47 protein-coding genes (2 of these 47 only partly in view) are annotated in these 57671 nt (G+C 72.5%); 22 read left to right on the forward strand and 25 right to left on the reverse strand.

The genetic code is table 11. From position 1 onward, the window contains the following. Together ACGF5C_RS15670 and ACGF5C_RS15675 are read left to right on the forward strand one after the other, a co-directional pair. Positions 1-193, forward strand: partial view of an LLM class flavin-dependent oxidoreductase gene (locus ACGF5C_RS15670; RefSeq protein ID WP_393301930.1) — the end only. The gene continues 908 nt to the left of window position 1, outside the view; only the last 193 of its 1101 coding nucleotides appear in the window; its start codon lies beyond the left edge, outside the window; its stop codon occupies positions 191-193. Further along, on the forward strand, positions 190-813 hold the full coding sequence (locus tag ACGF5C_RS15675; protein WP_393301933.1) for an FMN reductase: 624 nt from the start codon (positions 190-192) through the stop codon (positions 811-813). The genes ACGF5C_RS15670 and ACGF5C_RS15675 overlap by 4 nt, the downstream gene beginning before the upstream one ends. A gap of 48 nt (positions 814-861) precedes the next feature. Here ACGF5C_RS15675 and ACGF5C_RS15680 read toward each other — a convergent pair whose 3' ends face one another. From ACGF5C_RS15680 to ACGF5C_RS15690, 3 genes are all read right to left on the reverse strand, one after another. Then, complete coding sequence (locus ACGF5C_RS15680; RefSeq protein ID WP_393301936.1) at positions 862-1743, reverse strand: universal stress protein; 882 nt, start codon at positions 1741-1743, stop codon at positions 862-864. A 229-nt stretch (positions 1744-1972) separates the two neighbouring features. Continuing rightward, positions 1973-2869 carry a universal stress protein gene (locus ACGF5C_RS15685; protein WP_393301939.1) on the reverse strand — a complete coding sequence of 299 codons (897 nt, stop codon included), beginning with the start codon at positions 2867-2869 and terminating at the stop codon, positions 1973-1975. 47 nt (positions 2870-2916) lie between these two features. Beyond that, on the reverse strand, positions 2917-5676 hold the full coding sequence (locus ACGF5C_RS15690; protein WP_393301942.1) for a cation-translocating P-type ATPase: 2760 nt from the start codon (positions 5674-5676) through the stop codon (positions 2917-2919). Positions 5677-5890: 214 nt separating this feature from the next. Between ACGF5C_RS15690 and ACGF5C_RS15695 the strand changes: the two genes are divergently transcribed. From ACGF5C_RS15695 to ACGF5C_RS15710, 4 genes are read left to right on the forward strand one after another with little or no spacing between them, the layout of a single operon-like run. Continuing rightward, positions 5891-6367 (forward strand): cyclic nucleotide-binding domain-containing protein, encoded by a 477-nt coding sequence (locus ACGF5C_RS15695; RefSeq protein WP_350708868.1) that lies wholly within the window; start codon positions 5891-5893, stop codon positions 6365-6367. Between the two features lie 15 nt (positions 6368-6382). Continuing rightward, complete coding sequence (locus tag ACGF5C_RS15700; RefSeq protein ID WP_393302232.1) at positions 6383-7177, forward strand: SMP-30/gluconolactonase/LRE family protein; 795 nt, start codon at positions 6383-6385, stop codon at positions 7175-7177. Beyond that, positions 7174-8319: a mandelate racemase/muconate lactonizing enzyme family protein gene (locus ACGF5C_RS15705; protein WP_393301945.1), complete on the forward strand. Its 1146-nt coding sequence runs from the start codon at positions 7174-7176 to the stop codon at positions 8317-8319. The genes ACGF5C_RS15700 and ACGF5C_RS15705 overlap by 4 nt, the downstream gene beginning before the upstream one ends. A gap of 5 nt (positions 8320-8324) precedes the next feature. Continuing rightward, complete coding sequence (locus tag ACGF5C_RS15710; protein ID WP_393301948.1) at positions 8325-9083, forward strand: NAD-dependent epimerase/dehydratase family protein; 759 nt, start codon at positions 8325-8327, stop codon at positions 9081-9083. Positions 9084-9095: 12 nt separating this feature from the next. On the opposite strand, the gene ACGF5C_RS15715 is transcribed toward ACGF5C_RS15710, so the two are convergent. Beyond that, positions 9096-9686, reverse strand: coding sequence for a dienelactone hydrolase family protein (locus ACGF5C_RS15715; protein ID WP_393301951.1), 591 nt, complete (start codon positions 9684-9686; stop codon positions 9096-9098). Positions 9687-9749: 63 nt separating this feature from the next. Here ACGF5C_RS15715 and ACGF5C_RS15720 point away from each other — a divergent pair, with 63 nt between their 5' ends. From ACGF5C_RS15720 to ACGF5C_RS15730, 3 genes are all read left to right on the forward strand, one after another. Further along, on the forward strand, positions 9750-10334 hold the full coding sequence (locus tag ACGF5C_RS15720) for a helix-turn-helix domain-containing protein (protein WP_393301954.1): 585 nt from the start codon (positions 9750-9752) through the stop codon (positions 10332-10334). Positions 10335-10794: 460 nt separating this feature from the next. Beyond that, positions 10795-11505, forward strand: a complete 711-nt coding sequence (locus ACGF5C_RS15725; RefSeq protein WP_393302235.1) for a low temperature requirement protein A — start codon at positions 10795-10797, stop codon at positions 11503-11505. Between the two features lie 204 nt (positions 11506-11709). After that, positions 11710-15456: a S8 family serine peptidase gene (locus ACGF5C_RS15730; protein ID WP_393301957.1), complete on the forward strand. Its 3747-nt coding sequence runs from the start codon at positions 11710-11712 to the stop codon at positions 15454-15456. Positions 15457-15511: 55 nt separating this feature from the next. On the opposite strand, the gene ACGF5C_RS15735 is transcribed toward ACGF5C_RS15730, so the two are convergent. Next, entirely contained in the window at positions 15512-16468 is a 957-nt protein-coding gene (locus ACGF5C_RS15735) for a LuxR C-terminal-related transcriptional regulator (RefSeq protein WP_393301960.1), read from the reverse strand. 577 nt (positions 16469-17045) lie between these two features. After that, entirely contained in the window at positions 17046-17537 is a 492-nt protein-coding gene (locus ACGF5C_RS15740; RefSeq protein WP_393301963.1) for a hypothetical protein, read from the reverse strand. A gap of 268 nt (positions 17538-17805) precedes the next feature. Between ACGF5C_RS15740 and ACGF5C_RS15745 the strand changes: the two genes are divergently transcribed. The 5 genes from ACGF5C_RS15745 to ACGF5C_RS15765 all read left to right on the forward strand — a co-directional run bounded on the left by ACGF5C_RS15745 (position 17806) and on the right by ACGF5C_RS15765 (position 22276). Then, positions 17806-18093, forward strand: coding sequence for a WXG100 family type VII secretion target (locus ACGF5C_RS15745; RefSeq protein ID WP_393301966.1), 288 nt, complete (start codon positions 17806-17808; stop codon positions 18091-18093). A 3-nt stretch (positions 18094-18096) separates the two neighbouring features. Continuing rightward, positions 18097-19311, forward strand: coding sequence for a hypothetical protein (locus ACGF5C_RS15750; RefSeq protein ID WP_393301969.1), 1215 nt, complete (start codon positions 18097-18099; stop codon positions 19309-19311). Then, a complete protein-coding gene (locus tag ACGF5C_RS15755; protein ID WP_393301972.1) occupies positions 19311-19952 on the forward strand; it encodes a hypothetical protein in 642 nt (213 codons plus the stop codon). Before ACGF5C_RS15750 ends, ACGF5C_RS15755 begins: the two co-directional genes overlap by 1 nt. Positions 19953-20351: 399 nt before the next feature. Continuing rightward, entirely contained in the window at positions 20352-21146 is a 795-nt protein-coding gene (locus ACGF5C_RS15760; RefSeq protein WP_393301975.1) for a helix-turn-helix transcriptional regulator, read from the forward strand. Continuing rightward, entirely contained in the window at positions 21143-22276 is a 1134-nt protein-coding gene (locus ACGF5C_RS15765) for a flavin-containing monooxygenase (RefSeq protein WP_393301978.1), read from the forward strand. Before ACGF5C_RS15760 ends, ACGF5C_RS15765 begins: the two co-directional genes overlap by 4 nt. 61 nt (positions 22277-22337) lie before the next feature. Here ACGF5C_RS15765 and ACGF5C_RS15770 read toward each other — a convergent pair whose 3' ends face one another. The 4 genes from ACGF5C_RS15770 to ACGF5C_RS15785 all read right to left on the reverse strand — a co-directional run bounded on the left by ACGF5C_RS15770 (position 22338) and on the right by ACGF5C_RS15785 (position 26135). Next, on the reverse strand, positions 22338-22928 hold the full coding sequence (locus ACGF5C_RS15770) for an ATP/GTP-binding protein (protein ID WP_393301981.1): 591 nt from the start codon (positions 22926-22928) through the stop codon (positions 22338-22340). Next, positions 22909-23235 (reverse strand): DUF742 domain-containing protein, encoded by a 327-nt coding sequence (locus ACGF5C_RS15775; RefSeq protein ID WP_393301983.1) that lies wholly within the window; start codon positions 23233-23235, stop codon positions 22909-22911. Before ACGF5C_RS15775 ends, ACGF5C_RS15770 begins: the two co-directional genes overlap by 20 nt. Before the next feature lie 69 nt (positions 23236-23304). Next, the gene (locus ACGF5C_RS15780) at positions 23305-23727 is read right to left on the reverse strand and encodes a roadblock/LC7 domain-containing protein (protein ID WP_393301986.1); all 423 of its coding nucleotides are present in this window, start codon (positions 23725-23727) and stop codon (positions 23305-23307) included. Beyond that, positions 23724-26135: a nitrate- and nitrite sensing domain-containing protein gene (locus ACGF5C_RS15785; protein WP_393301989.1), complete on the reverse strand. Its 2412-nt coding sequence runs from the start codon at positions 26133-26135 to the stop codon at positions 23724-23726. Before ACGF5C_RS15785 ends, ACGF5C_RS15780 begins: the two co-directional genes overlap by 4 nt. A gap of 590 nt (positions 26136-26725) precedes the next feature. Here ACGF5C_RS15785 and ACGF5C_RS15790 point away from each other — a divergent pair. From ACGF5C_RS15790 to ACGF5C_RS15800, 3 genes are read left to right on the forward strand one after another with little or no spacing between them, the layout of a single operon-like run. Then, the gene (locus tag ACGF5C_RS15790; RefSeq protein WP_393301992.1) at positions 26726-27205 is read left to right on the forward strand and encodes a DUF2975 domain-containing protein; all 480 of its coding nucleotides are present in this window, start codon (positions 26726-26728) and stop codon (positions 27203-27205) included. Beyond that, a complete protein-coding gene (locus ACGF5C_RS15795) occupies positions 27205-27411 on the forward strand; it encodes a helix-turn-helix transcriptional regulator (protein ID WP_091094605.1) in 207 nt (68 codons plus the stop codon). Before ACGF5C_RS15790 ends, ACGF5C_RS15795 begins: the two co-directional genes overlap by 1 nt. Positions 27412-27436: 25 nt before the next feature. Beyond that, on the forward strand, positions 27437-27619 hold the full coding sequence (locus ACGF5C_RS15800) for a hypothetical protein (RefSeq protein ID WP_393301995.1): 183 nt from the start codon (positions 27437-27439) through the stop codon (positions 27617-27619). Between the two features lie 105 nt (positions 27620-27724). Here ACGF5C_RS15800 and ACGF5C_RS15805 read toward each other — a convergent pair whose 3' ends face one another. The 13 genes from ACGF5C_RS15805 to ACGF5C_RS15865 form a co-directional block, all read right to left on the reverse strand. Then, on the reverse strand, positions 27725-28420 hold the full coding sequence (locus tag ACGF5C_RS15805; protein ID WP_393301997.1) for a hypothetical protein: 696 nt from the start codon (positions 28418-28420) through the stop codon (positions 27725-27727). A 76-nt stretch (positions 28421-28496) separates the two neighbouring features. After that, positions 28497-30200, reverse strand: coding sequence for a tetratricopeptide repeat protein (locus ACGF5C_RS15810; RefSeq protein WP_393302000.1), 1704 nt, complete (start codon positions 30198-30200; stop codon positions 28497-28499). Between the two features lie 466 nt (positions 30201-30666). Then, positions 30667-36135: a carboxyl transferase domain-containing protein gene (locus ACGF5C_RS15815; protein ID WP_393302003.1), complete on the reverse strand. Its 5469-nt coding sequence runs from the start codon at positions 36133-36135 to the stop codon at positions 30667-30669. A gap of 403 nt (positions 36136-36538) precedes the next feature. After that, positions 36539-37096 carry a hypothetical protein gene (locus ACGF5C_RS15820; protein WP_393302006.1) on the reverse strand — a complete coding sequence of 186 codons (558 nt, stop codon included), beginning with the start codon at positions 37094-37096 and terminating at the stop codon, positions 36539-36541. Between the two features lie 80 nt (positions 37097-37176). After that, complete coding sequence (locus ACGF5C_RS15825; RefSeq protein ID WP_393302009.1) at positions 37177-38040, reverse strand: hypothetical protein; 864 nt, start codon at positions 38038-38040, stop codon at positions 37177-37179. A 15-nt stretch (positions 38041-38055) separates the two neighbouring features. Continuing rightward, a complete protein-coding gene (locus ACGF5C_RS15830) occupies positions 38056-38742 on the reverse strand; it encodes an HAD family hydrolase (RefSeq protein ID WP_393302012.1) in 687 nt (228 codons plus the stop codon). A gap of 338 nt (positions 38743-39080) precedes the next feature. Then, on the reverse strand, positions 39081-40850 hold the full coding sequence (locus tag ACGF5C_RS15835; RefSeq protein WP_393302015.1) for a thiopeptide-type bacteriocin biosynthesis protein: 1770 nt from the start codon (positions 40848-40850) through the stop codon (positions 39081-39083). A 13-nt stretch (positions 40851-40863) separates the two neighbouring features. Beyond that, positions 40864-43635 (reverse strand): TOMM precursor leader peptide-binding protein, encoded by a 2772-nt coding sequence (locus ACGF5C_RS15840; RefSeq protein WP_393302018.1) that lies wholly within the window; start codon positions 43633-43635, stop codon positions 40864-40866. A 17-nt stretch (positions 43636-43652) separates the two neighbouring features. Then, a complete protein-coding gene (locus ACGF5C_RS15845) occupies positions 43653-44786 on the reverse strand; it encodes a hypothetical protein (RefSeq protein WP_393302021.1) in 1134 nt (377 codons plus the stop codon). 105 nt (positions 44787-44891) lie between these two features. Next, positions 44892-47690: a lantibiotic dehydratase gene (locus tag ACGF5C_RS15850; protein WP_393302024.1), complete on the reverse strand. Its 2799-nt coding sequence runs from the start codon at positions 47688-47690 to the stop codon at positions 44892-44894. A gap of 108 nt (positions 47691-47798) precedes the next feature. Further along, positions 47799-47990 carry a thiopeptide-type bacteriocin gene (locus ACGF5C_RS15855; RefSeq protein WP_393302027.1) on the reverse strand — a complete coding sequence of 64 codons (192 nt, stop codon included), beginning with the start codon at positions 47988-47990 and terminating at the stop codon, positions 47799-47801. Between the two features lie 468 nt (positions 47991-48458). Beyond that, on the reverse strand, positions 48459-49718 hold the full coding sequence (locus ACGF5C_RS15860; protein WP_393302030.1) for a M20 family metallo-hydrolase: 1260 nt from the start codon (positions 49716-49718) through the stop codon (positions 48459-48461). Then, on the reverse strand, positions 49715-50740 hold the full coding sequence (locus ACGF5C_RS15865) for a pyridoxal-phosphate dependent enzyme (RefSeq protein WP_393302033.1): 1026 nt from the start codon (positions 50738-50740) through the stop codon (positions 49715-49717). Before ACGF5C_RS15865 ends, ACGF5C_RS15860 begins: the two co-directional genes overlap by 4 nt. Positions 50741-50830: 90 nt before the next feature. On the opposite strand from ACGF5C_RS15865, the gene ACGF5C_RS15870 reads away from it, so the two are divergent. Beyond that, entirely contained in the window at positions 50831-51730 is a 900-nt protein-coding gene (locus ACGF5C_RS15870; protein WP_393302036.1) for a LysR family transcriptional regulator, read from the forward strand. Positions 51731-51834: 104 nt separating this feature from the next. On the opposite strand, the gene pepE is transcribed toward ACGF5C_RS15870, so the two are convergent. Together pepE and ACGF5C_RS15880 are read right to left on the reverse strand one after the other, a co-directional pair. Then, entirely contained in the window at positions 51835-52575 is a 741-nt protein-coding gene (gene pepE, locus ACGF5C_RS15875) for a dipeptidase PepE (RefSeq protein ID WP_393302039.1), read from the reverse strand. A gap of 43 nt (positions 52576-52618) precedes the next feature. After that, complete coding sequence (locus tag ACGF5C_RS15880; RefSeq protein ID WP_393302042.1) at positions 52619-53443, reverse strand: IclR family transcriptional regulator; 825 nt, start codon at positions 53441-53443, stop codon at positions 52619-52621. 166 nt (positions 53444-53609) lie between these two features. On the opposite strand from ACGF5C_RS15880, the gene ACGF5C_RS15885 reads away from it, so the two are divergent. From ACGF5C_RS15885 to ACGF5C_RS15900, 4 genes are all read left to right on the forward strand, one after another. Beyond that, positions 53610-54617 (forward strand): ABC transporter permease, encoded by a 1008-nt coding sequence (locus tag ACGF5C_RS15885; RefSeq protein ID WP_393302045.1) that lies wholly within the window; start codon positions 53610-53612, stop codon positions 54615-54617. Then, the gene (locus tag ACGF5C_RS15890) at positions 54610-55518 is read left to right on the forward strand and encodes an ABC transporter permease (RefSeq protein ID WP_393302049.1); all 909 of its coding nucleotides are present in this window, start codon (positions 54610-54612) and stop codon (positions 55516-55518) included. The genes ACGF5C_RS15885 and ACGF5C_RS15890 overlap by 8 nt, the downstream gene beginning before the upstream one ends. A 79-nt stretch (positions 55519-55597) precedes the next feature. Further along, positions 55598-57175, forward strand: coding sequence for an ABC transporter substrate-binding protein (locus ACGF5C_RS15895; RefSeq protein ID WP_393302052.1), 1578 nt, complete (start codon positions 55598-55600; stop codon positions 57173-57175). A 117-nt stretch (positions 57176-57292) separates the two neighbouring features. Beyond that, positions 57293-57671, forward strand: partial view of a M20 family metallopeptidase gene (locus ACGF5C_RS15900; RefSeq protein WP_393302055.1) — the 5' portion only. 947 nt of this gene lie beyond the right edge of the window; the window shows 379 of its 1326 coding nt (coding positions 1-379); it begins with the start codon at positions 57293-57295; its stop codon lies beyond the right edge, outside the window.

The raw sequence follows: 57671 nt of genomic DNA on the forward strand, positions 1-57671 counted from the left end.
GTTCCTCATGGACCACGCCGGCCTGCCGCTGAAGACCGTGCTGGAGCAGCTCGACCTGCTCGGCGAGGAGGTCGTCCCGGTGCTGCGCAAGGAGTTCGACTCGCTGCGCCCGGCGCACGTGCCCGAGGCGCCGACGCACGCGTCGCTGCGGGCCGCCGAGCAGGCCGGGGCGGGCACGGAGGCCGGCCGATGACCCGCCGCACCCTCGCCGTGGTGTCGGCCGGGCTCGGTCAGCCCTCGTCGACGCGACTGCTCGCCGACCAGCTCGCTGCGGCCACCCGCGACGAGCTGGCCCGGCGGGGCGACGACGTGGACCTGCGCCCCGTCGAGCTGCGCGAGCACGCCCACGACATCGTCAACCACCTGCTCACCGGCTTCCCGCCGCCCGCCCTGCGGGAGGTGCTCGACACGGTCACCGGCGCGGACGGGCTGATCGCCGTCACGCCGATCTTCAACGCGTCGTACAACGGGCTGTTCAAGTCCTTCTTCGACCTGGTCGACTCGGGCGCGCTGGCGGACCGGCCGGTGCTGGTCGGCGCCACCGGCGGCACCGCCCGGCACTCGCTCGCCCTGGAGCACGCCCTGCGGCCGATGTTCGCCTACCTGCGGTCGGTCGTGGTGCCCACGGCGGTCTTCGCCGCGCCCGAGGACTGGTCCGACGGCGGCGCCGACGGTGCGCTGCGCGCGCGGATCGCCCGCGCCGGGGGCGAGCTGGCCGACCAGATCCAGCGACGCCCGCCGGCCGCCGGCCCCGCCGACCCGTTCGCCCTCACCACCAGCTTCGAGGAACTGCTCGGGGGCCGGGGCCACTGACCGCCGCCGACCCGCCGGCCCGTCGTGGGCCGGCGGGTCCGCGCCGGCTCAGCGGGCGTGGCCGTACGGGTGGGCGACCAGCACCGGGCAGCGCGCGTGCTGCACCAGGGCCTGGCTGACCGAGCCGAGCAGCATCCCGGCGAACCCGCCCCGGCCCCGGGAGCCGACCACCACCAGCGCCGCCTCGCGGCTCGCCTCGATCAGCGCCTGCTCCGGCTTCGCCGCCCGGAGCACCCGCTCCTCGACGGCCAGCCCGGGGTGGCTGCCGCGCACCGCCGCCCCGGCGGTGGCCAGCAGCTCGGCGGACTCCGCGTGCGTGGCGGCAGGCCTCTCGGCCGCCTCGTCCGGCGCGCGGTGCGCCCCGTCCGGCGGCCGGACGTGCGCCAGCACCAGCCCGAGCCCGCGCCGGGTCGCCTCGTCGGCGGCGTACCCGACGGCCAGTTCGGCGGGCTCCGAGCCGTCCACCCCGACCAGCACCGGCCCGTCGACCGGGATCGGTTCCTCGGCCGGGCGGACCACCAGCACCGGGCAGCGCGCGTGCGCGGCCACCTGCGTGCCGACCGAGCCGAGCAGCAGCCCCGCGAAACCGCCCAGGCCGCGGCTGCCCACCACCACCAGCTCCGCCCGCCGGGACTCCTCGACGAGCGTCGCGCCCGGCCCGCCGGCGACCTGGCGCACCTCCACGGCCAGCCCCGGCCAGCGTTCCACGAGGTCGGCGGCCGTCTGCTCCAGCATCTTCTGCCCCTGCTCGGTCGGGGCCGGCAACCCCAGGTCGTACGGGTTGACCGGCACGCCGTAGCCGAGCGGATGCAGGTAGCCGTGCACCAGGTGCAGGGGGCGGGACCGCAGCACGGCGGCCCGGGCGGCGTGCTCCGCCGCCACCAGGCTCGACGGCGATCCGTCCACACCCACCACGACGGGTCGATTCATCAGCTCTCCCAGAGGTCGATCAGGTCATTGTCGACGCGGCTCCACCGGCGTACCCGGATTTCCCCGACGCGCCGCCCGTCGAACCGGACCTGTCACCGCGCCCGCCGGCCACCCGGCGAGGCCCGGCGCACCGGCTTCCACGCCGCGCCGGCGCACCGGCCGTCCACGGGCCCCGTCGCGCCGGCCAGGGGAGCGGCCGACGCGACGGGAAGGGTGGTGGCCGGGAAGGTCAGGACGCGTCGGCCCGCTTCGGGTGCCGCACGATCGCCACCGGGGAGTGCGCGTGGTGCAGCACGGCGTGGCTGACGGAGCCGAGCAGCAGTCCGCTCAGTGGGCCCCGCCCGCGCGCCCCGACGACCACCAGCTGGGCCGCCTCCGACTCGTCGACCAGCACCCGGGCCGGGGAGCCCCGGACCAGCCGGTGCCGCACCGGCACGTCCGGGTAACGCTCGGCGAAGCCGGCGACAGACTCGGCGAGTACGCGCTCCTCCTCAGCGGCGTAGGCGTCCAGGTCGTACACCAGGGGCAGGATGTCGCCCGGACCGACCGGCGAGGGGAAGAGCCAGGCCTGCACCGCGATTAGCGGGGCGCCCCGGTGGGACGCCTCCTCGAAGGCGAACGCGACGGCCTCGGTGGAGTTCGCGGAGCCGTCGACGCCCACCACCACCGGACCGTCGGCGCGCGGCTCGCCGCGCACCACGAGGACCGGGCACAGCGCGTGGGCGGAGACCTGCACGGTCACCGAGCCGATCAGCAGCCCGGCGAAGCCACCCAGACCGCGGTGCCCGAGCACCACCAGCGCGGCGTCCCGGGACTCGTCGAGCAGGACGGGGGTCGCCGCGCCGTCGACCACCACACCGGTGACCGCCACCTCGGGGGCGGCCTTGCCGGCCTCGGCGATCGCCTCGGCGACGTACCGCTCGGCCTGGTTGCGCAGGCCGGCGCCGGCCGGCGCGCCCGGCACCGGGTCGACCGGGACGCGGGTCAACGGCCAGATGAAGGCGTGCACCACCCGCAGCGGACGCTGCCGCTGCGCCGCCTCCCGCGCCGCCACCCGGACCGCGTCCAGTGCGGCGGCCGAACCGTCCACACCCACCACGACGGGGGCACCGGTGTTGCTGGTCATGATTCCTCCTTGTTCACCTTCATCCTGCTCTGCCCGAACGCTACCGGTCAGAGGCGCCCGTCCCGGCCGTCGGGACCTTGGTCCCGATCCGCCGCTCCGACGGTCACGGCCGGGTCGCCCGCCGCCCGCGTGCCCTGGCAGCCCGCCGCCCGCGTGCCCTGGCCGGGCCCGCCGACCACGGCTGGTGTGACCGCGTCGTGCGGCTCGGTGCCCGACGACCCGGTGGCGGGGTCGACCGGTCGGCGGGCCAGCCGCAGCACCAGCCCGGGAAGCACGCTGACAGCGGCGCAGGCCAGCAGCTCCACCGCGCCGAGTGGCTCCGTACCGAGCAGCTCCCGCAGCGGGGGCAGCAGCACCCCGGCGACCTGGAGCAGCGCCGAGACCGCCACCGCGACCGGCAGCGCGCGGTTGCCGCGCCGGGCGCCGCCCGCCCGGGGTGCCCGGACCGCGAGCGCCACCCCGAGCTGGGCCAGGCCGAGGACCACGAAGACCACCGACTGCCACGGCCGGTCCGCGTGCGCGGCGGCCACGCCGGCGCCGAGCACCACGGCGGCGATCAGGGCGCCGGTGACCAGCACGTCCCGGCCCAGGCCGGCCCCGAGCACCGACTCCGAGGGAGAGCGGGGCGTCCGGCGCAGCGTGCCCGGCTCCGCCGGCTCCGCGCCCAGCGCCACGCCTGGCACGCCGTGGGTGAGCAGGTTCACCCAGAGAATCTGGGCCGGCAGCAGCGGCACGGCCAGCCCGAACAGCGGCCCGAGCAGCATCACCGCGATCTCGGCGACGCCCCCGGAGAGGGCGTAGCGCAGGAACCGCCGGATGTTGTCGTAGATGCGGCGGCCCTCGCCGATCGCCGCGGCCACGGTGGACAGGTCGTCGTCGACGAGCACCAGGTCGGCGGCCTGCCGGGCGACCTCCGTGCCGCTGCCCATCGCCACGCCGATGTCGGCGCGGCGCAGCGCCGGAGCGTCGTTCACCCCGTCGCCGGTCATCGCCACCACGTGGCCCCGGGACTGCAACCCGGCGATGATGTCGAGCTTCTGCTCCGGCTGTGTACGCGCGAACACCCGCGCCTGCGGGTGCGCCCGAGCCGGGTCGCCGTCGTCCCCGCGTACCAGCGGGTCGCCCTCGCGCCACAGCCCGAGCTGGCCGCCGATGGCCGCGGCGGTCGCGGGGTGGTCGCCGGTGACCAGCAGCAGCCGGACCCCGGCGTCGTCGAAGCTGCCCGCGATGTCGGCCGCTCCCTCGCGCAGCGGGTCGCCGACGGCGACCAGGCCCACCGGCCGCAGCCCGGTCGGCCGGGCGGGGTCCGCCGGCGGCGTGTCGGCCACGGCGGACGCGACCGCGAGCACCCGCAGCCCCTCGGCGGCCAGCCGGTGCGCGGCGGCCGACAGCTCGGCGATCTCCTCGGCGGAGGCGTCGACCAGCGGCGCGACCAGCACGTTCTCCGGCGCGCCCTTGCACACCACCAGATACCGACGGTCGCAGGAGCGGTGCACCGTGGTCATCCGGCGCAGCTCCTGGTCGAAGGGGTGCTCGGCGACCCGGGGCCAGGCGGCGCGGGTGGTCTCCGGCTCCAGCCCGCAGCGGGCGGCGAACGCGACCAGCGCCGCCTCCAGCGGGTCGCCCACCGCGGCCCACTCCGGCCGCTCGTCGGTGGGCGGCGCCAGCGTGGCGTCGTTGCAGAGCAGCCCGGCCCGCGCCAGGCGGCGCAGCTCGTCCGGTACGGCCACCGGCTCGCCCCCGTGGTGCACGGCCCCCCGCGGCGCGTAGCCGGTGCCGGTGACGCCGTAGCGGGAGCCGTCGGCCGTGACGGCGTGCTGCACCGCCATCCTGCCCTCGGTGAGGGTGCCGGTCTTGTCGGAGGCGATCACGGTGACGGAGCCGAGCGTCTCCACCGCGTGCAGCCGCCGGGGGATCGCCCGCGCCCCGGCCATCCGGCGGGCGCCGAGGGCCAGGGCGAGGGTGACGACCGCCGGCAGCGACTCGGGCACGGCCGCCACCACGAGGCTCACCGCGGTGACCGCCATGTCGACCACCGGCCGCCCGCCGACCACGCCCACGACGAACACCAGCCCGGAGAGCACCACCGCGGCGAAGCCGAGGAGCCGGCCGAGCCCGGCGAGACGGCGCTGCAACGGGGTGGCGGCGGGCCGGGTGGACGCCACCAGGGCCGTGATCCGGCCGAGCGCGCTCGCGGCGCCGGTGCGCACCACCGTGCCGGTGGCCCGCCCGGTGGTGACCACCGTGCCCGCGCTGGCCTCCTCGCCGGCGGCCCGGCCCACGGGCACCGACTCGCCGGTCAGCGCCGACTCGTCGAGGGTCAGCCGGGCGGCCTCGGCCAGGAGCAGGTCGGCGGGGACCACGTCGCCGGCCTCGACCCGCACCAGGTCGCCCCGGACCAGGTCGGCGGCGGGCAGGACCAGGTCCCGCCCGTCACGGACGACTCGGGCGGTGGGCGCCGCGAGCTGGTCCAGCGCGGCGATCGCCCGGTCGGCGCGGACCTCCTGCACCACGCCGATGGCGGTGTTCACCAGCACGACCAGCACGATCACGGCGGTGTCCGGGTAGTCCCGCAGCACGGTGGTGACCACGGCGGCGGCCAGCAGCAGCGCCACCAGCGGGTCGGTGAGCTGGTGCAGGACCCGGGTGGCCAGGTGCCGGCGGGGCGGGGCGACCGCCGCGTTCGGGCCGTCGGCCCGCAGGCGGGCGGCGGCCTCCGCCGAACTGAGCCCGGTCGCCGGCCTGGTCGAGGTGTCAACGGGCACCGCTGGGCCCCCGTCCTCGCCGTTCCCCGGACGTTCCCACATCACTCTCCGCCCTGCCGCGGCGCCGTTCCGGCGCATCGTCCCGGTTCCACCCTCGCTCCGTCGGGGACGGGCCGACCAGGGCAGTTCGCCCGCGCGGCCCGGGACCAACGGCCCTGTCGCCAAGGGATACGGCGCGGTGTACTGGGAGGCAGGACGACCGACCGTCGCAGGGCCCGCGCCACCGCCGCGTCCTCCCGACGAAAGGGGCACCCGCATGACGACGCTCGACGTGCTCCGCGCGCACCCGTTCCTCGCCGGCCTGCCCGAGCCGTGGCTGCCCCGGCTGGCCGGATACGCCCGGCCGGTGGTGTGGCACCCCGGGCACCGGCTGTTCCGGGCCGACCAACCGGCGGAGCGTTTCTGGCTGGTCCGCGCCGGCCAGGTGGCGCTCGACTTCCCGGTGCCCGGCCGGGGCGACGTGGAGATCGAGACGATCGGTCCGGGCGGGGTGCTCGGGTGGTCGTGGCTGTTCCCGCCGTACCGCTGGCAGTTCGGGGCGGTGGCGGCGCAGCGCAGCACGGCGGTGGAGTTCACCGCCCCGGGGGTGCGCCGGCTGATGGAGTCCGACGACGCGCTCGGCCGGCAACTCACCACCCGCTTCATGAGCGTGGTGGTGGACCGGCTGCACGCGGCCCGGGGCCGGCTGCTCGACCTGTACGGCTATCCCGCGGTCGCCCCGCCCGCCGCCTGATCGCGTACCGGTGAACTGCTCTGGGTGGACATCCGCGCCGGTCGGCTGTGGCGGGGGCGGTTCGGCGGCGACCGGATCGAGGTGCTGGCCGGGTACGACGTGGGGACGGCGACCGGGGCCGTGGCGCCACTCGCCGCCGCCGGGGCGGGCTGGGTCGTGGCGGCCGGGCGGGGGTTCCGGCACGTCGCGGCCGACGGCACGGTACGCCCGCTCGGCGGTGACGTCGCCGCGCCGCACACCCAGATGAACGACGGCGGCTGCGACCCGTACGGCCGGTTCCTCGCCGGAAGCCAGATCCTGGGCGGCGCGGAGCCCTGGTCCGGCGCGCTCTACCGGCTGGAGCCGGACGGCTCGGTGGCGACGGTGCTGGACGGCATCGGGTGCGCGAACGGGCTCGGGTTCGATCCGGCGGGGGAGACGATGTACCACGTGGACAGCCGGCGCCGGCGAGTCACCGGCTACCGCTACGACCCGGCGACCGGCGAGGCCGGCGACCCGCGGGTGCTCGTCGACTGCGACGACGCCACCCCCGACGGGCTCTGCGTCGATACCGAGGGCTGCCTCTGGGTCGCGATGTGGGACGGCTGGTGCGTCCGCCGCTTCGCCCCGGACGGCACCCCGCTGGCACGGGTGCGGCTGCCGGTGCCCCGGCCGACCGCCGTCTGCCTGGTCGCCGGCACCCTCGTGGTGACCACGGCCTGGATCGGGCTGGACGAGGCGACCCGGCGGGCGGCACCGGACAGCGGCCGGATCTTCGCCGTCGAGGTCGGGATCGACGGGCCACCGGCGCACACCTGGAGGGCGCAGTGAAGATCACACACCTGGAGCTGCTGACCGTGCCGCAGGACGCGAGCGCCATGCTGCTGGTGGTCGTGCACACCGACTCCGGCGAGTACGGCGTGGGCGAGGTCGGCATGCGCTCCCGCTGGCGGGCCGTGCGCGGCGCGGTGGAGGACTTCGCCGCGCAGCTGGAGGGCGCCGATCCGAGCCGGATCGAACACCTCTGGCAGCTCCTCTCCCGGTCGGGGTTCTTCCCGGCGACCGGGGTGCTCGCCTCGGTGCTCGCCGCGATCGACGTGGCGCTGTGGGACCTGCGGGGCAAGACGCTCGGCGTGCCGCTTTACCAACTGCTCGGCGGCGCCTCCCGGGACCACGTCGAATGCTATGTGCACGTCCGCGTCGGCGACGCCAGGGACCCGGCCGCGACGGTGGCCGAGGCCGAGCGGCTCGTGGCGGCCGGATGGCGGTACATGCGGGTGCCGGCGAACAGCCCGGCCGCCGGCGGCGAGTACGACCAGCGGAGCGCACTGCGGCACACCGTCGCCACCGTGGAACGGCTCCGCGCCGCGTTGGGCGACGACGTCGAGTTGCTGCTCGACGTACACACCCGGTTGGAGCCCCCGCAGGCCGTGACGCTGTGCCGGGAGTTGGAGCCGTTGCGGCCGTACTTCGTCGAGGACCCGCTGCGCAGCGAACACCTCGACGGCTACCGGATGCTGCGCGGGCGCACCGCGGTCCCGCTCGCGGCGGGTGAACAGCTCGGCACGAAGTGGGAGTTCCGGCCGCTGATCGAGGGTGAGCTGATCGACCACGCCCGCGTCGACGTGGCCAACACGGGCCTCACCGAGGCCCGCAAGATCGCGGCGATGGCCGAGGTCCACCACATCAACCTGGCCACCCACAACCCGCTCGGCCCGGTCACCGCCGCCGCCTCCGCACACCTGAACCTGGTCCTGCCCAACGTCTCCGTCCAGGAGCAGCCGTGGCCCGAGTTCCCGCCCTCGCCGGTGCTGGCCGCCGGCCCCGTGCTGACTCCCGGCCGGATCAGGCCGGCGGAGCGGCCCGGCCTCGGCATCGAGCTCGACCTCGCCGCCGCGCGCCGGCTCGACCCACGCGGTCCGGCCCCGCTGCCGGTCTACCACCGTCGCGACGGCTCCTTCTCGAACTGGTGACCGGGATGCGGATACTGGTGACCGGCGCGGCCGGCGGGGTGGCCGGGCTGCTCGTGCCGCAACTCGCCGGAGAACACGAGCTGCGGCTGACCGACCTGCGTGCCCCGCAGCCGGTCGGGCCGGCGGAGGTGGTGCCCGGCGACCTCGCCGACCGGGGGTTCGCCGAGCGGCTCTGCGCCGGGGTGGACGCGGTCGTGCACCTGGCAGGGAACCCACGGCCGGGCGAGGACTGGGACCGGTTGCGCGGCCCCAACATCGAGGTGCCGACCGTGATCCTGGCGGCGGCCGCGGAGGCGGGCGTACGCCGGGTGGTGCTCGCCAGCTCGGTCCACGTCCTCGGCGGCTACCGCCCACCGGCCGCCCGGCCCGCGCCCGGCCCGATACGCGACTCGTGGCCACCACACCCGTGCTGCCGCTACGGCGCCACCAAGGTCTTCGGCGAGGCCGCCGCCCGGGTGTACGCGGACTCGGGTGCCCTCTCCGTGGTCTGTCTGCGCCTCGGCGGCTGCCGTCCCGTGCCGCCGACGCGTGGCTGGTTCGACACCTGGCTCGGCCCGGCGGACCTGGGCCAGGCGGTACGCCGCGCGCTGCGGGCCGACGTCCGATTCGGGGCGTACACCATCACCTCGGCGAACACCGAGGCTGTCTTCGACCTCGACGCGGCCAGGAGCGACCTGGGTTACGCGCCGGTCCTGGACTCGGAGGCGTACCGGGACAGCGTGCCCGACGGCCCGTCGACCCTGTGCCGGGGCGGGCAGGGCTGAGCCCGTCGCGGGTCAGCCCACCCGGTCGAGGAACTGCCGCGATCGCCGCACCACCAGCGCCGTCGCCTCCGCGTCGTACGACGGCAGCGAGCTGTCGGCGAACAGGTGCTGGTCGCCCGGGTAGACGCACAGCTCGCCCAGGTCGGCTCCGACCGTCGCGACCAGCTCGCGTGCGGCGTCGATGTCGCCTTCCAGCGCGAAGAACGGGTCTTTGTCCATGCCGTGGATCTGCACCGGGACCCCGGTGGGCCACGGCCCGACGGCCCACTCGCCGGTGATCGGGAGGCAGGCTTCGTAGAGCAGCGCGCCGCGCGCGCCGGGCCGGGTCTGGGCCATCCGCTGGGCCGTGCCGGCACCGAAGGAGAAGCCGGCATACACCACCTCTCCGGGGAGGTCGGCCACGGCCCGGTCGGCGCGCTCGTCGAGCACCTCACCTCCGATGCGCCGGGTCAGCGCGAGCCCGTCCTCGAGGGTCGCCGGTCGTTCGCCGTCGAACAGGTCCGGCGTGTGCACCGTGTGTCCGCCGGCGCGCAACTGCTCGGCGAACGCGCGCATCCCGTCGGTGAGTCCCTGCACGTGGTGGAACAGCACGACTTCGGCCATCTCTAAACTCCTGACATCGGACGGCGAGGATCAAACGATCCACAATTTTAGAACGGTCGAGAAATGTCGGTCAATGAGCGGATCCCGGACTACGACCTCGACGAGATGCTCGTGGTCACCGCGCCCGAGCAGCTGCGGGCGCTGGCCGACCCGCTGCGCGCCACTCTCCTGGAGCTGCTCCTCGAGCGGGCCGCCACGGTCACCGAGATGGCCCAGGCGGTCGACCGCCCCAAGAGCAGCGTCGCCTACCACGTGAACCTTCTCGTCGACGTCGGTCTCCTGCGCGTGGTCCGCACCCGCCGCGTTCGGGCGATCGAGGAGCGGTACTACGGCCGGGTCGCCCGTACGTTCTACGTCGGCGTGCTCAGCCGCAGCGAGGACAAGCAGGTCGCCGCCGCCATCAACGGGCTCGCGCAGGCGACCGCCGAGTCGGCCGCCGCCCACGCGGCCGACGACCTGCGGTGCACACTCGTGCACGCCCGAATTCCCGTCGAGGAGGTACGCAACTTCTGGGCGCAGGTCCAGGAACTCGCCCGCCGGTTCGCCCAGATCCCCCGGTCCGGCGACCAGGTGTACGGCTTCGTCGCCGGCCTCTACCCCACCGACGCTCCCACCCTCCCCGACGCCGAGCGCGGTCCAGCCGCATGAGCTCCGGCGCGCAATAGGACGACGCCGACAGCCATCGGATGCTGTCAATCGCGCCGTGCCGGCCGATCCGTCCGATGTACCCTGACCGGCAGGCCCTCCGGTCGGACGTCACACCCTTTCTGACCTGCCCCCGGCGACCGACGGCGGCGGTGTGGTGGCGAGCACGCGGTGCGGCAGCGGGTGACCGGCGCGTCGGGCGCGGAGCGCGGGTCGCGTCCACCGCCGTCGACCACCAGAGTTTCTGCCTGCACTTCCCCTCGACCGGGCGCGCCGGACCTTGGCCGTCGGCGCGGCGCAGGAGCAGGCGGCGATCCACCCGGCAGACAAGATCGCCGCAGCGGTTGCAGAGAGCGGGAGGCGCGGGTGTTCGACATGCGTCGGCGTGAGCCGGGCCGACGGCGGCGCGGCGCACGGTACGACTGATGGCAGGTGTCGCAGAACCGACGGAACGGGCGTGCCGATGACCGCCGGCAACCCGCGCGACCTCCTGAGGGATCACGGCGAGCCCCAGCGCGCCACCTACGTCGAGCTCTTCTTCGACGTGATCTTCGTCTTCGCGCTGACCCGGCTGTCCCACACCCTGTTCAGCGACCTCACCTGGCTCGGCGCGCTGCACACCGGGATCCTGCTCGCCGCGTTCTGGTGGGTCTGGGTCTTCACCGCCTGGACCACCAACCGCCTCAACCCCGCGCAGCCCGCGATCCAGTTCGTGATCATCCCGATCATGCTCGGCACCCCGATCATGGCGGGCGCGGTGCCTGAGGCGTTCGCCGGGGACGGCATGATCTTCGCCGCCGCCTACGTCCTCATCCAGGTCGGCCGCGCCCTGTTCGTCACGGTCGCGATGCACGGCCAGGAGGTGACGATCGGCTCCCTGCAGCAGTTCCTCACGTGGTCCGCCGTCATCCTCTGCGGACCGGCGATCTACCTGGCCGGCCGGGCCCGACTCGACTACCTGTCCTTCAGCCGGGTCGCCCTGTCCCGGGTGATCGGACTGCTCCTGCTGGTCGCGCTGGCACCCGTGGTCGCGTTCCTGCCACCGATCCTGATCGCCGTGGTGGCCGTCGTCATCCTCACCGGGATCGCCGTGACGGACGCCGTCTCCTGGAAGGTCCGCCCCAGCGAACCGACCCCGCCACCGCCGCCCAGTGGGCGAGAACCACGCCCGTAGCCCCGCCGCGCCGGTCGCCGGCGCACCAGCCGACGGTGGCCACCGGGTCGGTAGCGATGCATGTGCACCCTCCGATCGATTGTGGCGGCGACCTGACATGTCGAGTGTTCGCCATGCGCAGCCGTAGCGCGGCCACCCCCGCCTTCACGAAGCTTTGCCCCACCGGTACGTACCTCAGGTACCGGCAGAAGGAGGGCCAGGTCAATGCGAACCAGAAGATCGACGCTGCTCGGCGTCGCGCTCACCGCGACACTCGTCGCGACGGTCGGCACAAGCGCGCACGGCAAGCCGCCGGCGTCTGCCGGCGAGGTAACCGCCGCCGTACCCGCGACGTCGAAGGCGGCACAGGTCACCCTCGTCACCGGTGACGTGGTCACGGTGACGACGCAGGGCGGCAAGCCGGCGATCACCGTCACCCCGCACGACGGCCCGGTCGGCAACTTCCGCACCTACTCGGTCGGCACCGACGTGTACGTCGTGCCGCTGGCTGCCGAGCCACTCATCGCGACCGGCCAGGTGGACAGCCGGCTGTTCAACGTCACGGGCCTCATCGCGCAGGGCTACGACGACGCGCACGCCGCGTCGATCCCGCTGATCGTGAAGTATCCGGCCCGGGCGGGCAAGGCCGCCGCGCCGTCCGCCCCTGCCGGCAGCCGGGTGAAGCGGAGCCTGCCCAGCATCCGGGGCGCCGCCATCGCCGCCGACAAGAAGCAGGCCGCCACGTTCTGGGAGGCCGTCGACGACGACACCGCCAGGGCCCGTACCCCCAAGGCCCGGCTCGGCGGGGGCATCGAGCGTCTCTGGCTGGACGGCAAGGTGCACGCCCTGCTCGACCAGAGCGTGCCGCAGATCGGCGCGCCGGACGCGTGGGCAGCCGGATACGACGGCACCGGCGTGAAGGTCGCCGTGCTGGACACCGGCGCGGACCTGAACCACCCGGACCTGGCTGGCAAGATCGCTGAGAGCCAGAGCTTCGTGCCGGGTGAGTCTGTCCAGGACGGGCACGGGCACGGCACCCACGTCGCCGCCACGATCGCCGGCACGGGCGCGGCGTCCGGCGGCAAGTACAAGGGCGTCGCGCCCGGCGCGCAACTCGTCGTCGGCAAGGTGCTGAGCGACGTGGGTGGCGGCGAGGAGTCGTGGATCATCGCCGGGATGGACTGGGCGGCCCACTCGGGCGCGAAGGTCGTCTCGATGAGCCTGGGCGGTACGGCCGGCGACGGAGCCGACCCGATGTCCGAGGCGGTCGACCAGTTGACGGCCGAGACGGGCGTGCTGTTCACCATCGCGTCCGGGAACTCCGGGCCCGGGGCGACGACTGTCGGTTCGCCCGGCATCGCCGCGTCGGCGCTGACGGTCGGCGCCGTCGACCGTGCCGACGCGGTCACCTCCTTCTCCAGCCGTGGCCCGCTCGCCAGCGGCGCCCTCAAGCCGGAGATCACCGCCCCCGGCGCGAACATCGTCGCCGCCCGGGCGGCCGGCACCAGCATGGGTACCCCTGCGGGCGACCACTACACCGCCGCCAGTGGCACCTCCATGGCCACCCCGCACGTGGCGGGTGCGGCCGCGATCCTGGCCCAGCAGCACCCGGACTGGACTCCGGGGCGGCTGAAGGGCCAGCTCGTCAGCACGGCGAAGACCACGGCGGACACCTCGGTGTACGCCCAGGGCGCCGGCCGCACCGACGTGAGCCGCGCCGTACGGCAGACCGTGTCCGGGCCCGGCGTGGTCGACTTCGGCCTGCAGGCGTGGGAATCGACCGCCCCGGTCGCCAAACAGATCACCTACGTCAACGACGGTGACCAGCCGGTCACCCTCGCGCTGACGACCAAGGGCGCAGCCGGGCAGTTGCCGGCAGGGGCGCTGACGTTGGGCGCCGACACGGTGACCGTGCCGGCCCGCGGCACGGCCGACGTGACGGTCACCGCCAACAGCGGCGTGGTGCCGGTCGGGACGTACGGCGCGCACGTCAGCGCCGCCTCCGCCGACGGCGCGACGGTCGTGACGACGGCCGTCGGTTTCGTCCGGGATGCCGAGCGCTTCAACGTGAGCGTGAAGCTGACGGACCTGGACGGCAAGGCGCCGGCGTCCACCTACAGCAGCATCTGGGTCTTCGATCTCGACAATCCCGGGCCCGTCGACATCCACTTCATCCTCGGCGCCGAGGGCACCCTGGAGCTGAGGCTGCCCCGCGGCGAGTACGCCTTCGCATCGGGTACCTACCGGTTCACCCCTGACTATTTGCAGGTTCGGGACCACGTCTACGGCGCGGAATCAGGCGTGCTCGTCGACTCCGACCGCACCATCACCTTCGACGGGAGCAAGTCGAGCCAGGTCGGCATCCAGACGCCCAAGCCGAGCCAGCCGCAGCGCGTCCGGCTGGGGATGTCGCTGCTGAAGGACGACAAGTCGCTCATGTACGGCCTTCAGACCGAATTCAACGGCCACACGAAGCTGCACGCCATCCCGTCGCAGCTCAAGGACGAGAACCTCGAGCACCGGCTGGCCTGGACGCTGACCGCACCGTCGTTGGAGGCGCAGCTGGTCAGTCCCGGAGCCTTCCCGATCACGCCGGAGTACGTCGGCGGCTGGGTCGGCTCCGCGCGCTTCGACGGCACCCAGGTCCTGCGCGTGGTGGACGCCGGCATCGGACGACCGCAGGACTACGCGGGCAAGTCCGTCAAGGGCACGTTGGCGCTGGTACGGCGCAGCGACGACGTCACCCCGTCGCAGCAGATCGCGAACGCGGCGGCGGCCGGCGCCGGCATGATCATCATCTACAACGACGTCCCCGCCCAGTGGGGTACCGACGTCTACCGGACGGCGCCGACCGCCATCCCGGCCATGACCCTCTCCGGCGAGCAGGGCGCTCGACTGGCCGGTCTCGCCCGCCGAGGCGACGTCATGATCCAGCTCAAGGGGACGGCGGTGAGCCCGTACTCCTACGAGCTGCTCAAGTACCAGCACGGCATCTCGGCCGACCAGCGCTACCAGGTCAGCGCCGAGGAACTGGCCACGGTCGACACGTCCTTCCACGCCTCGACGCCCGGCACCGAAGCCGGATACGCGCGGCTCCTCACCTCGCCGCTGCAGCCCTTCATCGTCATGACCTTCATCCGGACGACCATGCCGAGGTCCCTCACCGAATACGTCACCGCCGGCCGGCCGACGTGGGAGATCATGGCACCGGCCGGCGTGTGGGAGTCGATCCCCGGCTTCCAGCAGACGCTCCCGTCGGTGTTCGAGCCCAGGCAGCGGCTGACCCGGGCATGGAACAAGCCCGTCGTCCGGTCCGCCATACCCGCCGGCCACCCGGAGGGAGCCGTCCGGATCGGCGACGTGGGCGTCGTGCTGACCACCGGACTCCTGGACACGGCGACCGGCCAGTTCTGGACGGTCCCGAACAACACCGACAAGGCACTGACCGCCGTGTACCGCGACGGCCAGTTGCTCGGGTCCGCTCCGGCCGCGGCGGTGGCCTTCCCGATGACGCCGGAGCGTGCCGAGTACCGCGTGGTGACGGACGTACGGCGGGACCAGCCGTGGTGGACGACCTCCACCAAGGTGAACACCGCCTGGACGTTCCACTCCCAGCGGGGCGGCGACCGTGCGCTTCTGCCGGTGCTGTCGGTCGGTTACGACCTCGACGTCGCTCTCGACAACAGCGTGCAGGCGCAGTCGACGGCCGACATCAGCCTCGACTTCTGGTACCCGAAGGGCCTGGCCGGCCCGCGGATCCGCGAGGCGAAGCTGTGGGCCTCCTACGACGACGGCGCCACCTGGCAGCAGGTGACCGTCACCGCCGGAGGTGACGCCACCGTCAAGGGCACCCTCAAGAGCCCGGCGCTGGAAGACACCAACGGTTTCGTCTCCCTGCGGGTGCAGGCCACCGACGCCGACGGCAACACCGTCGAGCAGACCGTGACCCGCGCCTACAAGCTGCGGGGATAACCGTCCCACGGTCGTCCCCGCCCGCGCCGCGGGCGGGGACGACCGGCCTTCCCGGTCAGGGCGAGATGAGCCCCGACCGGGCGGCGTACCAGGCCAACTGCATGCGGCTGTCGGTCCCGGCCAGCTTCATCAGCCGCTGGATCCGGCGCTGCACCGTGCGTTCGCTGGTCCCGAGCCGGCTGGCCACCGTCTTGTCCGGCATCCCGGAGAGCAGGTACGTCAGCAGCGCGACGTCGACGTCGTCCCACGCCGGAGAGCCCTCGGCGAGGCCCGTGGCGGTGAGCCGCAACGGCGTGGCCGCCTGCCAGACCCGCTCGAAGAGCGCCACCAGCAGGTGCACCAGCGCCTGACCCCGTACCAGGAGGAACCCGGGATGGACGCTCGTCTGGTCGGGCAGCATCGGCAGCAGCACCGTCTCCCGGTCCACGATGATCATCTTGCTGGGCAGCTCGGCAGCGATCCTGATCTCGTACCCGCTCTTGAGGAACCTGCCGATCTCGGCGGGGGTACGCGGATCGTCGAGGGCGGCGCGCTCGTACACGTAACGGTAGGCGGGCACGTCGGTGGAGACATCGAGGTCGCCGTCCAGCACGTACGGAGGCCGGAAGAACGCCATTATCTCCCGTTTGGCGCCCCGCTCCATGTTGTCGATCCAGGTGGCGAGCTCCTCCGGGGTGGTGAGCGCCTCCACCTCACCCACGGTGGAGGTCGCCCCGGTCCGGTACACCTGCACCAGTTCCCCCAGCCGGCTCTGGACCTGTTGCAGTGCGGCCTGGCGCTGGACGATGAGGGTGCCGAGCCCGACGTCGGGTGGTACGACGGTGTGCAGGCCGCCGTCGTCACCGGTGGCCAGGCCGAGCGCGACCAGGCGCGCCATCGCGGCTCTCACCGCCGGCGCCGCCATCTGCAACGCCTCCGTGAGATCCGCGACGGTCGCCCGGCGGCGGCGCAGCAGCTCCACGTAGACCGCTTCGTCCTTCTCGCCGATCCCGAGCCCACGCAGCATTCTCATCCCACTTCCCGCCCCTGCCCTACGGGCGCCGGCCACGTAAGGAGCAGCCAGCAGTATTGCCCTGACCCCGCCGGGCCGTCCAGACCATCTCGCCCGTCACCCCGCCGCCAGGCTGGGAGCCGTCGCGCTCCGGCCCCGATGCCGGTCTCTGATGTGCCGGGGCAGCGGTGCGGCATCTCCCGCTGCGGCGGGTCGCGCGCCTGCCGGCGAGCCAGCGGTCCCAACCCGTCCGCAGGGGCGGGAGCCAGGCGCTGCTCGGCGCGTGCCTGCTGGTCCAGCAGGCACCGTTTCTCGTTCCCATGCCCTACCCGGTTGGAGCCGCCCTGCTCGTGGTGTCACTGTTCCTTGCCGTGACTGCGGCGGGATGGTTCGCCGTGTATCGGCGCTAGGCATCAACTGGCCGGTTGCCCGATCTCGCCACGGGCTGGTCCTGGCTTGCGCGTCGCCGGACTATGGACGAGTGCGTCCAGGGGTGGCAAGAGCGCCGGCCATGCTCCCAGAGGAAAAGGCCGGCGTTCTTGTCTAACGTCCCGGTCGCTCCCGGAAAGGTCCACGTCAGACCCGGTGGCCGGCGGCCTCAGCCTCCGCAGCCGACGCTGATGTCGAACTCGGTAATGATCCAGCCGCCGTCCTGCTTCTTCCAGGTCACGCTGGCGAAGTTCGGCTGGAAGTCGCCGTTCGCGTCCTTCGGGCAGCTCTCCAGCATGGCGAAGAACTGGTTGGGGTACTCGACCTTGCCGTACATCGTGGGTCCCCACTCCTTGGGCGGCGGACCCGACTGCTGGCTGGCGAAGGAGTCCACCACTCCCTCGCAGGTGCTGCCCTCGGCGTCCTTCCACCGCCTCATCTCCCTGATGAATTTCTCGGCGGCGTCAGGAGTCATCAGCGAGCACGCCCGCTGCGAGTCGGCGGCGTAGATGGCCTTCATGATCGCCGCGTACGAGTCTTCCGGGGACTTCGGGATGCCGGTGTCACTGTCGCCGCCAGTTTCGTCCTGGCCACCGCCGCAGGCAGCCAGCAGCGCGACGGCGACGAGCGGCAGCGCGACCTTTGCAACGCGAAGACGCAAGAGGGGTTCTCCTTCGAAGTGCTTGACGGTGCGGGGACGCAGGCATGCCGGCCGTGCGTCCACCGGCGTGAACCAAGCCCAAGATCATATTGCAATGATCTTGCGGGTTCGCCACCGCATCACCGTTCGAGCTTCGCTGTCGGCGGTGTCTCGGTCTCGCCCGCCAGTCAAGATCCCGAGACGGACCGCTGTAGCGGTGGCCGTAACATGTGGCGGCAGTCGAACGAGGATGGACGGTTTGGGCGGCTTCAAGGTAGAGGTGGACGCGTTGCGTTCCGTGGGGACGCGGATCGAGGGCATCAAGGGCGACATCAACGCAGCCGAGCAGCGACTCAAGTCGGCGGACCCTGGCGACCTCGGATCGGGGGACCTGGACGACGCCGCCGAGGACTTCGTCGACCGCTGGGGCAGCACGCTCGACAAGATGGCCGCGGGAATGCAGGGCGTGCAGAACAGGCTGACGTTGTCCGCCGACCGGTACTCGCAGAGCGACCTCAGCAACGCCCAGTACTTCAAGGGCGTGCCGGAGCCTGATCTGGTTCCGAAGGGGAGCTGACGCATGCTCGACCTGTTCAGCTTCGCACCGGAGAACTACCCCGCCCTGGGTTTCGACCCTGCTCCCGGAAGCCCCGAGAACGTCGCGGCCTTCACCGCCGTCCTGACGTACGCCGCCGGCAGGATGCAGGAGGCCAGGGGCGCGATCGACGCGGTGGCCCGTGACGTCGGCGGCTGGGAAGGCCAGGCGGCCGAGGGTTTTCGCCACCGCCTCCACGGATTCCCGAAGAAGCTGGACGAAGCCGCCAGCACGATGACCAGTGCCGCGAACCTGCTGCAGCAGTGGAAGCAGGACCTCGTCACGCTGCAGACGAAGGCCCGCGCCTACGAGCAGGATGCCGCAGCGGCCAAGAAGAAGGTGGAAGCGGCCGAGGACGATCCGGCGCTCAGCCTCGTCGGTCAGCTCTTCCACAACGACCTGGACCTCGCCGCCGCCCAAGCGAAGGTCAACGCCGCCACCCGGCGGCTCGAGACCGCACAGGGCGAGTACGACGACGTCGTCGCGAGCGCCGAGACCCTGAAGGGGTACCACGAGGAGCTGTCGGCGGAGGTCGCGAGGAAGCTCGGCCGGCTCGCCGAGTCCGCCAGCGACCCTGGGCTGCTCACGGAACTCCTGGACGACCTGAGCGCGCCGTTCGACGCGCTCGGGGACTGGATCACGAACAACGCGAACCGGATCGCCAACCTGGGCGACGTCTTCGGCGACATCGCCATGGGCAGCGGCATCCTGTCGCTGCTCATGATCGGCGCCGGCACCCTGCTCTCCGGGACGGTGATCGGTGCCCCGCTGGGCGGGGCGCTCATCTTGGTCGGCGGCAGCGGCCTGGGCGCCAGCACGATCCTCGGGGTCGGCGCCCTCGTTCTGCACGGCACCGCCCGGTTCGGCGGCGGCGACGTATCCGCCCAGGATCTGACCTTCGACATCGCCGGAGCCGTCACCATCGGCCTCGGACGGCTGATGCGGCCGGCCCTTGAGGGACTCGACGACGTCAGTCGCGGCATGCACGAGGCGTTCTTCGACGGAAGCTGGCAGTCGTCGGCGAACTCCATGCAGCAGGAGGACATCGCCAACCACGTCGACGACTACTGGCAGGACGGCTGGTACGACATCCCGGCCGCCATGGAGCGGGCGTGGAGCCTGGGCGCGGGCGAGGACGACGCCGCACAGCAGGAGAAGGCGGAACAGCTACAGGAAGCGAAGAAGGCGGTGGCCCACTAGTGCTCCCGCCCGCCGAGAAGGCGCCGCTCGCGCTGCCCCGCGTCAGATTCGCCGTACCCCCGTGGTTCCACCAGGTGCCCATGCACCCCGACCCGGACGAGCGCCGGCAGGCTCTGTTCGAACTCGCCGCCCGGGTCCTGCCACACGGCGACCCCGACCAACGCCGGTTCCTGGCCGCACTGTACGACCGGCAGGTCGTCGAGTTGAGCCACTACCCGCTGCTCTACTACGGGTTCAGCTGCCTGGCGGTGGACGGCAAGGCAAGCGTGTCTTCCCTGCTGGCCGCCCTGGAACCCACGGAGCAGTTGGACGCGAACCTCGCCGCGGAGCGGCTGGCCGCGCGGTTCGAACGCGAGGCGGGCCCGTACCACCGGGTGGAGCGACGTGTCCTGCCGTGTGGTCCGGCGGTGGTCGTGCTGGCTGGTTCCAGCACGCCGATCCCCACGCGGCTCGGTGCGCAGCCGGAACCGGCCGTCGTCCCGGTCGCCTACGTCCAGGCGGTCGTGCCCCTGCCCGACGCGCCGTACCTCCTGGTCCTCCGCCTCACCACCCCGAGCCTCGCCGACTGGGCGGAGTACTGCCAGACGATGGTCTCGATCCTGCGTAGTGTCCGGTTCGAACAGCTCGATCCGGCGCCCTGACCGGCCCGCTTCCCCGGACCCGTCGGAACGCAGGGCGGGGGAGCGAGCCCTGTGCCCGGACCACGAGGTGTCGCGGCCGGTGACGTGGGAGAACCGGGAACGGCGGAGGTTGCCCGGGATCGACGAGCGCCGGAGTTCCTGAGCAGCCGCAGTGCCAGGCGGGTCAGCTCCGGAGCCGGCCTTGTCGGGGCTACGGTGTCGAACGGTGGTTGGGGGTCGTATTCCACGACCGGTTGCAGGGCCTGTGCGATCCGGTCACCGGCGAGCTTCGCGGCGAGACGCAGGGACATGTCGATCCCGGCGGACATGCCGGCCGCGGTGATGATGGAGCCGTTGGCTGCGTTGACGAGGCGCCGGCAACCGTGGTCCTGTGCCGGCGACGCGCAAGGAGCAGGTGAGTTGAACGCCACGTGGCGGGGGTGGGTGGGGCTGGCGCCGGGCCGGATCTACTACCGCGGCGAGATCGGTGCGGCCGGGACGCATTCGCACCACGCGGTGCAACTGCTCGTCGCCCGGGACACCGTCCTGGTGCTCCGGGGCGCCGACGGCGTCGACCATTCCTGCCGTGCGGCGCTGATTCCGGCGAACACCGCGCACGCCGTCGTCCAGGGTGCGGCGGACGGCCTGCTCGCGTTGATCGACCCGGTGTCCAGTCTCGGCCGGCTGCTCGACCGCGGCGAGTCGCGGTCCGCTTCGGCCGCGCGGTGGCGGCTGGATCCGCATCCACTACCGCCGGCCGGCGACGTCTCGTCGGCGGAGGCGATCGACGCCGTGATCCGGTCCGTGGTGAGAGGCGAGATCCCGGCCGCGCGCCCGCGACACGCCGCCGTGGCCGAGGCGGTGGATCTTGTCCCTACGCTGCTGCCCGGCAGGGTGGGGCTCGGCGAGGTGGCGCGAGCCGTGCACCTGTCGCAGAGCAGGCTGTCGCACCTGTTCCGGCAGGAGCTGGGGCTGCCGTTCCGTGCCTACGTGCGGTGGGAACGGCTGCGTACCGCCCTGTTGCTGTTGTCGTCGGGCGGGTCCCTGACGCAGGCCGCACACGAGGCCGGCTTCGCCGACTCCTCCCACCTGACCAGGGTGTTCCGGAGCATGTTCGGATTGGCGCCGTCCGAGCTGCTGCGCGGGGTGCGGTGGGAGGGTCAGCAGGTTCGTCCAAGCCCGGGACGCGGCGCCGGGGAATCGTGGGTGTCGTGACAGAAATTCTCATCATCGGTGCGGGCCAGGCCGGTCTCGCCGCAGGGTACGAGTTGCGCCGCGCCGGATTCGACGTCCTTCTGCTGGACGCGGGCACGCGGGTCGGGGACGCGTGGCGGAACCGTTGGGACTCGCTGCGGCTGTTCACCCCGGCGCGGCACAGCGCCCTGCCCGGCCTGCCCTTCCCCGCTCCGCCCGGCCACTATCCCGGCAAGGACGAGGTGGCGGACTACCTGGCGGCCTATGCCGAACACCATGCCCTGCCCGTCGAGCACGGCGCGGCCGTACGGCTGCTGCGTCGGACCTCCGAGGGTGCCTTCGAGGCCGTCACGGCCAACGGAGTCCGCACGGCGCGTGCCGTGGTCGTGGCGACCGGCCCCTTCCAGGTCCCCCATGTCCCGGCGCTGAGCGATGGCCTGGCCGCGGAACTGGTCCAGTTGCACAGCGTCCAGTACCGGCGCCCCGCCGACCTTCCCGATGGCGCCGTCCTGGTGGTGGGGGGCGGCAACTCCGGCGTGCAGATCGCCGCCGAGCTGGCGGCATCGCGGTCCGTCACGTTGTCGCTCGGGGCGCGGCAGCCGGTCCTTCCGCAGCGCCCCTTCGGCGTCGACATCTTCACCTGGCTGGACGTCCTCGGGGCGGTACGGGCCCCCGCCGAGAGCTGGCTGGGGCGGCGGATCCGGGCGCGGGACCCGCTGATCGGGGCCGGTCCGCGCGCCCTGCGCCGACGGGGTGTCCGGGTTGTCGGTCGCGTGACCGGCGCGCGGGGCCGAACACTGCGGACGGCCGACGGACAGGAGCTGACGCCTTCCGTCGTGGTCTGGGCGACGGGCTTCCGCGCCGACTTCGGCTGGCTGCGGGTGCCTGGCGCGGTCGACCCGGCCGACGGGCTGCCCGTCCACGTCGACGGCGTGAGCCCGGTGCCCGGCCTGTATTACGTCGGCCTGCCGTTCCAGCGCAACAGGGGATCCGCGTTGCTCGGCTGGGTCGGCCAGGACGCCGCCGTGATCAGCCGCCGGCTGCGCGCGTCCACCCGTACGGCACGGCGGGGTCCGCACCCCGAGTCACCCGGCGGCGGATCGGGTGACGGCGCCACCGCCACGCCCGCCGAGCCAGCCGCCCGCGCCTGACCTACCTCAGCCAGCCGGCAACGTGGCAGTCGACAGCGCCGTGCCCCTGCGGACGGGATGGTCAGTGAGCGTGGGCCTTGGCGGTGAGCACGTGGGTGACCAGGGTGGTGAGAACGTACTTGGTCGACTCCCGGTCCCGCGCGTCACAGAGGACGACCGGGACCGAGGGCGACAGCTCCAGCGCGTCGGAAACCTCTTCCGGCAGATACCTGGGTGCGCCGTCGAAACAGTTCACGGCGACCACGAAGGGTGTGCCGCGCTGTTCGAAGTGGTCGATGACGGGAAACGAGTCGGGAAGCCGGCGGGTGTCCGCCAGGACGACCGCACCCAGCGCGCCGCGCGTCAGCTCGTCCCACATGAACCAGAACCGGTCCTGACCCGGGGTGCCGAACAGATACAGGGCAAGTCGCGGACTGAGCGTGATCCGCCCGAAGTCCATGGCGACGGTGGTGGTTCGCTTGGCTTCGACGCCCGCGGTCGAGTCGACCCCGACCGACCGGTCGCTGAGACTCTCCTCCGTACGGAACGGGCGCACCTCGCTGACCGAGCCGACCAGCGTCGTCTTACCACTGCCGAAGCCGCCGGCGATGAGAATCTTCAGCGAGGCCGGCTCCTGCGACGATGCCAGGGTTTCAGAGTCTCTGAAGACCATCGAGCAGTTCCTCCAGAAGATGCACACTGGCGTGCAGTGCGCCGTGGTGCGGCGGGCGAATGGTGATCAGTTCCAACTCGTGGAGATCGGCGAGCAGGACGCGGAGCACGCCCAGGGGCAGGTCGAGATCGGCGCCGATCTCGACCACGGCAGCCGGCCGCGCGCACAATCGCAGAATCGCGAGATGCTCCGGGCCGAGATACTGGGTGCTGGTGGGCTGGACGTTGGCGGCGGCGATCACACTGAGCAGATCCAGAGAGATCTGCGCAGCGTGGGTCCTGCCAGAGGTCACGCCGTAGAGTCGCACCAAGGGCCCTGCCTCGTCGTCGAGCCACTCGTTGCCTCCGGACGACCTCCGCCATGCCGCCATCAGAGGTCACCGGGTCTCGTACGCAGCGTTCTCATACCTCGGAAGGATCGCCATGTGCTCACCCATCCGACGTACCAGCATCGACATCTCGTAGGCGATCAGGCCCGCGTCCGCGTCGGGCTCAGCCACGACGGCCAACCGGGCGCCGGCGCCGGCGGCCGTCACGAACAGGAAGCCACGGGTCAGATCCACCACCGTCCGGCGAACCTCACCGCAGTCGAAGTGGTCGCCCGCCCCGTTGGCGAGGCTGTGGAAACCAGCCGCGACGGCACTGAGGTGGTCGGCGTCGTTGCGATCCAGATTTTTGGTACGCGCCACGAGGAGACCGTCACCGGACAGGATGACTGCGTGCCGGACGGCGGGGGCGCGGTCCGCGAAGCTGTCCAGTAGCCAGGCGAGGCCGCCAGCGTCCGCAGCCGTCTCAGTCATTTCTGATCACTCTCCCGTGCGGGTGTGGACGACGGCGCCCCGAAACTCGCGCCGGCGTCATTATCGGTCCTGGATGTTGAGGGGTGCATCCCGTCCCAGCCCAGCTGGATGGCGGACATCAGTGACCGGACCTCCTCGGGGTTCCGGTCGTGCGCAGGTTCGGGCCGTGCGGGCGTGGCCCCCGCGTGGCGGGAACCGGCCCGAGGCTGCGGGGCGGGCGCTGCCTGGCGGGAACGTCGGGGCAGCGCCGGCCGGTCGATGTCGGGCGTGACCTCGACCGGATTGCGCGGGGTCGCCGGCAAGCTCAGCGCGGGCAGGTCCAGCACTGGTCTCGCTGGCGTGTCCAGCGCGGACGTGCCTGCCACCGGCGAGCCGCGGTGGCGCGCCGGCGCGGAAGGAGCGCGGTTGGTGGCGGCCGCGTCCCGTCGCGGGGGATTCGGGTCGGCTCCGGCGAGCCGCCCGACCGGCACCCGCTCGACAGGGCTGTCGGCGTCGACATCGGCGAGCAGGGTGGGAGGCAGCAACACGATCGCCGTGGTGCCGCCGTAGGGCGAGCCGCGCAGCGAGACGCGGATGCCCTGCCGCGCGGCGAGCTGACCGACGACGAACAGCCCGAGCTGGCTTCCGTCCGTCAGGTCGAACTCCGGCGGATCCGCGAGCTGCGCGTTCAGCTCTGCCATCACGGCTTCGCTCATGCTCACACCGGCATCCTCGACCTCGACCACGAAGCCGTTGGCTGCCCTCATGCCCCGCACCTGCACCTGCGTGTCGGCGGGTGAGTACAGTGCGGCGTTCTCGATGAGCTCGGCGAGCAGGTGGATGAGGTCGGCAACCACCGGGCCGACGATGCCCACCGACGGCGGCATGTGAACGGTGACCCGCGGGTAGTCCTCCACCTCGGTAACCGCCGCGCGCACCACGTCCTGTAGCGGCACCGGGCTGCTCCATCCCCGGCCCGGCGCCTCACCGGACAGGATGATCAGGCTTTCGGCGTGGCGGCGCATCCTGGTGGCCAGATGGTCCAGGGAGAACAACTGGGCAAGCTGATCGGGGTCGTTGCTCTGCCGCTCGATCTGATCCAGCAGCTTGAGCTGGCGGTGCAGGAGCGTCTGGTTACGTCGCGCCAGATTGACGAACACCCGGGACACGCCCTGTCGGAGCTGCGCCTCGCCGCTTGCTGCCTCGATGGCAACCCGATGGACCCGGTCGAACGAGCCGCTCAGGTCGTCGAGTTCCTTGGTGCGGGGCCGCTCGAAGGCTCGGCCCTTGGGCAACTCGTCGGGGTCGGTGACCGCGCCGGCCCGAAGGCGCTGCACCAGTTCCGGCAGCCGTACGGTCGCGACGTCATCCATCCGGTTGCGGAGCAGGGTGCTCTCCCTGATCAGGGTCCGGCCGATGCGAATCGACACGCTCACCAGCGCGATGACGCCGAGCAGACCGAACCCCGTGGCGATGGCGGCCCGTAGCAGGACCCAGCGCGCGACCGGCTCGGCCCGGGTGCCCAACTCCGTGGCGGTCCTCAGTTCGAAGGCGTGCACCTCGTCGAGCACGGCCCTCGTCGCGGCGTCCCATTCCGCCGCGGTCACCGTGATGCGGGTGCCGGGCCGCGTCTGAGCAACGGTTCTTTCCAGCGTGCGCAGCCGACTCATGGCCTCGCTGCCTGCGATCCTGTTGTACTCCGCCGCGACGTCGGCAGGCAGGTTCGGCAGCGCGGTGGCGTACGAACCGTCGACTGCGCCGATGTTGGTGACCAGGGCGTACCAGTCGTCGCGGGTGAGGATCCCGGCGGTGATCGCGGCGGACACCCGGGCGTCCACTTCCTCCAACAGCGCTCGGGAGCGGGTGAGGCGGGACAGCGCCTCACCAGAACTGTGCACCGTCCTGTCGTCGACACCCGTGAGGGAGTTCAGAATACGAATGCCGTTGTCGATGGCGGCGTTGTAGTAGGTGAAGACCTGCGTCGATTCCGCCGTGCCACTGTCAATCGCGGATCGCTGAGCGGACAACTGCCCGAGGCGCGCATCCATTTCCTGCGCCAAATGATTGGCGGACCCCTCGCCGATCCTGCTGATCACATCCATCGCACCGCTGCGATACTTCTCGGCGGCTTGGTCCGTGACGGCGCGCGCTCTGTCGAGCGCGGACCGGCCCGTCTCACGGTTTGCCAGATACACCACTGACGCTTTGCGTTCCGCACTCAGCGCAGAATCCAGCGCGTCGGTGGGCACGCCGATCTCCAGATTCCGTTGTTGGCTCTGACTGGTCGACACGGCGCCTGGGACGGTGAGGTACAGGCCGAAGGCCCACAGCGGAAGGAGCGTCGCGAACGCCACCACCAGCAGCGACCAGATCTGAAAGCGTACCGACCGACGGTGCGGGCGCCGTCTGTCGCCGCCGAGCCGAGGCATGTCCGACGCGGTGGCGCCCGTCGATGTTCGAGGGCGCGCAGATTCATCAGGCAACGGTCCGGGCCCCCGTCGTGGGGAACCCGGGTGACGGCCACCGCCCGGGCCGGAGACGAAAGATCAACACCGCTAGAGCATAAGGGCCTGTCAAGACCCTGAACAGCGCGACCGAGAGTAGCCGTGGAAGTCGGTACAGTCACATCGATCGTGAGGTGGCGGGTGTGTGTGCGCTACGCGAACTGAAGGCGGGCTCGGCGGGATCCGGGCGGGCGCGGATATTCAGAATGGATGCACGAAGCGTGGTGGCGACCTCACGGAGTTCGCCGCGACCGCGTTGGTGTTGTCCCGAAGAAGTGTCCCAGCGGTCGGACAAGAGGGTGAATCAATGTTCTCGTAACGGCCAATTTCTGTTTCCCCTCGCCGGGTTTCAGGCGACACGGTCGAGCGTCTCCCCGCCGGGTGGGGTGAGACTTCTGCCCGCGTTCACGCTGGGCCGTGCGAGCGCCGCGCCGGCCGCTGCCGCTGAGGGTGGGTCTCCTGTCGGAGGCCGCCGACCGATTGACAATCGATAGGTTACGAGCGATAGTCGATGCATGTTCAGCGAGCATCGAGCGGTGGCCCCGCTCAGAGTCTTCCTCGTGTTGCTGTTCGGGATCCTGGTCCTGTTCCAGACCATGTCGCTGCCCGGCCAGTTCGCGCACATGGCCGAGGAGTCCCCGGACCTCGCCTACCTCAGGTGGCCGATGACTGCCATCACGGTGTTCTGGGTGCTGTGCATTCAGGTGGTGATCGTGTCGACCTGGAAGTTGCTCACCCTGGTCAGGAACGACCGCATCTTCAGCGACGCCTCCATGGGGTGGGTGAACGCGATCGTGTGGGCGATCGCCGCGGCCTGGGTGGTGCTGCTGGGCGTGTTTCTCTATGTCGGTTTCAGAGCGACAGATCCCGGGCTGCCCCTCCTGCTGTTCCTGATGTTGGTGGGTGTCGCCGTGCTGGGGCTCCTGATGGTGGTGATGCGCGCCCTGCTGCGGCAGGCCGCGACGCTGCGCACCGACATGGAAGCGGTGATCTGATGCCCATCGTCGTCCGCATCGACGTCGAACTGGCGAAACGCAAGATGAGCGTCGGTGAGTTCGCCGAGCGCGTCGGGCTCACGCCGGCGAACGTGGCCGTACTGAAGAACGGCCGGGCCAAGGCCGTCCGTTTCAGCACGCTGGAGGCCATGTGCCGGGTGCTCGACTGCCAGCCCGGTGACCTGCTCGAGTGGGTCGAGGAATGACCGTCACGGTGCGCCGCATGCCGAGATGGGCTGGTACTACGGCATCGCCCGGTGCAACTACGGCATGCCCGCGTTCCAGGTCCTCGTGCGGTGCAACGACGGCACCTACCGGACCAGGCCGTGGCTGCAGCCGGGCCCGACCTGGTCGCAGGCAAACTGCAACCACCCCCTGTGGGTCACCGACGTGTGGGTCAACCTGGCCGACTGACGGTGCCGCGCGACGCCGCGGAGGCCCGTAAGCCTCTTCAGGGCCTCCGCGGCGTCAACCTCCGGCCGGGCCGCGCCTCCCGGTCGAGGCCGGGGCCTCCGGTCGTCAGGAGAGGCGCTCGATCGTCGCGGGGACCAGGCCGTGGCAGCGGGCCACGTCGGTGACCTGGCGCAGCACCCAGCGCAGCCCGTCGCCGCCAGCTGGGTCGGACGTCACGTCGATGCTCCACGCGACACCGCCGACTTGGCGGAGCTGCCAGACGTGGTTCGTGTCGTTGACCCGCAGCCGGCCGGTGCCGACCACGCCAGGCTCGGTCGCGTCCATGCCCGAGGCGCCGCCGAGCCGCAGCAACGCCGACAGGCGGGCTATCGCGTCGCCGTCCGGTTCACCGGCGAAGAGCACCCGGTGAACCGCCGGGCCGGTGCCCAGCCGCAGCGGCGTACCGGCCCTCAGCGGGACGTCGTCGCCGAAGTGCCGGCGCAGCGCGTCCTCGTCCGGCAGCGTTCCGCCGCCGAGCCGACCGTACGCCGCCTCCGCCCCGGGGCGGTTCACGGCCGTCAACCGGGAGCGCAGGCGCGGGTCCGCGCGGACTGCCCGCACGAACGCGGCCGAGCTCCACCAGCCGGCGTCCGCCGCCGTCCAGCAGGCACTGCGCAGCCGTACGGCCGACAGGTCGTCGTCCAGCACGAACTCCTCGACCAGCAGCCCCGCCCCCGTCGCGTCATCCCCGCCGGTCGCTTGCAGCAGGTAGTAGTGGAGCAGCGTGGTGTTCGCGGGCAGCGTCGGCGTTACCGGGTTCATTCGGGGACGATACTGCCCGATCAGGCCGCATGGTCGGCGGGCTCGTCGATTCCGTCGATTCCGCCCTGGCTGGCGGTCATCGGGGCATGGCACGATGGCAGCGGGCCAGTTCCGCGCGTAGGTCGCGTCGCAGCGTCCGGTCCAGGTCGGGCTGGGTGAGCGCGTGGGTGAAGTCCCGGGCGGCTTCTTCCCACCGTCCCAGCCGCATCAGTGCCGTGCCTCGGTTGTAGCGGGGGACAGGTGCCGCCGACAGCGCCACCGCCCGGTCCAGGTCGGCCAGGGCGGCGGGCACGTCACCGCGTTCGAACCGGATCGCGGCACGGTTCGTCCACGCCTCGACCAGCTCCGGATCCCCGGCCAGCGCCTGGCTGAGCAGGCGGTCGGCCTCGGCGAGGCTGCCCCGCTCCGAGCGGATCAGCCCCAGGGTGCACAGCAGCGCGGGCTCCTGCGGGGCCAGCGCCAGCCCGGCCCGCGCGTCCGTCTCGGCCTGTGCGAACGCGCCGCGTCGGACGTGCTGGTTGACCAGGGCGAGCCGGGCGTCGAGATGCCCGGGGTCGATTGCCAGCACGCGCTCCAGGTCGGCGAGCGCCCGCCCGGAACGGCCCCGATCCTGGTGGAGCATGGCCCGGTTGTAGTACGCCTCCGGTAGGTGCGGTCCCAGGCGGATCGCGGTGTCGTAGTCCCTGATCGCGGCCCGTGGCCGCCCCGCCGCCCGGTGCAGGGCGGCCCGGTCCACGTAGTACTCGCAGTTGTCGGGGTCGTGGGCGATCACGGTGTCGAGGTCCGTCAGGGCCTGCGCCGGATCGCCCAGGGCGAGGTGCACCTGCGCCCGGTTGTGGCGTAGCCGGGCCAGATCCTGTGGGCGCTCGCCGGGCGCGAGCACCGCGGTCAACCGGGCCAGCCCGTCGTCGATCAGCCGTAGCGCGGAGGCGGGATCGCCTTCCCTGCTGTCCAGCAGGGCCAGGCCCTGCTCGTAGAAGACGGTGGACAGCACCCGCTGCCGCGGGTCGTCCAGCCCGGCGGCGAGGTGGAGAGCCTTCTCCAGCCAGTGCCGCGCCCGCGCCGGGTCCTGGTCGGCGGCCGGCAGGTGCCGGGCGTACAGCATGGCGGTGGCGTACGCGGCCGACATGGCGATCTTGGGGTTGTCGGTGGTGGCGCGTGCTTCGTGGTAGAGGTCGAGGGCTTCGGTGGCGCGGTCCAGCGCCGCCAGGGCGGTGGCCAGGCCGGTGGTGAACGCCCACCAGTGCCGCAGGTCGCCGTCCGGGGTCACCGCGGTGCGCCCGCGTCGGGCGGTTCGGGCCGCGTGGTGGTAGAAGCCGCGGGCCAGGCTGTCGCCGAGGGCCGTGCGCATCGCCTCCGGCGTCGGGGCGGCCGTCACCGGTGGACGGGGGCCACTGTCGTGCAGGTGGAGGCGCACGGGGGACGGCCCGAGTCGGCGGGTCAGCGTCTCCAGCAGCTCGCGGGTGGTGTCGTCGGCGCTTCCGACGTGCGTGAACCGCACCGTGACCGGGCGGCGGAGCCGGTCTGCCCAGGCCGCCACGAACTCGGCCGCGCCGTAGGCCAGGTAGGCGGTGCGTCGGGCGGGATGGAACCGGATCGGCTCCTCCTCGGCGGCCGGTCGTGCCGCGACGTCCAGCCCGGGTGCGATGGCGTGCAGCTCGACCCTGTGGCGGGACGCCAGGCGGGGGCGGTCGGCGGCGACTCGGCCGAGGAAGGCCCCGACCCCGGCGTACGGCCCGTGGTCGCGGTGGCAGTCGTAGTCGCCCGGCCCGTCGGTCAAGGCAGGGCCGATCGCCGCAGGGGCGGGCGCCCGGGAGCGCCCGCCGGGTCGGCTGCTACCAGCACCACTCGATCCAGAGCCGGCGGGCACCGGACAGCAGGCGGAGCGAGCTCTTGCGGCGGACGGTCATCTTCCTCACGAGGCGCCTCCATTGTGGATCATTTCAGGACGGGTCAGAGCCTAATCGAGATCGATGGAAATATGAAGACGGCTCGTGATGGTTGGCTGCGGCAGGCTGCCGGACGGGCCCCAAGGCTCGGCCGGAGCACACCAGCCCGCCGGCGGCCTGTGCGATCCCGACGAATCGACCTCGGCCCAGCGGTGGAGACGGGTCAAACCGCAGGGTGTCGACGTCCCTCGGTCACGACGGCGAGGGCACCGGTGCGCGGAGGCTTCCGCGCACCGGTGCAGGCGCCTGGCGGACGAGCCGGCCGGGGCTGGACGCCACGGCCGGCGACGGGTCGGGTCAGCGCGAACGGGACTCGATGGCCTCGATGATCCGTGGGCGCAGTTCCGCGGCGCGGATGACGGCGTCGACGGAGCCGACCTCGACGGCGCGCTGGATGTTGTGCACGCGGTCGAACTCCGTGGCCACCTCGCCGAGCTTCTCCGCGCGGACCGACGCGCGGAGCTCGTCGAGCTCCGCGGTCAACGCGGCGCGGTCGGCGCCGGAGGCGGCCGCGACGCGGGCCTCCAGGTCCCGCACGCGCGGGTCGGCCGCGGTGCGGGCGTTGACGTCACCGGAGAACACCACCGCGGCGGCCGGGGCGCCGCCGAGCACCGAGGCGAACGAGCCCTCCAGCGCGAGGACGGTCATGTTCGGGTTCAGCGCCTTCGAGAACACCACGAACGCGCCGCCGTGGTACCGGGAGATCACGCAGAACACGATGGGCCCGCGGAAGTTCACGATGGCGCGGCCGATCTCGGCGCCGTACTCCAGTTGCAGCTTCCGCATCGACTCCGGCGAGCCGTCGAAGCCCGACAGGTTCGCCAGCACCACCAGCGGCCGGTTGCCGCTGGCCGCGTTGATCGCCCGGGCGGCCTTCTTCGACGACCGCGGGAACAGCGTGCCCGCGGTGTAGGTGTCCGGGCCGTCCGTGGGCGGGAAACCGCGCCGCGGCACTGCCCGTGACTCGATGCCGAGCAGGCACACCGGCATGCCGCCGAGATGCACGTCCTGCACCGCCACGGTCTCCGCGTCGGCCATGCCCGCCCAGCGTTCCAGCACCGGGTGGTCCTGGTCGGAGAGCGCCCGCATCACGGTCCGGATGTCGAACGGCTTCTTGCGGTCCGGGTTGGCCTCGGCCGAGAAGATCTCCCCCACCGTGGTGAAGTCGCTGCCCGCCAGGGCGTGCGGGAAGTCGGAGATGTCACGGTCGACGGGGTCGGTCGTCTTCGCCCGCCGCGGCCCCGCCTCGCCGGGCGCGACGTACGTGTGGTCGTAGTACGACATCAGCACGTCCCGCGCGGCGGTCAGGTTCGGCGCCCAGTACTGCGCCTGCCCGTTCGGCCCCATCACCCGGTCGTAGCCGCCGATGCCGAAGTTGTCCTCGGCCGACACGCCGCCGGAGAAGTCGAGCGACTGCTTGCCGGTGAGCACCATCGCCGAATCCGGCGTCATCACCAGGATGCCCCTGGTGTGCATGAGCATCGTCGCCTCGGCGTTCCAGTACGGCTGCGCGCCGACGGTGATGCCCGCGACCACGATGTTGATCTCGCCGCCGTCCTGGGTGAACTCGACGATCCGCTTGAGCGCCGCGGCCACCCAGTCCATGTTCTCCGTGCCGGACTCCATCGAGATCCGGGCGCCGGCGGACAGCGCGTACCACTCCAGCGGCACCCGCATCCGCTCGGCCAGGTCCAGCGCGGCGATCACCCGGCGGCACTCCGGCTCCGACAGCGCGCCGAGCGACTTCGTCGGGTCGCCGAGCAGCACGACCCGGGTGACGCCCTGCGGGTGCCGCCGGGTACGCGTCCTGACCACGCCCGCGACGATCGCCGCGGTGTTGCGGCCCTTCGGCCGGTCGACCGGCACCAGCGCGTGGTCGTCGTCGAGGTCGTGCTCGACGAAGTCGCCGAGCAGTCCGGTCAGCTCGTACGGGTACACCGTGTTGCGGCTGCTCGCGCGCAGCACCTTCTGCCGGTAGCCGTCGAGCGGCTCGACCGGCTCGTCCGACGGCTGGCCGACGGTCAGCTTGGTGCCGCCGGTGGCGTCGAAGGAGACCCGCACGGCGATCTTGGTCAGCTCGCCGGTCGTCCGGTGACGCTGCCGCGCGATGAACAGGATCTCCTCCAGCCCGGCGCCCGCGGTCGTCGGCAGCACGCGCCCGGCGATCATCTCCAGCTCCGCGCGGGTGAGGTCGCTCGGCGGCCAGACGTAGACCACGATCCGGTTGGTGTTGAAGCGATTCTTCGACGGTCGCCGCGACTGCGCACGGCGGATCGAGTCGAGGCAGGTGGCGACGACGTCCTCGGCTGTCGGCAGCGCGACCAGCCTGCCGTCGTGCTCCCGCAGTGCGGTCAGGTCACGCACCTGCGCGAACGCGACCAGGCGGTCGTCCGACGGGTTCTCCTGCGCCACGCACCGGAAGAGGTAGACCTCCTCGTCCGACGACGGCAGTCGGGTGAGATCGAACCTGCGCAGCCGCTCCAGCTGCATCCGCTGCGCGATGTACGGGTGCAGGCCCCGGATCAGCCGCTCCTCGGTCATCCCGGTGGTCGACGGCCGGAACGTGAAGTGGTGGTGCATCACCGCGCCGCTGCGGCCCGCGACGGTGGTGGTGACCCTGCGGACCCGGCTCGGCAGCGGGTGCGCGCTGACGACCTCGTGCAGCGCCGCCGCCATCGCGTCCGAGTCCTCCGGCTGCTTCTCCCAGGCGAGATAGATGTCGGCGTCGACGGCGTCCTCGCCATCCGCCAGCTCCGCGAGCCCGCGCAGCGCGCTGCCCAGCGCTTCGAATCTCACGGCGGCGGAGACCACGCACGAGCCCGCGCGCTCGGCGACCACGAAGGTGCAGCCCGCGACCTCGCTGGTGCGGACGCTGGTCAGATCCTTGTTGCCGTAGTACCGGCGGGTCAGCACTTCCAGCATGACCGCGTGGTCCAGGGAGTCGCGGACGAGCCGCTGGCCGAGCAGCCGCACCAGCGGTTCGGTGCTGCGCACCATCTCGCCGACGCGTTCGGCGCGGTCCGGCGCGTCCGGGTGCGCGTCCAGGTGGCGCAGGTGCTTGCGGACGTTCGCGTAGACGCGGGCGCGGTTGCGGCGCAGCAACGGCTGGCCGAACCAGGCGAACACCACGCCGCGCGCGAGGTCGGCGACCACGGGGAAGCGGACCTGCGTCGCGGCCACCAGCCGCTCCAGCGCGAGGCCGGCCGGCTCACGCAGCACCTCGTCCGGCGGCGGCTCCCGCAGCCACGCGCGCAGCAACGTCGCGACGACCGTCGCGTCGGCGGACGCGCGTTGCTGGGCGAGGAAGATGCGGAACACCGCGGCTTCGAGCTCGGGGGAGCGCTCCAGATCGGTGACGCCGTAGTGCCCGAGCGCCCGGGCGAGCTTGGCCTGGAACGCCTCCGGCAGCCCGGCCCGCTCGACGTCGAGGCTCTGGAGATAGGTGTGGAAGTGCTCGCGGGCGCTGTGCACGTGCCCTTCGCCGCCGACGTCCTCGCCCGCCGGCCGGTTGCGGCTCAGCTCGGCGAGGTCGGCGAACACGTCGACGAGTTCGAACTCCTCGGCCAGCGGCCGGTGGCCGTCCTCGGTGGCCGCCCGGCGCGCGGCGAGGTAGTCGTCGAGCGTCCGGCGATCGTCGTGCGGGTCGATGTCGAAGCCCAGCAGGAGGCTGCGCAGGTCCTCCTGGCCGCGCGTGATGCGCTCCCGAGCCGGTACCTCCCCGGGCACGGCGGGCAGGTCCAGCTCGACGGACTCGGCGGCCGAGGTGTCCTCGGCGTCGTCGTCGGCGTCGTCAGCGAGCGGCTCCAGGCGCAGCAGCGGGGCGCCGGTCTCCACCTGGCTGCCCACGGACACGGCGCATTCCCTCAGCCGCGCCCGGAACGGCGCCCGCAGCACCGTCTCCATCTTCATGCTCTCCAGCACCAGCACCGGCGCGCCCGCCTCGACCTCGGCGCCAACCTCCAGCGGCGTGGCGACGACCAGCGCCGGCGCCGGGGAGCGCACCACGCCGCCCTCGTCGCGGCTGACCCGGTGCGTCACCCCGTCCACCTCGACCAGGTGGATCGGCCCGTGCGTGCCGGTGAGCAGGCGGTACCGGGTGCCGTTGACGACGACCTGCCCGGTGTGCCGGTCGAAGCGGTCGAGCTCGACGTCGGCGGTACGGACGTCGTCACCCGCTTCGATGCCGACGCGGAACCGGTGCGCGCCGACCCGCGCGACCCGCACGCGGTAGCCGACGCCCCGCAGCTTGAGGTCCAGCGGTCGGCCACTCTTGTGCTGCACCTGCGGGCGCCCACCGAACGCCGTCGACAGCAGCCGCTGCCGCTCCGCGCGTTCCTCCTCCTCGTACGCCTCGATGGCCGCGGCCGCCAGCGCGACGGCGGAGTGCCGGTGCGAGACGAGCCTGCCCTCGCCGCGGACGCGGTCGATCCAGCCGGTGTCCGCGCTGGCGTCGATCACCTCGGGCTGGTCGAGCAGGTCGAGCACGAAGCTCTTGTTGGTCGCGCCGCCCTCGATGATCACCGTGGTCTGCGCCATCGCCCGGCGCAGCCTGCCGAGGGCCTCGTCGCGGTCGCGGCCGTACGCGATGATCTTGGCGATCATCGAGTCGAAGTCGGCGGGGATGGTGTCGCCCTCGCTGACGCCGGTGTCCACCCGGATACCCGGCCCGGCGGGCAGGTCCAGCCGCGCGATCCGGCCCGGGGAGGGCGCGAAGTCGCGGTCCGGGTCCTCGGCGTTCAGCCGGGCCTCGACGGCGTGCCCGCGCTCCACCGGCGGCTCGCCTTCGAGCCGCCCGCCCGAGGCCACGTGCAGCTGCGCCTTGACCAGGTCGAACCCGGTGGTCGCCTCGGTGATCGGGTGCTCGACCTGCAGGCGGGTGTTGACCTCGAGGAACGCGAACAGCCGGTCGCCGGGGTGGTAGAGGAACTCGACGGTCGCGGCGCCGCGGTAGCCGACCGCGACGGCCAGCCGTTCGGCCGAGGCCTTGAGCTCGGCCGCCTGCGCGGGGCTGAGCACCGGCGACGCCGACTCCTCGATGACCTTCTGGTTGCGCCGCTGCACCGAGCAGTCGCGGACACCGAGCGCCCACGCCGTGCCCTCGCCGTCCGCGATCACCTGCACCTCGACGTGCCGGGCGCCGGTGACCAGGCGCTCCAGGAACACGACGCCGCTGCCGAACGCCCGCGCGGCCTCCTGGCTGGTGCGCTCGTAGGCGTCGGCGAGTTCGGCCTCGTTCGTGATCACGCGGATGCCGCGCCCGCCGCCGCCCGCGGTCGCCTTCAACATCAGCGGGTAGCCGATCTCGGCCGCCGCCGCCAGGGCCGCGTCCAGGGTCTCGACCGCACCGCGGCTCCACGGCGCGACCGGCACGCCGACCTCCTCGGCGATCAGCTTTGCGCCGATCTTGTCGCCGAGCTTGCGCATGGCCTCCGCGCTCGGGCCGACGAACGTGACGCCGACCTTCTCGCACAGCTCCGCGAACGCCGGGTCCTCCGCGACGAAGCCCCAGCCGACCCAGGCGGCGTCGGCCCCGGTCTCCACCAGCGCGCGCTCCAGCGCCTTCAGGTCGAGGTACGGGCGCGCGGACGCGGGACCGAGGTCGTAGGACAGGTCCGCCTCGCGGACGAAGGTGGCCGTACGGTCGACGTCGGTGTGCAGGGCGACGGTCTCGATCCGGGCGCCGGTCTCCGCGGCCAGGTCCCGTACGGCGTGGATGAGCCGCATGGCGGCCTCTCCACGGTTGACGATGGCGACACGACTGAACACCCGACCGAGCCTTCCTGTAGACCAACGATGTACGCCCCGTGACACGGCAGCCCCCGGCAGTGTTCACCCTTCCGCCGGCACTTGAGAACCCCTGTTTCGCTCGACATCCGGCGGCCGGCAGTGCCATGTTGCAGACAGCGCGCTACGCGCCCCCAACACCGTAGGGCAGAGGCTCGAACTCCGGCGGGGCGGCACGGCCCGCTGTGACATGACGAAGGGTGTTCACCACGTTCCCGCCGCGCTCATGGCGATTCTGGCGGGACTTCGTCCGGGAGGCAATTCGTGCGAACGCCGCCGTTTCCGTGGACGAGTTTCCGTGGCGACTCTCCGTGCTAAATTTCCCCGCTGTCGCTAGCTACCGGATCTCGTTCCATGAACGCTGGCGGGCGGGATCGGCCAGGGGTCATTCACGGGTGAGTCCCGGTGGTAACGCGTCCTGGTCGGGTTCGACGCGGCGGGCGTTGGCCAGGGGGTTGCGCTGGAGGCTGTCGATCAGCGGATCCGAGCCGCCGACGCAGGTCCAGGTGTCGTCCCAGAGTGCGGAGACCAGCCATGACCGGTCGGCCGGGAAGAACAGGTCGGGCAGCGATCCGAGGCCGTGGCGCATGTGACCGGTTCGCCAGCCGAGGGCTTGCTCGGGCCCGGCCTCGACCAGCACGTAGGGCCAGTTCCAGTAGAGCGACACCCGGGGCGCGAGGGGAAAGACGACGTCGTGGGCGCCGGTGTCGAGGTACGCCAGCCACCAGGGCTGTCGGGCGGTGTGCGAGACGAGGTGGTCGACGAGGGCACGCTCGTAGGCGGCGGCGGTGGTGTCGTCGGCCTGGTAGGTGGTGGCGTAGGCGTCGAAGAGCGGCGGGATGGCGGTGGTGATCGAGACGCCGTCGGTGGTGTGGCCGGCGATCCAGTCCACGTCAGTGGCGGTGCCGATCCGCCAGTTCCGTCCGTCCCTGCTGGCCCACATGTCCCCATTCAAGCCGGTGCGGTCATGGTCGGATTAGGTGTTCGCCCAGAGCATGGAACGCGGCGCTTCTGCCGGACCGCTCAGCCCCGGTCCGGATGTCCCGTCGGCGGCCCCCCGGCCCCCTCCGAGCGCGGCAGGTGGGTGCAGTGGGCGACGGTGGCGTCGTCAGGGACCCGAGCATCGGGGCCTCCGGAGGCGCGGGCTTCGGCCTGCCGGACGCGGCGGATGATCTCGGCCGGCCCGTACGCGCCGAGCAGGCCCAGTACGCCGGGCCAGTCGGTCATGCCGTACGGGCTGACGATGCGGCTGGCGCCATTGCTGAGCAGCGCGACGCTGCCCAGGTCATGAAGCGACCGGCTGCCGGTCACCGCCTCCTCCGCCGCGTGCGGATCGTCCTTGGCGATCCAGTAGCCGCCCGGCTGGTTCCGCCGAGCGCGCAGTGCCTCGACGCAGGAGTCCCGGATGCGGTCGTACTCCGGCGTTCCCCTGGGAACGCCGTCCAGGGGCGCCGAGCAGGTGCGCCTGGTGGTGACCTCACGCTCGTCGGTGATGACCTGCGGGCCACCGCGGACCTGGTCGAGGACGAGGAAGGAGTCCGCGAGCAGGAGATAGTCCAGGCGGCCCCGGTGGGCGCGGACGATCGCCACGGTCGCCTGCGGGCTGCTGGGGTTCGTGATGTCGCAGGTGCCGCCGTGATCGGCGGCTATCTCGCCGATCGCGGTGGCGAGGATCGCCGCGAGGTCTCGCCCGTCGTCACGCGACAGCAGGCCGAGCAGCGCGCCGCCGAGACGGTGCGTGTACCAGGCGACACCGTGGGAACAGATCGGCTCGGTTCCCGGGATGCCGGCGCCGTCCAGCAGCACAGCGGCGCCGGGAACGGCGCCGACGAAGTCCTCGTTCGGCTGGCCGGCCCTGCCGGCGCTGGTCGCCATGCTGACGCGCACTCATGGCCTCCCACGTCAGGTAGCCGTCACCGCGAGCAGGTCGAGAACCTGGGCGGGTCGGTGGGCCACCGCCGCGACGTCCGCCGCGGCCGGGGAGGTGTCGCACCAGCGGGCGTGCACCGCCAGTGCTCCCGCCGCCTCCGCGCACGCGAGGTCCACCGCCGCGTCGCCGACGTACGCGGTCTCGGCGACGTCGACGCCCAGGAGGCGGCAGGCCAGCAACAGCCCGTCCGGCGCGGGCTTCGGCGCGGGGACCTCGTCACCACAGACCACGACCGGGAACAGCCGGTCGAGCCCCGTTCGGGCCAGCACGAGGGTCGTGCTCCGTCGTGGGGCGGCGGTGAAGATGCCGAGCCGGCAGCCGGCCCGGTCGAGGTCGTCGGCCAGGTCGAGCACGCCGGGGAACGGTCTTACGTCCGCGACCACCGCCTCGAAATGACGGTGGAAGCACTCGAGGTCGGGGGCGGTGACGGGCCGTTGCAGGAAATGGGCCAGCACCACTGGCGTGGCTCCGATGTGCCAGGTGGAGACGACCGTGGCCGGCGAGACGTCCGGCCCGCCGAGGGCGCGGATCGTGTCGGCGTACACGGTGGGAGCGATCGTCATCGTGTCGACCAGGGTGCCGTCGAGGTCGAACACGACCGCGGCCGGGCCGACGCGGGGCGGCCGGTTCACGTACGGGTTCCGGCGGGTGCGGTTCACCGGCCGCCTCTCAGCCGTCCGTGGACCCGGGCCGCCACCTCGACCCTGTCCCGCCCGACCTCGCGGTCACCGCTACCGACGCGCACGCGCACCACCACGCCCGCACCGTACGCGGCCAGCCGCCTCCCGTCGAGAACCAGTCCCCTGCCTCGTGGCGAACGGCACCAGGGCCGCGACCAGACTAACGGGTACGGTGCCCGGCGCGGTGACCCACCGGCAGCGGCAGTCGCGGCGCGTCTCGGCACCGCCCTGGGCCTCGGCGCGGAGGCCACTGAGCTGGTGGAACGCTCCCTCCGGGCCGGGGAGGCCGGTGCGGCGTGTCGCGGGAGGTGCCGCCCTCACCCGAGGGAGAGGGCGTAGAAGGCGCTGGAGTCCAGCCCGTCGAGCAACAGCAGGTGATTGAGTTCGTCGTCGAAGAACCCGCCGAGCGGGGCGGCGGACAGCCCGATGGCCGTCGCGGCGAGCAGCAGGTTCTGGGCGAGATGGCCGGTCTCGATGGCGCAGAACCGGTACCCCCGCAGCCCGTACCGGGCCCTGGCCCGGCGCAGTTCCGCGACCACGAACAGCCAGAGCGGCACCGCCTCGACGTCGAGCCCGCCGGAGGCGAAAGCGGCGTCGGGCTCGCCGGTCCGGGCGGAGCCGGCGGGCGCGAACTGCGGCGCGATCCGGGCCAGCCGGTCGGCGCCCGGATCCGGCGTCAGCCGCCGGAGGGCGTGCCGCTGCGGCAGGTACTCGTAGAGTGCGGCCGGCACCGACGTCACCCGGCGGGACAGCACCATCAGCCGGGTGGTCACCAGGGCACCCGGACTCGGGTACGCCAGGCGCCGCTGCTCACTGCCCGGCGGCGCGGTGTCGCCGGCCGCGTAGCGCAGCAGCCGGCCCAGGTCCGCCACGTCCACCTTCTCCCGGCCGACGTCGTAGCGGGTGCGCCGGTCCAGCAGCGCCCGGGCGAGCGTGGTGTCGCCGAGCGCGCCCGGCGTCGGCTCGGGCAGCGCCAACAGCCCGGTGCCGGGCGGGCCGGCCGGTCCGGGGCGGGCCGGTGCCGGCTCGACCGTACGGGGAAGCTGGTTCGGCCACAGTGGACGGATGAACTTCGACCGCTCGTGGTACTCCCGGTCCGGGGCGTCGATCCCGTCGGCGTGGAAGTCCGGTGGCCCGGCCGGTGCGGCGTACGCGGACGATGCCAGCCAGGCCAGGTGGCACTCGGCCGGGATGCTCAGGCCGAGGCGATTGTGCAGCATGTGCAGTTGCGACGCGAGGATGCCGGGGACCGCCGCGTGCAGCCGGCCCTGCCCCTCGAGCGTCCGCAACCGCTCGACGTAGGCGGCGACCTCGTCCGCCCAGTAGTTCACCGTGGTGGCGGCGCCCTTGCGCTGCGTGACGATGTCGGCGATGAGCTGCCGCCGGGCCGGGTAGGCGGACGCGTCGGCGTGGAAGTCGCGGTGCGCCGCGATCAGGGCCAGGCCGAGGTCCTGACCGTCGGCCTCCGGCACCAGCGTCCATGCGTTGGCGTAGCCGCGCAGGAACCGTACCGCCTCGTGCGCGGCGAGGCCGCTGGCGGTGAGGAAGCCGAACAACAGGTCCACGGTGGTCGACCGGCGGCGGGCAGGTGGCGCGGCGAGCAGAGCCGCGGCGACCCGACTGGACGCGGCGAACAGCTCTTCGGCCGCCCCCATCGCCTCCGGGCCGCCGTACCGGTCGACCTCCGCCCGGTACGGCTGTTCGCGTACCGTGCCGTGCGGCTGCCAGCCGAGGTCCGGCCCGACGCCGTCCCCGTGCCCGCTCAGGGCGGGGCCGGCGGAGCCGACGTCGCGCACGCCGAACCGGGCGTACCAGTCGGCCGGGCGCAGCTCCCGGGCCGGTGGCGGCAGCGCGGCCACCGCTTCGACCAGCCCGTCGCGCATTCGCCGTACCGTCTCCGGCGTGGCGTCGGCGACCCGCCAGCGCAGGTGCGGGCCACCCTCCCAGTACCGGACGAAGAACCAGGAGGAGATCTCGCCTCGGGCGAGCAGGCCCGACGTGGCCGGCACGATATGCTCCCGCAGCACCGTCTCGGTCTGTTCGGAGCCGCCGTGCAGGTGGACGTGCAGCGCGGACCAGCGACCCATGCTCGGCACTCCTTCAGGGGAACGGGTGGGGCAGGATCGGGTGGTCGGGGGCGGCGAGCCGGGCCTGCCGCAGGCGGGGCAGGCCCACCCGCCGGTTGAGGTGCCCGAAGGTCATCGGCAGCGCCCCGGGCGCGAGAACCTTCACGGCGGCCAGGCCGAGGCGCCGTTCGGCCGCCCCGGTCTGGTCCATCACCAGCGGTGGCGCCCCGGCGGCGGCCATCGCGTCGACCACCCGGCGCAGCACCTCGGTCAGGTCGGGGTGCAGCCACCGGTCGCGCCAGCCGGCGAAGTGCTTGGCGAACGGGCGGGTCGGGCCGGCGGCAGCCTCCCGCAGCGCGAAGTCGAACCGGGGCATGGCCTGCGGAAGCAGGTGCAGGGCGGCGTGGTCCGCCAGCTCCCGCACCAGCTCCGGCTCGTCGAGCATGGCGAGCAGCCGGTCCCGGGGCGGGCGGGCCGTCCTCGGTGCGACCGCCACGTTGACGCCGACCTCCAGGACCGCCGCCGCGGCGGCCCGGCGGGGATCGGGATGCGCCCCGGCCGCGGAGAACGTCGCGCCCCGGCCGGCCCGGTGCGGCTCGTCGGTGAGCGCGAGCGCCCAGACAGCCGGTATCCCGATGTCGCTGGTGATGTCGAGCAGGTGCAACGTGTAGCCCTCGGCCGCGATCCGGTCGGCGAGGTGCCGGGTCAACGGATCGGCGTCGGGCGGTAGCGCCAGGACCGGCGGCGTCCGCCCGGCGTACCAGGTGAGCAGGAAGGCGTCCCGCTCGATCGTCTCCAGGCAGGCGTAGAGGAGCGCCTCCTCCAGGCAGCCACCGACGGCGCCGCCGCTGGAGCACTCGTAGAGGAACCGGGCGGCCCCGGGCCGGTCCACCCCGTAGTAGGCGGCGTGCTCGGGCACGAGGACCGGCCGGCCACCGGTCAGGTCGTACGCCCACACCCAGGACGTGACCGTGTCCGGCGTGTACGGGGTCAGCCGGTACTCGGGGTGGCCGACCGCGTCCGGCTCCGGCAGGCCCAGCCGGACCGGGTCCACGGCATCGGCGGCGAGTTCCCGGTAGCTGCCGTGGGTGGTCGTCCGGCGTGCCCCCGGGCAGCGGCCGGCCTCCCGTTCGACCGCCTCCAGCAACGCCAGCACCTGCGCGGTCGGTCGGTCGGCCGCCCGACCGAACCCGCCGAGCCGGCCGGTGCGGCCGGGTACCGGCAACTCGGCCGCCGCGAGCGCGAGCGGACCCTGCCGGTCGGCATGGACGTGCGTCACCGGCCCGTACCGGAAATCGACCAGCTCGGCGCGGAGCGTGGCCAGGTCCGGCAGGTCGGGACGGGCCCGGAAACGGTCCGGTACGGCTTGACGGCGCGGCTGCAGGGCGATCACGGCGGTGCTGGCCGAGTCGGGTGGCAGCGCCCCGCACGCCGGACAGTCCGGCACCGCTCGGAGCAGGTGCCGGGTGACCGAGCCGTCGCCGACGGCCAGCACGCTGACCGTGCGGGGGTCGGCGTCGTCGGCGAGCTGCCCGGCGACCAGCTCCCCGATGAGCCCTCGCCAGTACGGCGGCAGCGGCAGCGGCCGGCCGTCGGCGAGCAGCGTGTCCGCGCTGCCGGCGCCGAGGACGGCCTCATGCCGGGTGTCCGCGCACCGCAGGCACGCGTTCGTACCGGGGCTGCTCAACGGACCGATCTCGATCGCCGTCCCGCGCGCCCGCACCGCCAGGTACGCCCTGCCGGCCGCGTGGGCGGTCCGCTGTTCGGCCAGGTGTCGGGCCACCGGCCAGTCCGGGGCGGCGCCGACCAGCACCGGCTGGCCCGTTCGTCGCCGTCTGGCCGACGCGGCCGACGCGACCGCCCTGACCAGGGCGTCGTCGTCCCCGGCCACCCGCACCAGGTCCCCGTCCGGGTCGCCCGGGCCGGACGGTCCGGTGGCGCCGAATGGATGGGTGCCGGTCGCCCCGGCTTGCGGTCCGACGCGCACCGCCGGTGGCCGCTGCTGTTGCCCGGCCGGGTCGGTCGGCACGCCGAGGCGCTGGACGGCCGCACCGCGCAGCAGCAGCGCCGTACCGTCGGCGAGCCCGCTCAGCGCGCGTACGACCTCGTGTGTCACCAGGAACGGCAGCAGCGGACGGGCCGGCGCCGATGGTGCCGGAGCCCCGTCCACCCCCTCGCCGGGCCAGCGGGCGGCGGCGGTGTCGTCGGCACGGCCCAGCGGCCCGATCAGCGCGCCGTCCGGGCGGATCGTCACCGGCAGCACGTCGGGCCGGACGACGTCGGGTCGCCGCGCCGACGGCGACGCGGGCGGGCGAGCGGGCGGACCCGGACGTTCGACGGCGCTCACCGTGCCGACCCGCACCACCAGGTCCGCCGCCGCGCTGTCCCCGGTGCACACGCCGGAGGCGGTCAGCGCGGCGCGTACGGCCGGCACCAGCGCACCGTCGCCGGTGACCGCGACGGTGGTCCGCGACACCGCGCCCAGCGCGTCGGCCGGGTCCCGGGCGAGCCCGGCCAGGTAGGCCGCCAACGGGTGACCGACCAGTGGCACCCGGACGTCGACCAGAACGTCGTGGTCGGCGAGAAGAGCGAACAGCCAGCGCACCGCCCCGGCGGTCCGGCCGGACAACCCGACGGTGGCGGCCTCCGGGTCGAGGCCCCGGCGGACCAGCGGCTCCAGCCGTTGCCACAGCTCGCCGACGACCGGCGGGCAGGTCACCACCGAACTGGACTGCCAGCCGCTGACGAACAGCCCACCCTCGACCGGCCGGACCAGGCTGCCCGGCCGCAGGGTCACCGCGCCCACGTCGCCTCCACGCGGCGTCACTCGGTGCGGGCCGCGAGGGCGCTCTGCCACGGCACACCGTGGATCTCCTGAGTCGCCTCGGCGAGCAGGTGAGCGCCGAGATACCGCTCCAGCGGCGCGACGTCACAGAGCGCCAGCAGTTGGTAGAGCATGTTCGTGCAGAACCGGTAGACCTGGAACTCCCGGCTCGCGGCGATCCGCTGGAAGCCCGACGCCTCCAGCGCCCGGTGGTAGGCGCTCGCCCCACGGCGGCTGAGGTCCCAGCGGACAGCGGTGGCCTCGTCGAACGAGGTCGACCGGCGACGGAACTCGGCGGAGAGCATCCCGCTGAGCGCACCCGCGTCGTACGCCCGCTCGGCGATCCGCCACGAAGCCGCGCTCCAGGCCCGCCACGCCGCCGCCACTGGCTCGGCGGTGTCCGGTGTGGACGCCTGCCGGACCAGGTCGTGGTACCGCCCGCCCGCCCGCTCGGCGAAGGCCGCGAAGCGCGGGCGCAGGACGGGACCCCGCTCGCCGAAGAGGAAGTCCTCCAGGTGGGACAGGAAGGTGTGGTAGCCGGACAGCAGCCGGCCCGGCCAGGTGTCCGCGTGCGCGGCCATCGCGGTGACCACGACGCCCACCCGGGCGGCAGGGGCGTCCCCGACGAGGGCGAGTTGGTCCAGCGACACCCGCACCGGGGCCAGCCCCGCGGCGAGAACATCGGCACGGCACTCGACCGCGCCCGGCGTACCGAGCAGGGCGGCGAGACCGCTCTGGTCGCCCTCGGTCACCAGCACCGTGTTGTCCGGATGGATCGGGTCGTACGGTGGCGGCACGAGCTCGGCCCGGCCGGCCGCCTCGGACCGGCGCCGCAACAGGTCCTCGTCGAGGCCGGCCCGGGACGGCGCCGTCGCCAGGTAGGCGCGTAACCGCTCGGCGGCCTCGGCGGCTTCGGCGGCCCGCAGCGCCGCCGGGCCGCGCAGCCGCAGGCGTACGTGTGGGCCGTGCAGCCAGTGCCGTTCCAGGTGGACGGCCAGCCCGGCGTCGCGCAGCCGCGCGGCGCCGGGCAGGACGGCGTCGCGCAGCAGCGGCGACTTGACCTCGTCGTGGTAGTGGCACACGACGTCGGTGGTCGGCGTCAGCTCGGTCACGGCGGTGTTCGGCTCGGTCATCGTTCGGCTCGGTTCGGCTCGGTGCGGGTGCGGGGGCCTGGTGTGGGCGGAGCGGAGGCGCTCGCCCCGGGGCGTCGACATGCCGGCGATCCGCGCGGTGCCCGGTCAGTCACCGGAGGCCGCCGGCAGGTAGGTCTCGAGGACCAGTTCCGTGACCCGGTGCGGGCGCTCGTGGCCGGCGGGGCGGGGGCGCGCCTCCTCGATCACCAGGGGACCGGTGATCCGGGCGAGCCATCGGGGCACACAGCGCAGGTGCAGCGGGCTGGCCAGGTCGACGAACTGCGGCTTGGGCCGGGTGACCGCCTCCCGGAGCCCGGCCACCGTGGGGGGCGTCGGCGACGGGGTGGACGGGGACCCGGTCGCCGGGGACGGCCCGGTGCCGGGCCGGCCGGGCGGCCCGTGCCCGGCGGGTCGGCTGCCCTGACGGAGGAAGACCTGGTCGGGCAGGTCCCAGGCGGCTCGCAGCCCGGCGGCGGCGACCGGTGAACCGGTCGACGGTGAGCCGAGTCCGCGAAGGCGCTCCTCGGCACCGCCGTCGAACCGCCAGCTACGGCGGGCGACGACGAACCGGCCACAGCGGAGCCTGTCGCGGACCACCGCCTGCCCGCCCGGGCCGGACACCGTCCGCGTCGCGGCCAGGTGGCCGAGCCCGACCTCACCGCTGCCCAGGTCGCCGAGCAGCGCGGCGACCCGGGCCGGCAGCGCCGGTGGAGCGAGGAAGCCGAGGTACAGCACGTCGAGCAGGTCACCGGTGGCCGGGTCGAGCAGCCGGACCTGATCGCTGGCCAGGTCGTGCACCAGCTCGATCGCGGTGAGGTCGAGGCCGCCCAGCCGTGGGTCGTCGCCGACGTCCTCGCCGAGCAGCAGCGGGTGCAGGTTGGCGTTGAAGCCGTGTACCGGTCGGAACTGGGCCACCCGGCCGGGCAGCACGCGGCGCAGCTGGGCGGCGACCGCCTCCCGCATCCCGGCGTCGCCGAAGAGGCCGAGGAAGCGGCTGGTGAACCGCCCCCAACCGCCGTAGATGTGGTTGAGGTGGACCGATCCGTCGGCGTCGGGTTGGCAGAAGAAGGCGTACGACGCCGGCCGGGCCCGCAACCAGCGGGGCAGCGCCGCGACCGCCTCGGCGACCAGTTCGGCACCGATGACGGTCTCCACACCGTCGTCCCCGCCGCCGGCCCGTACCGCCCGGGTCACCTCCTGCCGCAGCGTGGCCAGCGCGGCCAGCTCGGGCACCTGGGCGATCGGACCGCCGGCCAGGGCCCCGTCGGGGGTCACCGCGGGCAGGTCGCCGAAGCCGGCGCCGACCTCGGCGAAGAACTCGCCGAGGTCGGCGCAGCGGCCCCCGGAGCCGTACCGTTCGACGAATCGGTGCCGCAGCAGCCGGCGCAGCACCTGGTCCGCGTCGAACATCAACGCGAGCCCGGTCAGCGCGGTCAGGTCGGCGGTGTCCGCCGGCCGCCGGCTCAGCCGTACCGGTCCGGGCAGCACGACGTCCTCGGTGGCCGGGGCCAGTGGCGGCGCGGTGGCGCCGAGCGAGTGCAGGGCGTCGCGCCAGCCCGCGCTGATCCGACGTACCAGCGGACCGCGTCGCGCCGCCTCGACGTCGGCCAGGGATCGGATGTCCTGGTCGAGGCGCCGCACCTGGTCGGCGACGGCGGGATCACCGGTGTCGGCGAGCCAGTCGGCGATCGCCGCGAGCGCCGCCGGGTCGTGTTCGGTGGTCGGCGGCACCGGAACCAGCAGTCGTTCCGTGCAGAGCTGAGCGACGAGTCGGCGGGCGAGCCGCTCGGCCGCCGCGGCGTCCGTGGCGGGGTGCGCGGGGCGTCGGCTGAGGGCCGCGACGAGTTCCTCCGGCGGGTACCCGCCGGGTGCGGCGCGGAGCACCCGGATGATCGCGGCCAGCGCGGGCCGCAGCGGCATCAGTACCCGTTCCTCCCGGATCACCGGCGCACCGTCGGCGCCGGTCGTCGGGTGCTCGCGGTAGAACACCACGTGCTCGCCGAGCACGCGGGTCCCGGGCGCCAGCCGGTGCGGGGTGCGTGGCGCCTGTCCCGGGCGGCCGTTGCCGGCCAGGAAGAGGCTGGCGACCAGGCCGGCCGGTGGACGGGTTACCGCCGTCGGCACTCCGGCCGCCGACAGATCCAGGCCCGCCACGGGTTCCGGGCAGGCCACACGGTCACGTTCGGGCCGGGACCGTGGCCCGGGCGGCGGGGGGCCGGGGGCGCTGTCGTCCGGCCAGGAGCCCCAGCCGACGATGGTGAACCAGGAGAGCGGGCTGGTCCGCGTGGACGTCCGCAACGCGTACCGGAGCACGGTGGGCTCCGACTTGCGACCGCGGGCGTCCGGTACGCCGCCGCGCGCTGCCGTGCGGTGTACCGCTGCCAGCAGCTCCGGGCTGGTCAGCGCCACGGCCCGGCCGAACGGGTCGCTGCCGCAGAGGGTGGCGAGCGCGACGCGTTCCTCGGCCAGTGCCGCCTCCGACCCGGCGTCGATGGCGCCGGTCAGCCGGTCGATCTCGGCCCGAACCCGCAACCAGCGCCCCAACGCCGGCAGGCGTGCGGGAATGTCGCCGAGCCGGGCACGGACATCGCCGGCCGGGGACCGACCGTTGTGGACGTCGCGCCGCAGTGGCAGCAGGACCGACTGGCGGTACGCCCTCGAGGACCGACCGCCGAGCCGGTACAGCTCGTCGGCGAGCTCGGGGCCGAGAGAGTGGCACTCGACCAGTCGATCGACGAGGCGGTCCTGGAGGCGGCGCAGCTGCCGGCCGGCCGGCCCGGACGCCGGCTGGTCGACGCCCGTCAGGCGGATCAGCACGTACGGGGCGACCTCGACCTCCGGTGCGACCGGGCCGCCGGGTGCCGACGACACCGGTGGAGCGGAGTTCTGGCGGGTGGTGGACACGGTCTCCCCTGTGGACGGTCATCGACACCGGCCGGTCGAACCGGTGGGGACGGTCGCGCCGACGGTGTCGGCGACCCGGCCCCGCCGGTCGGCACCGATCCGGTACGACTACAGAGGAAGCTGGGCGGCGCAGGAGGAGTAGCCCAGCCACTCCCAGACGATGGAGGTGCTCGCCGAGGCGCCGGTTTCCGGCAGGGCCACCGCGTCGCGGACGGCGTGCACCTCCAGCAGGTCGGACACCTCCAGGTCGGCCAGGTTGAGGTCTTCGAGGTCGGCCAGCGTGGCCGCCATGTCCGGCATGGTCACTCCATTCTCCGAAGGCGTTGCTCCCAGAGCGGTGCGCTCGATGAGCAACACGGACAGTGGGAATGACGCTAGTCGCTTCCGACCGCGCGTTGCCCGTCCGACCGCCCAGTGACCGGTGGCCGTCCGACGGATGTCGAATATGGACAGAGCGAACGTATGGTCCCGCGATCCGGTGCGAGGGGCCGGTTGTGGTGGACGCCGGGACCCAGGTCCTCCTGAAATCCCGCAGTCCAGCCGCGGTGCGGCGAGCCCGACCGGCGGGATTGTCCGCGTCGCCGGAATGTCGCCGGAACCGGGTTCGCGGACCCGGGTCGTTGCGACACGTGCCGATTGGCCAGAGATGTCGCGGGCGGCTCTGGTCAGCAAAAAACTTGAGTTTCTCAATCTGACCTCGAGGGTCCGGGTCGAGGCAGGGGTTGACCGGATCGATGTGCAGAAGGGCGTCGAGCAGGTCCCGGACGGTCATGGCTGGTCCGCCAGTCGGAGTACGGCGTTGGCGAGGACGTCGGTGCCGTTGCCGCAGGCCGTGGGGTTGGAGTACTCGCGGGGCGTATGGCTGATGCCGCCGTTCTCGCCGGCGACGAACACCATGGCGGTGGGGCAGATCGCGGAGATCTCCTGGGCGTCGTGGCCGGCGCCGGACATGGTGCGCACGTACGGCAGACCGAGGTCGTCGGCGGTGGCGGCGAGCACCTCCTGGATGCCGGGGTGGAACGGGACGACGGCGGTCTTGGCCATCCGTTCCCAACCGACCTGGACGCCGTGGTGGGCGGCGAGCTCGTCGACGTAGCCGGCGAGGTGCTGCTCGGCGGAGGTCATGTGGTCGTTGTCGGGGTTGCGCAGGTCGATGGTCAGGGTGGCCTGGTGCGGGATGACGTTGGTCTGGCCTTCGCCGATGCCGAAGTTCCCGATGGTGGCGCGAAGCTGTCCGAAGTCGCCGCTGTCGCACATCCGTCGGGCCTCGACCACGACATGGGCCGCGACCAGGCCGGCATCGTGCCGGGACTCGATGGGGGTGGTGCCGGCGTGGGCGGCCTCACCGCGGATGGTGAGCCGCTGCCAGGAGATGGACTGAACGCCTTCGACGATGCCGATGTCGACGCCGGCATCGGCGAGGATGGGGCCTTGCTCGATGTGGCACTCGACGTAGGCGTACGGGATGGGGCGCCGTTCGTGGGCGTCGCCGTTGAATCCGATGCGAACGAGTTCTTCCTTGACGGTCCTGCCGTCCCCGTCGGTGAGCTTGTGGGCGTGGTCGAGCGGGATGCGTCCGGCCGTCACGGCCGAGCCGAGCATGTCGGTGCCGAACCGGACGCCTTCCTCCTCGGTGAAGAGTCCGACCTCGATGTCGCGCAGGGTCTCGATGCCGGCGTCGTCGAGGGTGCGCATCACCTCGATGCCGCCAAGCACACCGAGGGTGCCGTCAAAGGCTCCGCCGGTGGCGACGGTGTCGATGTGGGAGCCCATCAGTACGCACGGCAGGGACCGGTCGCGGCCCGGGCGGGTGGCGTAGACGTTGCCGATGCGGTCGACCCGCACCTCGAGCCCGGCCTCGAGCATCCACCGCACGCAGCGGCGGCGGGCTTCGGCGTCAGCGTCGGTCAGCGCCAGACGCCGGACTCCGCGCAGCCCGGTCGCCTCGTCGTGGTAGGCGCCGATCTCCTTCAGTTGCATGAGGGAGGCCCAGAGTCGGTCGCGGTTGATCCGGACGGTACGGGTCATCGAACGGGTCCTTCCGTACTGAGCAGAACGACTACGGCGTCGTGGCCGAGGTCGAGGGCGGCACGCCGCCGCGGGTCGGTGAGGACGGCCCGGACGCCGGCCAGGGTGGCCGCGCCGCTCGGGCCCGAGGAGACACCGAGCCGACCGAGGTCGTCGACGGCGCGGAGCGCCTCGTCGTCGCTGACGGCCACGGCAACGTCGCAGCCCGCGCGCAGCACCGGCCAGGCAGAGCGGGACATGGTGCCGCAGTTCAGGCCGGCCATCAACGTCGCCGCGGTCGGCACCGTCACGGGTCGGCCCGCGGTCAGGCTGGCCAGCACGCATGCTGCGGCGTCGGGTTCGACCGAGAGCACGCTCGGATGCGTGGTGCCCGGGCGTCGGTAGTGCCGCACGACCGTCTCAGCCAGCGACCCGACCCCGACCGGGACCGCCACCAGGTCCGGTGGCCCCTCGAGCTGGGCGTCGACCTCCGCCAGCAGCGTCTGGTAGCCCTCCACGATCCAGGCAGGCACCTGCTCGTAGCCGTCCCAGGCGGTGTCCTGGACCAGCGCCCGGTCGGGATGACCGTCGGCGAACTCGGCTGCCCGGCGCACCGCGGCGTCGTAGTCTCCGCCCACCCACACGACCTTCGCGCCCTCCCCGGCGATGCGGGCGGCGGTTTCCGGCAGCATCACCTCCGGCACGAACACGGTCGCCTCGACGCCGAAGTGAGCCGCCATGCGGGCGACCGCACGACCGTGGTTGCCCTCGGTCGCGGTCACCAGCGTGGCGCCGGGGCGCTGCTGAAGTACCTGGCGGCAGGCCCAGGAGGCGCCGAGCACCTTGAACGCCGGCAGCCCGAGTCGCGACGACTCGTCCTTCACCAGTACCCGCCCGACCCCAAGCTCGCCGGCCAGATCGGGGACCGGAACCAGCGGCGTGGGCGTGTACCCCGGCAACGACCGGTGGAACGCGTGCGCGTCACCCGACGCGAACGAGCTGGTCCAGTCACGAGCGGTCGGCGACCGGTACCACGGCATCATGCGGACCATCGTCCCCGCCACAAACTCATCAGGTCCAGCGCGGAAACCAGCAAGATAATGTGAAGCAAACCTGATGCATTGGGAGGCTCGGTGCTCGATCTTCGACGCCTACGACTGCTGCGCGAGCTCGCCCGCCGAGGCACCATCACCGCGGTCGCGGAGGCGCTGTCCTACAGCCCGTCCGCGGTCTCCCAGCAGCTCGCCGCGCTGGAGAAGGAGACCGGGGTGCGCCTCCTCGAGCCAGCCGGCCGCCGGGTCCGGCTGACCGCCCAGGCCGACCTCCTCGTCGCCCACACCGAGCTGCTGTTGGAAGAGATGGAACGCACCCAGGCCGCACTCGCCCAGTCCCTGAACGAGACCGTCGGCACGCTGCGGGTCGCCGCCTTCCAGACCGCGGTCCTCAGGCTCGTGCCGTACGCCCTCACCCAGCTCGCGCAGCATCACCCGAGGCTGCGGGTCGAGGTGACCGAGCTCGAGCCCGAGGTCGCTCATCCCGCTCTCGTAGCCGGCGAGTTCGACATCGTCCTCGGCGAGGAGTATCCCGGCCACCCCCTGCCGAGGGCCCGGGAGACCGAGCGGCGCGACCTGCTCACCGACGAACTTCGGCTCATCACGCCAGCCGTGTGGAGCGAGCGGTCGTTGTCCAAACTGGCGTCGCGTCCGTTCGTGATGGAGCCCGTCGGCAGCACCGCCCGGGAATGGGCGACGGCGGCATGCCGACAGGCGGGGTTCGAGCCCGACGTCCGCTACACCTCCACCGACCTGCAGATCCACCTGCGCCTCGTTGAGAACGGCCTCGCAGCCGCCCTGCTCCCCGACCTGTCAGGTGCGGGTGACCGTCACAACGTGGTCTCGCACCCGCTCCACGGCCGCCCCAGAAGACAGATCTTCACCACCGTACGGCGCGGAGCAACGCGCCATCCCAAGGTCCAGGCGTTCACGTCCGCCCTCAAGGCCCAGCAGACTCCGGCTGGCTCGGACCGGGTGTGAGCCCATCCCGGCCGCGACGCGCAGCACGTCGAGGTCGTTGGTGATCTTCGCGGGCGGACCTGCGGCACGTCCCGTAGATCTCCAGGATGTCCGACCGATCGACCTCAGCGGCCGACGTCGAACGCAGCCACTCTCTCGGCGAGCCAGGTCACATCGGCGCCGCTCGTGACCTCGACCGGCTCGGATGCGCGGCAGAAGATCCGCCCTCCCGCGGCCACGCCATCGAGCCGCATAGAACTGTTGCTCACCCGCAGCCAGGTGCCCTCGCGCATGGCGAGTACCGGGACGTCGTTCTCCTCGAGGAACTGGGTGAGCCGCTCCTCCCGGGTCTCACCCTGGTGCGTCGAGGCCGGGTCCGGGTCGAGGTAGTGGGGGTTGATCTGGAAGGGCACGAGGCCGAAGGTCTCGAAGGACGGCGGTTGGACGATGGGCATGTCGTTCGTCGTACGCAGGCTCGGCGTCGCGACGTTGGTGCCGGCACTCGACCCGATGTAGGGCATTCCCTCGGACACCCGGGTGCGCACGACGCTGATCAGGTCGAGCTCGTGGATCGCCTTGACGAGACGGAAGGTGTTGCCGCCGCCGACGAAGACCGCCTCGGCGTTGGCGACGATGTCGCGTGGCGTGCCCTCGTGTGCTCCTCGGACGGTGATGCCGAGTGGCTCCATGGCCCGACGGACCGTGTTGGTGTAGCCGTCGTGGTCCGCCAGTGCGAAGGGGACGAACACGATGGAGCGCCGGCCGTCGAGTGCCTGGAGGATCGCGTCGCGCGCATGCTCCAGGTAGGCCCGTCCCGGAGCTGTCGAGTTGGACAGGAGCAGGAGGTTCTGGTGGCCCTGGGTCATGGTGTCTCCTCGATGCGGCCGGTCTGGCTCGTCGGCGTGGCGTTCAGTGGGATCGGAGCGTCGTGGTCTGCCGGGTTGCGGCGGCCGAGTTCGCCCGGTTGTCGAGCAGGGCGCACAGTTGCTCTGCGGCGGCCTGTAGTGCGGGCAGGTGGTCCCGGATGTCGTCTGGACGCGCCGGATGCTTGCTCTCACCGAGGCTGAGCGAGCCGACGGGCCGGCCTCTGAGCATGATGGGAACGGCGAGCGCCCTGGTGGCGTAGTCGTATTCGCCCTCTGAGTAGGCGTATCCCTGCGCGACGGTCTCGACGAAGAGCCGTTCGAGCTGGTGCTCGTCGACCTTCGTCAGCTCGGTGAACGTGGCGAAGACGCGACCGGAGATGAGGGCGCGTCGTTCGTTGCTGTCGAGGAAGGCGAAGTAGCCGCGGGAGGTGGCTCCCGCGTTGGCCGGGTACAGCTCGCCTACGAGCGGATGGCTGCGCAGCGGTTCGCCGCCGTTGACGGCGGCGACGCAGCGGACGTGCAGCCCGTCCGGGACGGCGAAGATGGCGGTGCGATCGGTCTGGAAGGCGAGCGGTTCGAGCACCCGCTGGGCCAGGGCGGCCAGCCCTCCTGTGCGCTCCCAGACGGCGGCCATCCGCCACATCGTCGGTCCGAGGCTGTAGCGCCGGGTCACCGGATCGGCGTTGAGGAAGCCGCGCGCGGCGAGCGCGGCGAGGATCCGCTGCGCGGTCGACTTGTCGATGGCGAAGGCTTCGGCAAGCTCCAGGACGCCCCAGTCGCGACGCCGCTCGGTGAACGACAGAAGGACCTCCAGGGCGCGGTCCACGGTCTGGAGCGGCGAGCGGGGGCGAGGGCCGGTGTCTGACATGGGTCCTCCGGGATGGGTGGGACGTGTGAGAACTTACCGCACCCCGACCCAGCTCGAGACGCCCTCTCACATACAGAGAAGGTATTGCGCGTGGAAGCCGGGCGGACGAATCCTGGGTGGCACCGAGACCAGGTCAGACCCAACAAAGCGCAGATTGGAGGTGGCCGTGAACCACGTGGTGCGACGAGTCCTCGCGATGATCCCGGCGCTCCTCGGCGTCGTGCTCTGCATCTTCCTTCTCACGCGAGTCCTGCCCGGTGACCCGGCCCGGACGCTCGCGGGGGAGCAGGCCGACCCCGCGACCGTCGAGAAGATCCGTGCCGAGATGGGCCTCGACCAGCCACTGGTCGCCCAGTTCGTCTCCTACGTGCGCGGCCTCTTCGCCGGAGACTTCGGGTTCGCGTGGCACACCGGGCAGCCCGTCCTCACGGACTTCGCCTCCCGGCTGCCGGCGACGGTCGAGCTCGCCATCGCGGCGATCCTGATCTCGCTGCTCGTGGGGGTCCCGATCGGTGTCATCAGCGCGACGCGTCGCGACCGGCCCATCGACCACGCCAGCCGCATCTTCTCGCTGGTCGGGGCGTCGATGCCGCTCTTCTGGCTCGCCCTCATCGTGATCTTCGTCTTCTACAACAAGCTCGGGTGGGAGCCGGCACCGCTGGGCCGCATCGCCCAGGACGTGAACCCACCGACGTCGATCACGGGGCTCTACGTCCTCGACTCGCTCCTGACCGGTGACCTCGTCGCGCTCAAGTCGTCGCTGGCCCACATCATCTGGCCGGCCCTGTGCCTCGCCACCGGGAGCACGGCGATCATCGCCCGGATGACGCGCTCCGAGATGCTCGAGGTGATCAACCAGGACTACGTGCGCACCGCTCGCTCCAAGGGCCTGCCGCCGGCCAGGGTCATCCTCAAGCACGCGCTGAAGAACGCCGCCCCCGTCATCGTGACCGTCGTCGGACTCCAGTTCGGCCAGCTCCTCGGTGGCGCGGTCATCACCGAGACGGTCTTCAGCTGGCCGGGCATCGGCGCCTATGTCGTGCAGTCCGTGCTCGCCACCGACTACGCGCCGGTCCAGGCCTTCACCCTGCTCGCCGCGGTCATCTACCTGACGGTCAACCTCTGCGTCGATCTGTTCAACGGCCGCTTGGACCCGAGGATCGAGAATGCCTGACACCACCGTGTCCGCAACCGCGCGGGACCACCGGGTCGCGTCGTCCGACCGGGCGACCGCCAGGCCCACGACCGCCTGGCGCCTCCTGGTCCGAAACCGCCTGGCGATGGTCGGTCTCGTCTTCATCGCGATCTGGACCATCGGCGCTCTCGTGGCCGACCTGCTGCCGTACTCGCCCACCGAGACCGGCGCCGGAGGGCTCCTCGAACCGCCCTCCAGCGCACACCTCTTCGGCACGGACAACTTCGGCCGCGACATCCTCGCCCGGGTCCTCGCCGGCGGGCGGATCTCGCTCTGGACCGGGCTCATCGCCGTCGGGATCTCGCTTCTCGTCGGTGTCCCGATCGGCGCCATCTCCGGCTTCGTCGGCGGCGCGGTGAGCGCGGTGCTCATGCGGGTGATGGATGTGCTCCTGGCCTTCCCGTCGCTCGTGCTGGCCATGGCGATCGCCGCCGCCCTCGGCCCCGGCCTGGCGAGCGCGATGGTCGCCGTGGGTGTCGTCGGCATCCCCGAGTTCGCCCGCATCGTCTACAGCCAGACCCGCTCGCTCCGTGAGCGTGACTTCGTCGAGGCCGGGCGCGCCATCGGCCTGCGTGATCGGACCATCCTCATCCGACACATCGTCCCGAACACCGTTGCCCCGATCCTCGTCCGAGCGACCCTCGGCATGGGCTACGCGATCCTCACGGCCGCCTCGCTCAGCTTCATCGGCCTCGGCGCGCAGCCGCCGACGCCGGAATGGGGCGTCATGATCTCGGACGGCCGTGGCTACATCATCAGCGGCGAGTGGTGGATGACCCTCTTCCCCGGCATCGCCATCGCCACCTCGATTCTCGGCTTCAACCTCATCGGCGACGGCCTTCGCGACGTCCTCGACCCACGCCTGCGGACGAGCCGATGACCCGGTGCGGAGCTGCCACGGACGCCAGCCAATCCGCCCACCCCACCCCCACCCCCACCCTGACCTGAAGGAGAACAGCGTGAAGCGCAGCGCCACCCTGGCCGCCGCGGTCGCCGTCATCTTCGTCGCAGCCGGCTGTGGAGCCAACGCCAACCAGGGCGGCTCCTCGCAGGCCGATGGGACCGCCAAGGACACCCTCGTTGCCGCCTACTCCGAAGGCGGCAAGACCCTCAACCCCGCCGAGGCCAACGACGTCACCTCCGACACGTTCGTCGTGGCGGCCTACGACCAACTGGTCACGTACGACCGCACGACGGTCGACGGCAAGCCGACCGCCAAGACGGACACGATCGTGCCGATGCTGGCCGAGTCGTGGAAGGTGAGTACCGACTCGAAGAGCTACACCTTCACCATCCGGCAGGGCGTGAAGTTCGAGGACGGCTCGGCGCTCGACTCCGACGACGTCGTCAAGACGTTCGACTTCATCAAGAAGTCGAGTTCGGCGAGCTTCCTGTACGGCATGGCCGGCATCGACACCGTGACGGCGGTCGACTCGCAGACGGTGAGGATCGACCTCAAGGCGCCGAACCACCTCTTCCTCCAGATCCTGCCGATGTACTCGTTCTCGATCATCAACATCGACAAGGTCAACGCCGAGGGCGGCAGCAAGTGGCTCGACACGCACACCGCGGGCTCCGGCCCCTACCGGCTGACGAAGTGGGACCCGGCGACGGAGGCCGTGCTCGAGCGTAAGGACGCGTACTGGGGCGAGAAGCCAGCCCTGCGTAAGATCAACACGAAGTTCATCGGCGAGGCGAGCAACCGGGTCCAGTTGCTCAGCAAGGGCGAGGTCGACATCGCGCTCGAGGTGCCCGCAAAGGACGTCGACGCCCTGTCGAAGCAGTCCGGCGTCACCATCGACTCCCGGGCCAGCAACAAGATCCTCTTCTTCGGGATGAACAACGCCATCAAGCCGTTCGACAACCCGAAGGTCCGCCAGGCCGTCTCGTACGCGATCCCGTACGACAAGCTCATCAACGACGTCATGAAGGGTCAGGCGTCGCCGATGCGCTCGTCGGTGGCCAGCTCGACCCCGGGCTTCAGCGACGCCGGCAACGCCTACTCGTACGACCTGGACAAGGCCAAGGCGCTGCTGGCGGAGGCCGGTTACCCCAACGGCTTCAGCTTCGACTTCACCCTCGGCAGCGGCTTCCAGGACTGGTCGGACGCCGCCGTGCTCATCCAGGCCGAGCTGGCGAAGATCGGCGTGACGATGAACATCAACAACATGGCGCGTCCGCAGTTCCTCGAGGCGCTCGCGACCAAGAAGGTGCAGAGCTACATCACCCGCTGGACCTCCTTCGTCAACGACCCGGGCTACCACCTCGGCCTCCTGCTGACCAGCGACGGCACGAGTAACTACGCCAACTTCCACAACGCCGAGGTCGACAACCTCTGGAAGCAGGCCGCGACCGAGTCGGACCAGAAGGTCCGCAACGATCTGTACGGCAAGGCGCAGCAGATCATCAACACCCAGGCGCCGTGGGCGTACCTCTACGAGTACAACATCGTCGTCGCGCAGCGCGCGGGCGTGCAGGGGTACACCTCGTACCCCGACGGGATCATCCGTTTCTTCCAGCTGAGCAACAAGGGCTGACGCCGCGGAGAGGCGTGCCGCCGGGCCCGCCGCCAACCCGACGCGCCCGGCGGCCGCCTCCTGCACAACACCGCGAATCCGACTCCCCGCAGGCCAACACGACACCTGGAGCCTGACTTGACCACGACATCCCCCGACTGGGAGACCCGGGTCCTCGACGAGATCGAGCGCACCCAGGACGAACTGCTGACGCTCGCCGGAGACCTCATCCGGATCCCGAGCGAGAACCCCCCGGGGGACTGCACGGACGTCGGCAACTTCATCGCCGACCACCTGCGCGCCCAGGGCCTCGACCCCGAGGTCCACGACGCCGGCGATGGTCGCCTCAGCATCGTCGTCCACCGTGCCGCGAGCAACGCCGCGGTGGACGACGACCCCACGACGGCGCGCCACCTGGTGCTCGCCGGTCACACCGACGTCGTCCCCGTCGGTGACCTGAACCGTTGGACGTTTCCCCCCTTCGCGGGGGACATCGTCGACGGCTACCTCCGCGGTC

Source organism: Micromonospora sp. NPDC047620, from assembly GCF_043205005.1.
Lineage (GTDB): Bacteria > Actinomycetota > Actinomycetes > Mycobacteriales > Micromonosporaceae > Micromonospora.

What these genes read in the sequence shown, in the direction of transcription:
- ACGF5C_RS15675 (WP_393301933.1), top strand. Translation starts at nt 190, where the DNA reads ATGACCCGCCGCACCCTCGCCGTGGTGTCGGCCGGGCTCGGTCAGCCC.
- ACGF5C_RS15680 (WP_393301936.1), bottom strand. Translation starts at nt 1,743, where the DNA reads ATGAATCGACCCGTCGTGGTGGGTGTGGACGGATCGCCGTCGAGCCTG.
- ACGF5C_RS15685 (WP_393301939.1), bottom strand. Translation starts at nt 2,869, where the DNA reads ATGACCAGCAACACCGGTGCCCCCGTCGTGGTGGGTGTGGACGGTTCG.
- ACGF5C_RS15690 (WP_393301942.1), bottom strand. Translation starts at nt 5,676, where the DNA reads ATGTGGGAACGTCCGGGGAACGGCGAGGACGGGGGCCCAGCGGTGCCC.
- ACGF5C_RS15695 (WP_350708868.1), top strand. Translation starts at nt 5,891, where the DNA reads ATGACGACGCTCGACGTGCTCCGCGCGCACCCGTTCCTCGCCGGCCTG.
- ACGF5C_RS15710 (WP_393301948.1), top strand. Translation starts at nt 8,325, where the DNA reads ATGCGGATACTGGTGACCGGCGCGGCCGGCGGGGTGGCCGGGCTGCTC.
- ACGF5C_RS15715 (WP_393301951.1), bottom strand. Translation starts at nt 9,686, where the DNA reads ATGGCCGAAGTCGTGCTGTTCCACCACGTGCAGGGACTCACCGACGGG.
- ACGF5C_RS15720 (WP_393301954.1), top strand. Translation starts at nt 9,750, where the DNA reads ATGTCGGTCAATGAGCGGATCCCGGACTACGACCTCGACGAGATGCTC.
- ACGF5C_RS15725 (WP_393302235.1), top strand. Translation starts at nt 10,795, where the DNA reads ATGACCGCCGGCAACCCGCGCGACCTCCTGAGGGATCACGGCGAGCCC.
- ACGF5C_RS15730 (WP_393301957.1), top strand. Translation starts at nt 11,710, where the DNA reads ATGCGAACCAGAAGATCGACGCTGCTCGGCGTCGCGCTCACCGCGACA.
- ACGF5C_RS15735 (WP_393301960.1), bottom strand. Translation starts at nt 16,468, where the DNA reads ATGAGAATGCTGCGTGGGCTCGGGATCGGCGAGAAGGACGAAGCGGTC.
- ACGF5C_RS15750 (WP_393301969.1), top strand. Translation starts at nt 18,097, where the DNA reads ATGCTCGACCTGTTCAGCTTCGCACCGGAGAACTACCCCGCCCTGGGT.
- ACGF5C_RS15770 (WP_393301981.1), bottom strand. Translation starts at nt 22,928, where the DNA reads ATGGTCTTCAGAGACTCTGAAACCCTGGCATCGTCGCAGGAGCCGGCC.
- ACGF5C_RS15780 (WP_393301986.1), bottom strand. Translation starts at nt 23,727, where the DNA reads ATGACTGAGACGGCTGCGGACGCTGGCGGCCTCGCCTGGCTACTGGAC.
- ACGF5C_RS15785 (WP_393301989.1), bottom strand. Translation starts at nt 26,135, where the DNA reads ATGCCTCGGCTCGGCGGCGACAGACGGCGCCCGCACCGTCGGTCGGTA.
- ACGF5C_RS15790 (WP_393301992.1), top strand. Translation starts at nt 26,726, where the DNA reads ATGTTCAGCGAGCATCGAGCGGTGGCCCCGCTCAGAGTCTTCCTCGTG.
- ACGF5C_RS15795 (WP_091094605.1), top strand. Translation starts at nt 27,205, where the DNA reads ATGCCCATCGTCGTCCGCATCGACGTCGAACTGGCGAAACGCAAGATG.
- ACGF5C_RS15800 (WP_393301995.1), top strand. Translation starts at nt 27,437, where the DNA reads ATGGGCTGGTACTACGGCATCGCCCGGTGCAACTACGGCATGCCCGCG.
- ACGF5C_RS15805 (WP_393301997.1), bottom strand. Translation starts at nt 28,420, where the DNA reads ATGAACCCGGTAACGCCGACGCTGCCCGCGAACACCACGCTGCTCCAC.
- ACGF5C_RS15820 (WP_393302006.1), bottom strand. Translation starts at nt 37,096, where the DNA reads ATGTGGGCCAGCAGGGACGGACGGAACTGGCGGATCGGCACCGCCACT.
- ACGF5C_RS15835 (WP_393302015.1), bottom strand. Translation starts at nt 40,850, where the DNA reads ATGGGTCGCTGGTCCGCGCTGCACGTCCACCTGCACGGCGGCTCCGAA.
- ACGF5C_RS15845 (WP_393302021.1), bottom strand. Translation starts at nt 44,786, where the DNA reads ATGACCGAGCCGAACACCGCCGTGACCGAGCTGACGCCGACCACCGAC.
- ACGF5C_RS15855 (WP_393302027.1), bottom strand. Translation starts at nt 47,990, where the DNA reads ATGCCGGACATGGCGGCCACGCTGGCCGACCTCGAAGACCTCAACCTG.
- ACGF5C_RS15860 (WP_393302030.1), bottom strand. Translation starts at nt 49,718, where the DNA reads ATGACCCGTACCGTCCGGATCAACCGCGACCGACTCTGGGCCTCCCTC.
- ACGF5C_RS15865 (WP_393302033.1), bottom strand. Translation starts at nt 50,740, where the DNA reads ATGATGCCGTGGTACCGGTCGCCGACCGCTCGTGACTGGACCAGCTCG.
- pepE (WP_393302039.1), bottom strand. Translation starts at nt 52,575, where the DNA reads ATGACCCAGGGCCACCAGAACCTCCTGCTCCTGTCCAACTCGACAGCT.
- ACGF5C_RS15880 (WP_393302042.1), bottom strand. Translation starts at nt 53,443, where the DNA reads ATGTCAGACACCGGCCCTCGCCCCCGCTCGCCGCTCCAGACCGTGGAC.
- ACGF5C_RS15890 (WP_393302049.1), top strand. Translation starts at nt 54,610, where the DNA reads ATGCCTGACACCACCGTGTCCGCAACCGCGCGGGACCACCGGGTCGCG.